The sequence below is a fragment of the Paenibacillus sp. MZ04-78.2 genome (genome assembly GCF_024213375.1).
Lineage (GTDB): Bacteria > Bacillota > Bacilli > Paenibacillales > NBRC-103111 > Paenibacillus_G.
The window spans coordinates 1-57201 of the sequence record NZ_JANAVJ010000006.1; the positions used below are offsets into that span (position 1 = coordinate 1).

Annotated in this window: 56 protein-coding genes and 4 pseudogenes (1 of these 60 only partly in view); 30 read left to right on the forward strand and 30 right to left on the reverse strand. The window is 54.9% G+C overall.

The window, feature by feature from the left end; all coding sequences use genetic code 11:
• A partial coding sequence (locus tag NLX71_RS06605) for a DDE-type integrase/transposase/recombinase (RefSeq protein WP_254362703.1) occupies positions 1 to 618 on the forward strand: 618 nt, incomplete at its 5' end.
• Positions 619 to 819: 201 nt separating this feature from the next.
• Positions 820 to 1182, forward strand: a pseudogene (locus tag NLX71_RS06610) (RNA-guided endonuclease InsQ/TnpB family protein); the annotation flags it as partial.
• 124 nt (positions 1183 to 1306) lie between these two features.
• Here NLX71_RS06610 and NLX71_RS06615 read toward each other — a convergent pair.
• The 5 genes and pseudogenes from NLX71_RS06615 to NLX71_RS06630 all read right to left on the reverse strand — a co-directional run.
• Positions 1307 to 1648, reverse strand: a complete 342-nt coding sequence (locus NLX71_RS06615; protein ID WP_375377896.1) for an ATP-binding cassette domain-containing protein — start codon at positions 1646 to 1648, stop codon at positions 1307 to 1309.
• Complete coding sequence (locus tag NLX71_RS26775; protein ID WP_309248921.1) at positions 1641 to 2084, reverse strand: ATP-binding cassette domain-containing protein; 444 nt, start codon at positions 2082 to 2084, stop codon at positions 1641 to 1643. Before NLX71_RS26775 ends, NLX71_RS06615 begins: the two co-directional genes overlap by 8 nt.
• A complete protein-coding gene (locus tag NLX71_RS06620; protein WP_254362704.1) occupies positions 2026 to 2370 on the reverse strand; it encodes a hypothetical protein in 345 nt (114 codons plus the stop codon). Before NLX71_RS06620 ends, NLX71_RS26775 begins: the two co-directional genes overlap by 59 nt.
• Positions 2301 to 2846, reverse strand: a complete 546-nt coding sequence (locus NLX71_RS06625; RefSeq protein ID WP_254362916.1) for an ABC transporter domain-containing protein — start codon at positions 2844 to 2846, stop codon at positions 2301 to 2303. Before NLX71_RS06625 ends, NLX71_RS06620 begins: the two co-directional genes overlap by 70 nt.
• 31 nt (positions 2847 to 2877) lie before the next feature.
• A pseudogene (locus NLX71_RS06630) lies at positions 2878 to 3251 on the reverse strand (cytochrome ubiquinol oxidase subunit I); the annotation flags it as partial.
• Positions 3252 to 3508: 257 nt separating this feature from the next.
• Here NLX71_RS06630 and NLX71_RS06635 point away from each other — a divergent pair.
• The 11 genes from NLX71_RS06635 (at position 3509) to NLX71_RS06685 (ending at position 24666) form a co-directional block, all read left to right on the forward strand.
• Positions 3509 to 5317, forward strand: coding sequence for a sensor histidine kinase (locus tag NLX71_RS06635; protein WP_254362705.1), 1809 nt, complete (start codon positions 3509 to 3511; stop codon positions 5315 to 5317).
• On the forward strand, positions 5310 to 6833 hold the full coding sequence (locus tag NLX71_RS06640) for a response regulator transcription factor (RefSeq protein ID WP_254362706.1): 1524 nt from the start codon (positions 5310 to 5312) through the stop codon (positions 6831 to 6833). The genes NLX71_RS06635 and NLX71_RS06640 overlap by 8 nt, the downstream gene beginning before the upstream one ends.
• A 149-nt stretch (positions 6834 to 6982) precedes the next feature.
• Positions 6983 to 8461: an ABC transporter substrate-binding protein gene (locus NLX71_RS06645; protein ID WP_254362707.1), complete on the forward strand. Its 1479-nt coding sequence runs from the start codon at positions 6983 to 6985 to the stop codon at positions 8459 to 8461.
• Between the two features lie 115 nt (positions 8462 to 8576).
• Complete coding sequence (locus tag NLX71_RS06650; protein ID WP_254362708.1) at positions 8577 to 9512, forward strand: ABC transporter permease; 936 nt, start codon at positions 8577 to 8579, stop codon at positions 9510 to 9512.
• 21 nt (positions 9513 to 9533) lie between these two features.
• Positions 9534 to 10460: a carbohydrate ABC transporter permease gene (locus NLX71_RS06655; RefSeq protein WP_254362709.1), complete on the forward strand. Its 927-nt coding sequence runs from the start codon at positions 9534 to 9536 to the stop codon at positions 10458 to 10460.
• Positions 10461 to 10703: 243 nt separating this feature from the next.
• The gene (locus NLX71_RS06660; RefSeq protein WP_254362710.1) at positions 10704 to 12023 is read left to right on the forward strand and encodes a glycoside hydrolase family 125 protein; all 1320 of its coding nucleotides are present in this window, start codon (positions 10704 to 10706) and stop codon (positions 12021 to 12023) included.
• The gene (locus NLX71_RS06665) at positions 12020 to 15133 is read left to right on the forward strand and encodes an alpha-amylase family protein (RefSeq protein ID WP_254362711.1); all 3114 of its coding nucleotides are present in this window, start codon (positions 12020 to 12022) and stop codon (positions 15131 to 15133) included. The genes NLX71_RS06660 and NLX71_RS06665 overlap by 4 nt, the downstream gene beginning before the upstream one ends.
• A 23-nt stretch (positions 15134 to 15156) precedes the next feature.
• Complete coding sequence (locus NLX71_RS06670; RefSeq protein WP_254362712.1) at positions 15157 to 17892, forward strand: alpha-mannosidase; 2736 nt, start codon at positions 15157 to 15159, stop codon at positions 17890 to 17892.
• A 162-nt stretch (positions 17893 to 18054) separates the two neighbouring features.
• Positions 18055 to 18576, forward strand: coding sequence for an RNA polymerase sigma factor (locus NLX71_RS06675; RefSeq protein WP_254362713.1), 522 nt, complete (start codon positions 18055 to 18057; stop codon positions 18574 to 18576).
• Between the two features lie 306 nt (positions 18577 to 18882).
• The gene (locus tag NLX71_RS06680; RefSeq protein ID WP_254362714.1) at positions 18883 to 22056 is read left to right on the forward strand and encodes a polysaccharide lyase family 8 super-sandwich domain-containing protein; all 3174 of its coding nucleotides are present in this window, start codon (positions 18883 to 18885) and stop codon (positions 22054 to 22056) included.
• Between the two features lie 288 nt (positions 22057 to 22344).
• Positions 22345 to 24666, forward strand: a complete 2322-nt coding sequence (locus NLX71_RS06685; protein ID WP_254362715.1) for an AraC family transcriptional regulator — start codon at positions 22345 to 22347, stop codon at positions 24664 to 24666.
• Positions 24667 to 24704: 38 nt separating this feature from the next.
• Here the strand turns inward: NLX71_RS06685 and NLX71_RS06690 are convergent, their stop codons facing one another.
• On the reverse strand, positions 24705 to 26105 hold the full coding sequence (locus NLX71_RS06690) for a TraB/GumN family protein (protein ID WP_254362716.1): 1401 nt from the start codon (positions 26103 to 26105) through the stop codon (positions 24705 to 24707).
• A gap of 332 nt (positions 26106 to 26437) precedes the next feature.
• On the opposite strand from NLX71_RS06690, the gene NLX71_RS06695 reads away from it, so the two are divergent.
• From NLX71_RS06695 to NLX71_RS06710, 4 genes are all read left to right on the forward strand, one after another.
• Positions 26438 to 27418 carry an ABC transporter permease gene (locus NLX71_RS06695; RefSeq protein WP_254362717.1) on the forward strand — a complete coding sequence of 327 codons (981 nt, stop codon included), beginning with the start codon at positions 26438 to 26440 and terminating at the stop codon, positions 27416 to 27418.
• Between the two features lies 1 nt (position 27419).
• Positions 27420 to 28301 (forward strand): carbohydrate ABC transporter permease, encoded by an 882-nt coding sequence (locus NLX71_RS06700; RefSeq protein WP_254362718.1) that lies wholly within the window; start codon positions 27420 to 27422, stop codon positions 28299 to 28301.
• Between the two features lie 90 nt (positions 28302 to 28391).
• Positions 28392 to 29927, forward strand: a complete 1536-nt coding sequence (locus NLX71_RS06705; RefSeq protein WP_254362719.1) for a type 2 periplasmic-binding domain-containing protein — start codon at positions 28392 to 28394, stop codon at positions 29925 to 29927.
• Positions 29928 to 30047: 120 nt separating this feature from the next.
• Positions 30048 to 30500, forward strand: coding sequence for a discoidin domain-containing protein (locus NLX71_RS06710; protein WP_254362720.1), 453 nt, complete (start codon positions 30048 to 30050; stop codon positions 30498 to 30500).
• A 45-nt stretch (positions 30501 to 30545) separates the two neighbouring features.
• On the opposite strand, the gene NLX71_RS06715 is transcribed toward NLX71_RS06710, so the two are convergent.
• Positions 30546 to 31010, reverse strand: a complete 465-nt coding sequence (locus NLX71_RS06715; RefSeq protein ID WP_254362721.1) for a hypothetical protein — start codon at positions 31008 to 31010, stop codon at positions 30546 to 30548.
• A gap of 206 nt (positions 31011 to 31216) precedes the next feature.
• On the opposite strand from NLX71_RS06715, the gene NLX71_RS06720 reads away from it, so the two are divergent.
• Positions 31217 to 31750 (forward strand): TlpA family protein disulfide reductase, encoded by a 534-nt coding sequence (locus NLX71_RS06720; RefSeq protein WP_254362722.1) that lies wholly within the window; start codon positions 31217 to 31219, stop codon positions 31748 to 31750.
• 69 nt (positions 31751 to 31819) lie between these two features.
• Here NLX71_RS06720 and NLX71_RS06725 read toward each other — a convergent pair whose 3' ends face one another.
• The 13 genes and pseudogenes from NLX71_RS06725 to NLX71_RS06785 form a co-directional block, all read right to left on the reverse strand.
• Positions 31820 to 33034 (reverse strand): ABC transporter permease, encoded by a 1215-nt coding sequence (locus NLX71_RS06725; protein WP_254362723.1) that lies wholly within the window; start codon positions 33032 to 33034, stop codon positions 31820 to 31822.
• Between the two features lies 1 nt (position 33035).
• Positions 33036 to 33722, reverse strand: a complete 687-nt coding sequence (locus NLX71_RS06730; RefSeq protein WP_254362724.1) for an ABC transporter ATP-binding protein — start codon at positions 33720 to 33722, stop codon at positions 33036 to 33038.
• A complete protein-coding gene (locus NLX71_RS06735) occupies positions 33722 to 34570 on the reverse strand; it encodes a hypothetical protein (protein WP_254362725.1) in 849 nt (282 codons plus the stop codon). Before NLX71_RS06735 ends, NLX71_RS06730 begins: the two co-directional genes overlap by 1 nt.
• Positions 34571 to 34627: 57 nt before the next feature.
• Positions 34628 to 36679, reverse strand: a complete 2052-nt coding sequence (locus tag NLX71_RS06740) for an alkaline phosphatase (RefSeq protein ID WP_254362726.1) — start codon at positions 36677 to 36679, stop codon at positions 34628 to 34630.
• Positions 36680 to 36981: 302 nt separating this feature from the next.
• A complete protein-coding gene (locus NLX71_RS06745; RefSeq protein ID WP_254362727.1) occupies positions 36982 to 37824 on the reverse strand; it encodes an Rpn family recombination-promoting nuclease/putative transposase in 843 nt (280 codons plus the stop codon).
• 74 nt (positions 37825 to 37898) lie between these two features.
• Entirely contained in the window at positions 37899 to 38372 is a 474-nt protein-coding gene (locus NLX71_RS06750) for a VanZ family protein (RefSeq protein ID WP_254362728.1), read from the reverse strand.
• Between the two features lie 7 nt (positions 38373 to 38379).
• A complete protein-coding gene (locus NLX71_RS06755; protein WP_254362729.1) occupies positions 38380 to 39351 on the reverse strand; it encodes a hypothetical protein in 972 nt (323 codons plus the stop codon).
• A 325-nt stretch (positions 39352 to 39676) separates the two neighbouring features.
• Positions 39677 to 40246: a GNAT family N-acetyltransferase gene (locus NLX71_RS26780; RefSeq protein WP_309248922.1), complete on the reverse strand. Its 570-nt coding sequence runs from the start codon at positions 40244 to 40246 to the stop codon at positions 39677 to 39679.
• Complete coding sequence (locus NLX71_RS06765; protein WP_254362731.1) at positions 40247 to 40444, reverse strand: hypothetical protein; 198 nt, start codon at positions 40442 to 40444, stop codon at positions 40247 to 40249.
• A 27-nt stretch (positions 40445 to 40471) separates the two neighbouring features.
• A pseudogene (locus tag NLX71_RS06770) lies at positions 40472 to 41167 on the reverse strand (histidine phosphatase family protein).
• Positions 41124 to 41648: a hypothetical protein gene (locus NLX71_RS06775; protein WP_254362732.1), complete on the reverse strand. Its 525-nt coding sequence runs from the start codon at positions 41646 to 41648 to the stop codon at positions 41124 to 41126. The pseudogene NLX71_RS06770 and the gene NLX71_RS06775 overlap by 44 nt, the downstream one beginning before the upstream one ends.
• Positions 41649 to 41652: 4 nt before the next feature.
• Positions 41653 to 42168 carry a GNAT family N-acetyltransferase gene (locus NLX71_RS06780; protein WP_254362733.1) on the reverse strand — a complete coding sequence of 172 codons (516 nt, stop codon included), beginning with the start codon at positions 42166 to 42168 and terminating at the stop codon, positions 41653 to 41655.
• A complete protein-coding gene (locus NLX71_RS06785) occupies positions 42165 to 42605 on the reverse strand; it encodes a GNAT family N-acetyltransferase (protein WP_254362734.1) in 441 nt (146 codons plus the stop codon). Before NLX71_RS06785 ends, NLX71_RS06780 begins: the two co-directional genes overlap by 4 nt.
• A 273-nt stretch (positions 42606 to 42878) precedes the next feature.
• Between NLX71_RS06785 and NLX71_RS06790 the strand changes: the two genes are divergently transcribed.
• The 4 genes from NLX71_RS06790 (at position 42879) to NLX71_RS06800 (ending at position 45697) form a co-directional block, all read left to right on the forward strand.
• Positions 42879 to 43880 (forward strand): PHP domain-containing protein, encoded by a 1002-nt coding sequence (locus NLX71_RS06790; RefSeq protein ID WP_254362735.1) that lies wholly within the window; start codon positions 42879 to 42881, stop codon positions 43878 to 43880.
• A 12-nt stretch (positions 43881 to 43892) separates the two neighbouring features.
• A complete protein-coding gene (locus NLX71_RS26990) occupies positions 43893 to 44114 on the forward strand; it encodes an MgtC/SapB family protein (RefSeq protein WP_375377892.1) in 222 nt (73 codons plus the stop codon).
• The gene (locus NLX71_RS26995; protein ID WP_375377893.1) at positions 44111 to 44626 is read left to right on the forward strand and encodes an MgtC/SapB family protein; all 516 of its coding nucleotides are present in this window, start codon (positions 44111 to 44113) and stop codon (positions 44624 to 44626) included. The genes NLX71_RS26990 and NLX71_RS26995 overlap by 4 nt, the downstream gene beginning before the upstream one ends.
• Before the next feature lie 141 nt (positions 44627 to 44767).
• Positions 44768 to 45697, forward strand: a complete 930-nt coding sequence (locus NLX71_RS06800; RefSeq protein WP_254362736.1) for a metallophosphoesterase family protein — start codon at positions 44768 to 44770, stop codon at positions 45695 to 45697.
• 123 nt (positions 45698 to 45820) lie between these two features.
• Here the strand turns inward: NLX71_RS06800 and NLX71_RS06805 are convergent, their stop codons facing one another.
• The 5 genes from NLX71_RS06805 to NLX71_RS06825 are packed head-to-tail and all read right to left on the reverse strand — an operon-like array spanning position 45821 to position 47910.
• Positions 45821 to 46336 (reverse strand): DinB family protein, encoded by a 516-nt coding sequence (locus NLX71_RS06805; RefSeq protein ID WP_254362737.1) that lies wholly within the window; start codon positions 46334 to 46336, stop codon positions 45821 to 45823.
• Between the two features lie 60 nt (positions 46337 to 46396).
• Complete coding sequence (locus tag NLX71_RS06810) at positions 46397 to 46882, reverse strand: hypothetical protein (protein WP_254362738.1); 486 nt, start codon at positions 46880 to 46882, stop codon at positions 46397 to 46399.
• A gap of 12 nt (positions 46883 to 46894) precedes the next feature.
• Positions 46895 to 47164: a class I SAM-dependent methyltransferase gene (locus tag NLX71_RS06815; RefSeq protein WP_254362739.1), complete on the reverse strand. Its 270-nt coding sequence runs from the start codon at positions 47162 to 47164 to the stop codon at positions 46895 to 46897.
• A 38-nt stretch (positions 47165 to 47202) separates the two neighbouring features.
• Entirely contained in the window at positions 47203 to 47583 is a 381-nt protein-coding gene (locus NLX71_RS06820; protein ID WP_254362740.1) for a helix-turn-helix domain-containing protein, read from the reverse strand.
• An 18-nt stretch (positions 47584 to 47601) separates the two neighbouring features.
• Entirely contained in the window at positions 47602 to 47910 is a 309-nt protein-coding gene (locus NLX71_RS06825; RefSeq protein WP_254362741.1) for a hypothetical protein, read from the reverse strand.
• 52 nt (positions 47911 to 47962) lie between these two features.
• Here NLX71_RS06825 and NLX71_RS06830 point away from each other — a divergent pair.
• Positions 47963 to 48391: pseudogene (locus NLX71_RS06830) on the forward strand (RNA-guided endonuclease InsQ/TnpB family protein); the annotation flags it as partial.
• 127 nt (positions 48392 to 48518) lie between these two features.
• Here NLX71_RS06830 and NLX71_RS06835 read toward each other — a convergent pair.
• Positions 48519 to 49067: a GrpB family protein gene (locus NLX71_RS06835; RefSeq protein ID WP_309248923.1), complete on the reverse strand. Its 549-nt coding sequence runs from the start codon at positions 49065 to 49067 to the stop codon at positions 48519 to 48521.
• 210 nt (positions 49068 to 49277) lie between these two features.
• Here NLX71_RS06835 and NLX71_RS06840 point away from each other — a divergent pair, with 210 nt between their 5' ends.
• Both NLX71_RS06840 and NLX71_RS06845 read left to right on the forward strand, forming a co-directional pair.
• Positions 49278 to 49820, forward strand: a complete 543-nt coding sequence (locus NLX71_RS06840) for a DUF1697 domain-containing protein (protein ID WP_254362742.1) — start codon at positions 49278 to 49280, stop codon at positions 49818 to 49820.
• 155 nt (positions 49821 to 49975) lie between these two features.
• Positions 49976 to 50275: a putative quinol monooxygenase gene (locus tag NLX71_RS06845; RefSeq protein ID WP_254362743.1), complete on the forward strand. Its 300-nt coding sequence runs from the start codon at positions 49976 to 49978 to the stop codon at positions 50273 to 50275.
• A 74-nt stretch (positions 50276 to 50349) separates the two neighbouring features.
• On the opposite strand, the gene mazF is transcribed toward NLX71_RS06845, so the two are convergent.
• From mazF to NLX71_RS06865, 4 genes are all read right to left on the reverse strand, one after another.
• Positions 50350 to 50691, reverse strand: a complete 342-nt coding sequence (gene mazF / locus NLX71_RS06850; protein ID WP_254362744.1) for an endoribonuclease MazF — start codon at positions 50689 to 50691, stop codon at positions 50350 to 50352.
• Positions 50685 to 50915, reverse strand: coding sequence for an AbrB/MazE/SpoVT family DNA-binding domain-containing protein (locus NLX71_RS06855; protein WP_254362745.1), 231 nt, complete (start codon positions 50913 to 50915; stop codon positions 50685 to 50687). Before NLX71_RS06855 ends, mazF begins: the two co-directional genes overlap by 7 nt.
• A gap of 138 nt (positions 50916 to 51053) precedes the next feature.
• Complete coding sequence (locus NLX71_RS06860; RefSeq protein ID WP_254362746.1) at positions 51054 to 51179, reverse strand: helix-turn-helix domain-containing protein; 126 nt, start codon at positions 51177 to 51179, stop codon at positions 51054 to 51056.
• Between the two features lie 86 nt (positions 51180 to 51265).
• Positions 51266 to 52336, reverse strand: a complete 1071-nt coding sequence (locus NLX71_RS06865) for an FUSC family protein (protein ID WP_254362747.1) — start codon at positions 52334 to 52336, stop codon at positions 51266 to 51268.
• A gap of 196 nt (positions 52337 to 52532) precedes the next feature.
• Between NLX71_RS06865 and NLX71_RS06870 the strand changes: the two genes are divergently transcribed.
• From NLX71_RS06870 to NLX71_RS06890, 5 genes are all read left to right on the forward strand, one after another.
• Positions 52533 to 53117, forward strand: a complete 585-nt coding sequence (locus NLX71_RS06870) for a stalk domain-containing protein (protein WP_254362748.1) — start codon at positions 52533 to 52535, stop codon at positions 53115 to 53117.
• 231 nt (positions 53118 to 53348) lie between these two features.
• Positions 53349 to 54287 (forward strand): carbohydrate ABC transporter permease, encoded by a 939-nt coding sequence (locus NLX71_RS06875; RefSeq protein WP_254362749.1) that lies wholly within the window; start codon positions 53349 to 53351, stop codon positions 54285 to 54287.
• Between the two features lie 16 nt (positions 54288 to 54303).
• On the forward strand, positions 54304 to 55140 hold the full coding sequence (locus NLX71_RS06880) for a carbohydrate ABC transporter permease (protein ID WP_254362750.1): 837 nt from the start codon (positions 54304 to 54306) through the stop codon (positions 55138 to 55140).
• A gap of 112 nt (positions 55141 to 55252) precedes the next feature.
• Positions 55253 to 56596 (forward strand): ABC transporter substrate-binding protein, encoded by a 1344-nt coding sequence (locus tag NLX71_RS06885; RefSeq protein WP_254362751.1) that lies wholly within the window; start codon positions 55253 to 55255, stop codon positions 56594 to 56596.
• 110 nt (positions 56597 to 56706) lie between these two features.
• Positions 56707 to 57201 carry the 5' end (the start) of a sensor histidine kinase gene (locus NLX71_RS06890; protein WP_254362752.1) on the forward strand. Its footprint extends 1209 nt past the window's final position, so the window shows 495 of its 1704 coding nt (coding positions 1-495); it begins with the start codon at positions 56707 to 56709; its stop codon lies beyond the right edge, outside the window.

Here is a 57201-nt window from a genome sequence, read left to right on the forward strand (position 1 = left end):
CTTTGCCGCGAACTAGACATCCTTCAACCTCAACGGCAAAAACGGGTGCAATATCCCAGAAAGCTGGCGAATAACCGGGAAATCCGGGGTTCTAATCAACTTTGGGAAATGGACGTAAAATACGGTTATATCGCAGCAGAAGAGCGCTTCTTTTTCCTGCTGAGCCTCATTGATGTTTATGATCGGTCGATCATCGATTACCATATGGGTCTATCCTGCGAAGGCAAGCATGCCGCGCAGATCGTACAACGTGCCCTTTGGAAAAGACAACTCTTCGGTAAAGAGACGCTGCCGGTGATTCGTACCGATAACGGTCCGCAGTTCATCAGCCATGTCTTTGAAGAAATTTGTCTGCAGCTTCAGGTAGAGCATGAGCGAATACCGCCGAAAACACCGAACAAAAATGCACATATTGAAGCGTTTCATGCCATTTTGGAGAAGGATTGTCTATCCAGACATGAATTTGAAAGTTACCAGGATGCTTATCAGATCGTATCGGACTATATCTTATTTTATAACCAGCGGCGGATTCATGGCAGTTTGTATGATTTATCCCCAGCCCAATTTGTACAAGCTATTCAACAGCAAACTGTATCACCGCTGGTCATTAAGGTCTAGCAGACGGATAAAGCCCTTTATACGGAGAGACGGGCATGATAGGCTGGCAAGCCTCGCGATGCTTATTTTACAGCATCGCCCTATCGCGAGAAATCCATGCCCGTGGAGGCTCCGTGTCAAGGGCGGCAACGTAGTGCAATTTGAAAAACTACGAATTCGTGAGAATAAGGGAGTAAGACTCTAAAGTTAAGGGTTTAAACCGAAAGAAAAGACTTTCTACATAAGGAATCACACAGATTAGCGAAACGGTATGATTGTGTGGTTATCGAAGATCTCAACATGAAGGGAATGTCACAAGCCCTTCATTTTGGCAAAAGCGTTGCCGATAATGCATGGGGCATGTTCACGACATTTCTCCAATACAAGTTAGAGGAGCAAGGGAAAAGGCTTATCAAAATAAATAAGTGGTTTCCCTCATCCAAAACTTGTTCAAGTTGTGGTCAAGTGAAGAAGTCTCTATCTCTTTCTGAGCGTACATTCCACTGCGAATGTGGTTTTGTAGCAGATCGAGACTGGAATGCTTCGATCAATATCAAGCGTGAAGGATTGCGATTGTTAGCATAATCATATATAGAGCATGGAACAGGCTCGATAGCTAAGTAAATTTCGTACCGCTAGGTACGATTACCTTAGAAGCCCCCACCTCTAAGCGAAGCGTAGGTGGAGGGTAGTTCACGGTCAGCTGAAATTATAGATCCGCTTCGTTCGGCCGGTCCAGACGGTACAAATTCCGATAGCGCGGATAGCGCTCCATTAATTCCGCGTGCGTGCCTCTCATTTCGACGCGGCCGTTTTCCATAAATATAATTTCGTCCATCTGCTCGGCCCCGACCAGATGGTGCGTAACCCATATCAAGGATTTGTCCCGCAGCGTATCGAAGATCGTGGCCAACAGCTCCCGTTCGGTCCGGGGATCGAGTCCGACCGTCGGTTCGTCCAGCAGCACGACCGGGGTGTCCTGCAGCAGGATGCGAGCAAGCGCGACCCGCTGGCGCTCGCCGCCCGAAAAGCGCTGTCCCGTTTCATGCATGGGCGTCCGATAGCCTGCCGGCAGCGATTCGATCAGGGCGTCCAGCTTGACGAGCCTGGCGGCCTGGCGGATGGCCTCGTCCGAGGCTTCGGGCTTCCCGAGCCGAATATTGTTCGTCACCGAAGTATCGAACAGGTTGCGGGCTCTGGTTCAAGACCGAGATGACGCCGGAGATGCCGTCACCAAGCGAATGCGCGGGCATGCCGTTCACAGTAACTTGGCCTTCCGTGGGGACGAGCGCCCCCTGAATGAGCTTCAGCAACGTCGATTTGCCTGCGCCGCTGCGGCCGATGACCGCGATCTTCTTCCCCTGTGGAAGATCCAGCGATACGTGGTCGATTTCCCGGCGGCTTCCGGGCTCATACTGATAGCACGCGTCATCGACTTGAAGATGCGCCGCCGTCCGACAACTCCGGACGGGCAGCTCCGCCGCCACAGGCTTGGGCGGCAGTGTGCGAGCCGGCCAGCCGGCCAGTGGCCGCCAGCCGGTACAGCGACTCCCGGTACTGCGGCAGCTTCTCTACAGCCTCCGAAAGGGGCAGAAACACATCCGCCACTGGGAACACGACGAGCACGTAGGCGGCGATCAAGGTCACGGCAATTCGCTGGTCGGCCGCTTGCTGGCCCGCCCAATAGATCATGGAGACGACCATCAGCCCGACCACCCCTTGGGCGATGGCGTTTCTGCGTCGGGTCCAATCGCTCGTTCGCCGTTCCAGCATAGCCATTTCTGCTTCGTCCGTTTCGTAACTTTCAATAAGCTCGACGCTCTCCCGCTGACGACCCAGTCGTTCATTCCGAGCACCGCATCGATCAGCTTCTGGTACAGGCCACTGCGCTGCCACTTGAGCAGCGTATGGTTCTTCCGCGTGACTGCTAAGGAAGCGGCGGGTAGCAAGAGGCCGAGAATCAACAAATAAACGGCCGCCAGCAGCGCGAACCTTCCGTCAAAGCAGCCCAGCGCCGCAACCGACAACATGAACACGATGAAAGCAGCCGCGCCCGGAAACACGATGCGCAAATACACGTTTTGCAGATGCTCGATATCGTCGGCCAGCACGCCGAGCATGTCGCCCGTGCGGAAGCGGGAGCGGATGAACAGCGCCTGCGGTTCGAGGAGCCGGTACAGCCGGACGCGCAGGTGCGAGATCATGCGCAGAATCGTATCGTGTCCGACGAGACGTTCGACATAGTGCACGACCGCCCGGCTCGTCCCGAAGGTTCGGACCGTGAACCTTCTTCGACAGCCGCTCCCATCCGAAGATCCATAAGCCGATGAACGTCGATTCCATGAAGAACGCCAGCAAAGCCTCGATGGCCAGCGGAGCGCCGAAGACGTCCCCGACAAACCGCGAATAACTCGACCAGTTCATACCGAACTGAAATTCCTGCAAAATCCCGGTGACCACGCCGACGGCGAAATTGATCAGAAACAATTTGCCCCAGAACTTGGCCATCCGTTTATATTCTTCCTGCCTTTGACTACGTATATCGTCTCCATAATCGCAATCATTAGCGCTAATCCGATCGAGATGGGCACGAAAATAAAGTGAAAAATCGTCGTTGCGGAAAACTGTATGCGCGAGAGCATCACTACATCCATGGGATTCCTATTCCACCTTTCTCCTGAACCTGTTGTTTTGGCAAACCGTCACGGATTGTTGTGAGGATTGTCATGGTCTATCTCTATTGTGAGGAAAGCTTGTCCCGGAAAATATGACCTATATCAAAGCAATCCCGGGATTTCTTTTGTGAAAATTCGAATTTTTGAACTATTTTGGAACATTTCCCGATTCATTTTCTGGCATGCTATAATTTAGAGATCGAAGCGCAGGAACGGCAGCAGGGGGTGGGAACGAAATGATTGGAAGCGTATACCGAAGATATATTAAAAACAACTTATTTATGAAGCTGCTGCTTTCGTTTGCCCTTTTCATCATTCTGACCATCATCGCGCTCTCGTACCTGATGGTTCACGTGATGTCGCAATCTGTCGTACAGCGGGAGATGGACAACCAGAAGAAGGCGATGGAGAGCGTCAACGCGTTTTTGAGCGAAAAATACGAGTCGGTGCAATCGATGGTGTTGGGCGTCTATCGCGAACCGAGGCTGGCTGCCGACATCTCGTATTTCCTGCAGCATGATTTTCGGGATTATATTGAGCATGGTTTGAACCGATATTATGAAGAAGATGTCGCTCCGTATGGCCTGTCCTATTTTGCCAACCGGCTTGAGGACGATTCGGATATCCGGAATCTGATGCTGTACAGCGCGGAGAAGCAGTCCTTGTATGTGTACACCCGGCAAAAGTCGGCGAAGCTTCATGTGACCAATGCCGTCCGCTCGTATGTTCCGGACGCGATGGCGTTGGACAACAAGAACGTCTCCGTGCCCAATCCGTGGATTCGCAAAGAAATCGATCAATGGAACTCCCGGCTGTTTGCCGTCCGGGCTGCGATGAACGACAAAAACTCGCTGAAATATATCGGGCAGTTGTTGATTTATTTCGATTCCGACGGCATTTGGAAGTCGCTGGCCAGCTACAAAGAGACGCTCAGGGGGACGATTCTCGTACTGACTCCGGACGGGCAGGTCATTTTCGATTCCTCGGGTACGTATTACGGCAAACCTTATCCCTACATGAATCAAATTCAACAGGAGACGGGCATGCTGGAGCAGGAATCGTATATTACGACGCTGGCGCAAAATCAGGCTGGATACGTCGTGGTCGGCGCAATTCCGAAGCAAGAGATCGCGGCCGCGTCCCAAGGCTGGCAACGGACGATCCTCATCGCCAGCGTGCTGGGGATTCTGATCGCCATTCTGTTTCCGTCGCTCGTCGTGATCAATTTCGCCAAGCGGACGAACAAAATTATCCGGTTTATGAAAAAGGTCGAGACCGGGGACCTGACCTCGCGCATCATCGAGCCGAAGGAAGACGAACTGGGCCAAATTTCCCGCAGCTTCAACGATATGCTGGACGAGTTGAACCGCTATATCGAGCGGGTGTATAAAGCGGAAATCCGGCAAAAGCAGACGGAATTCGTCGCGCTTCAGGCGAGAGTCAATCCGCATTTTCTGTATAACACGCTCGAAGTGATCCGAATGCGGGCCATTTCCCAAGGCGCGCATGACGTGGGCGAGATGATCTTCAGTCTGTCGGCGCTGTTCCGCAACGTCGTGCAGCAGAAGGCCGTCTATACGCTCAAGGACGAGCTGGAGGCTTGCCGCTTGTATTTGGAGCTGTTCCGTATCCGCTATAAAGACAGGTTCACTTACGCCATCGAATGCGACCGGGAGCTGTATGGGATTCCCGTCGTCAAAATGTTTCTCCAGCCGATTATTGAAAACTACATCGTTCACGGCATTGAGGCGGAACGAGACGATAACTGTACTGTCATCCGGTTCTCCCGGGAGAACGGGACGATTCGCGTTCTGGTGGAGGACAACGGCGGGGGGATCGAGCCGCAGCGGCTCAAGGAGATCAAGGAAGCGCTCGGAGCGCCCGAAGAGGTCGGCGGTTCGTTCGGACTGCGGGTCGTCTATGAGCGGCTCAAGCTGCTGCACGGAAGCAGGGCCGGGATGAAGCTGAAGAGCAAGCCCGGGGTCGGTACGACCGTGACCGTATGGTTCCCGGAAAAGGAAGGAGCAGGCGAATCCGATGTATAGAGTGTTTTTGGCGGATGACGAGCCTTTCATTATTGAAGGGTTGTACGATATTATCGACTGGGCCGCGTTGGGGCTCGAAATCGTCGGTCACGCAGGGAACGGTCAAAAGGCGCTGGACGCCTTGAAGCGCACGCCTGCCGACATTCTGATTACGGATATTTCGATGCCGGCTATGACGGGACTGGAGCTTATCCGTGCCGTCCGCGAATGGAACCCGGGCCTGAAGGTCATCATCCTGAGCGGCTTCAATGAGTTCGATTATTTGAAGGAAGGCATGCGGCTCGGGATCGAAAATTATTTGCTCAAGCCGATCGACGTACAGGAGCTTCGCTCCACGCTGACCACGACGGCGGACAAGCTGAACGCCGCGCAGGCCGAACGCGTCTTCGGCGAACAGGACATGCGTATTCTGAAGGAGCACATTATGCACCGGTGGCTGACCGGGCAGATCGCGCCGAACGAATTCGACGAACGAGCCGAGCTGTTGCAATTGCAGATGAACCGTCCTTATGTGCTAGTGGCGCTCGTTCGTTTTCCTGAGGGAGACGCGGGAGACGCCGAGCTTGTAGCGGAACAGAGGCTGCCGGGCTTGTCCGTCATCCCGTTTCATAATATGGACGGCGAGCTGGTCGTTGTCTTTACGCTGGACGAGCCGGCGGAGGGCAAGCGTGCCGCGCTGGAGATGCTGGCCCGGACGAAGGTCGATTGCGCCGCGGCTTCCCGGTCTTGCCGCATTTCGCTTGGCAGCGTGGAGCGGCTGCCTTACGAAGCGGTGGAAAGCTATGCTCATGCGAAGAAGGCGCAGGAGTTCTTCCTGCTCTATCCCGACCGCGACATTCTGGATTACGAGGAAATCGCCGTTTCCGGAGAGGCGGCCGGACTTGATTTTCCTCTGGAATGGACGGAATATTCCAAGCTTATTTTGGCCAAAGATAAAGATAGCTTGCTCTCCCGCATCGATCAGGATTATGAATGGCTCCTGACGCAGGAGGGCATGACGCCAGCCTGGCTCCAGCAAATCTCCGTCGAGCTGATGATCCGGTTCAAGATGGAGCTGAAAGCGATCAAGCATACGGATTCGTCGGAGCTGTATCAAGAAGCCTTCAACCGCGTGCTTCATGCCGGAACGGTGGACCGGATGACCGAGGCTGTGAAGACGGTGGCCGGTTTAACCGTTGATTCTTTGATCCAGGACGTCCGAAGCCCCGTCATTCAGCAGGTGCTGAAGCTGATTCACGACAGCTACGCCGAAGAGCTGTCGCTGAAGACGCTGAGCGGGCAGTTTAATATTCATCCGGTGTATCTCGGCCATCTGTTCCATAAGGAAACGGGCGAGAACTTTACGGAATACATCAACAAGTACCGCATCGAGAAGGCGAAGACGATGCTGAAGGAGACGCATCTGAAAGTTCAGGAAATCGCCAAAACTGTCGGGTATTGGGAAACCAGTTATTTTTACAAACAATTCAAAAAATATGTCGGGATTTCTCCGACGGATTACAAAGGGCTGCTGTGAAGGGTAAAAAACGGCAGACCCTTTCTTTATTTTGTACAGCATACCTTTAGTTTCTTGCCTATTTGTAAATGCTTTCTTGAGTTAATGTAAAGGTAGCCATTGAAACGATTCAACGGCTGTTTGAAAGAAAAAGGGAGGTATCTGCGAACATGAAAATGAAAAAAAGAAGCCTGTTTGCCGGACTCGCGCTTATGCTATCGGCTTCGGTCGTCTTGACCGCATGCGGAGGCAGCAAGGACAGCGCGCAGGACGCAGGAGGCGCCGCGGGCAAACCTGTTGAGCTGATTTGGTATACGATCGGCACGCCTCAAAAGGACGTTGACCGGGTCATGGAAGAGGTCAGCAAATATACGAAAGAAAAAATCGGCGTTACCGTCAAAATGAACATGATCGACTTTGGCGATTACTCGCAAAAATTGCAGGTCATGACCGCTTCCGGTTCGCCGATGGACATTATGTTCACGTCTTCCTGGGCGTTCGACTACGTTCAGAACGCAAGAAAAGGCGCGTTCATGAAGATCGACGATCTGCTTGAGAAACAAGGCAAAGGCATCAAGGACCTGCTTGATCCCGCCTTCTTAAGCGGTTCCAAAGTCGACGGCCACAACTACGGTATTCCGGCCAACAAAGAGCTGCCGGCGCAAGAGGTATGGCGCTTCAACAAGCAGTTGCTCGATAAGTACAACCTCGATATCAAGAACGTGAACTCGCTGGAAAGCCTGGAGCCGCTCTTGAAAACGATTAAAGAAAAAGAACAGGGCGTTATTCCGTTCTCCGTCGACAAAAACTACGGCGTATTCGTACCGTACGACTATGTGATCGAGAAAATGCCGATGGCCGTAAAAGTAGACAACCAAGACTACAAGGTCGTCAACGTTCTGGAAACGCCGGAGATGAAGAAAACGCTCCAAACGATGCACAAATATTATAAAGCCGGCTACATTCCTACGGAAGCGGCAACGATGGTTTCCTCGACGGACGTGCAAAAAACCGGCAAATGGTTTGCGGACAAAGCAACGACGCAGCCGTTCGCGGACAACTTGTGGTCTGCCAGCTACGGTTATCCGGTTGTCTCGACTCCAGCCAGCCCGGCTTACATTTACAACTGGTCCGTTATGGGCTCGATGCAGGCGATCTCGGCGAACTCCAAAAATCCGGAGAAAGCGATGGAGTTCCTGAACCTGCTGAACACCGATCCGGTATTGCGCAACATGGTCGACTCCGGGATCGAAGGCGTGCACTACAAAAAAGTCGGCGACAACGTGATGGAGAACCTGCCGGAACCATCGAAAAACTACGATATGCCGACGTTCTCGCTGGGTAACCTGATGATCACGTACCTGAACCCGACCGATCCGAAGGACAAATGGGAAGGCTTCAAAAAATTCAACAGCACCGGTAAACCTGCCGCGCTGCTCGGCTTCAACTTCGACCCGTCCAAAGTGACGAGCGAAATCGCAGCAGTACAGAACGTCAAAGAAGAATTCTGGGCGCCGCTGATGACCGGTACGGTCGATCCGGATCAAATTGTGCCGCAGGCCATTCAAAAGCTGAAAGCTGCTGGCCTCGACAAAATCATGGAAGAAGCGCAGCGTCAAATCGACGCATGGAAAGCAACTAAAAAATAATCAAGCTTCAAAAGGCAACAGAGCTTCTTGACCGAAGCTTTCTCGGGTGAATGATAAGAACGGGGGACAGGGCGAATGGCATTCATTCGCCCCGTCTCATTGAACGCGAGGGGTGATGAATGTGAAGGGTGTGCTTAAGGATATTAGCCGGAATAAAGCCATGCTCATCATGGTGCTTCCCGCCACAATCTGGTTTCTTTTCTTCTCTTACCTGCCGATGGCCGGGACGATTATTGCTTTTAAAGAATACCGGTACCACCGCGACGGGTTCCTGGCCAGCATTATAAACAGCAAGTGGGTCGGGCTCAAAAACTTCGAATTTCTGTTCAGCACGAAGGACGCTTTTCTCATTACGAAGAATACGCTGCTGTATAACACCGTATTCATCGTAATCGGCCTGGTGTTGGCCGTCGGGCTGGCGATCATCTTGGCGGAGATCGCCAACAAGAAGCTGGCCAAGCTGTATCAGACGGGGATGTTTTTGCCCTATTTCTTGTCTTGGGTTATTGTCGGGTATTTCGTATTCAGCTTCCTCAGCTTCGACAAAGGCATGATCAACCAAATCGCCAAAGCGTTCGGGCTCACCGCCACGCAGTGGTATAACGATCCGACGTATTGGCCGCTTATTTTGACGCTCGTCTTTTTGTGGAAAACGATCGGCTACAACAGTGTCGTCTATTTGGCAGCCATCATGGGGATCGACAAATCGCTGTATGAGGCGGCCATGATCGACGGAGCGAACAAATGGCAGCAGATCCGCCATATTACGGTGCCGATGCTGACGCCTCTGATTACCATTCTGACGCTGCTTGCGATCGGACGTATTTTTTATGCGGATTTCGGGCTGTTCTATCAAGTACCGCGCAATTCGGGTACGCTGTTCTCGGTTACCAACGTCATCGATACGTACGTATACCGCGGCTTGAAATTTACCGGGGAAATCGGCATGACCAGCGCGGCCGGTCTGTATCAGTCGTTCGTCGGTTTCGTGCTCGTCATTACCTCCAATGCCATTGTTCGCAGATTCAATAAAGACAACGCATTGTATTAATCCACATGGAAAAAGGAGGGGATGACCGTGTCTGCACGAACGATGAAACGAAGCCGGGATTTTCATCATTTGTCTCCGGTTTGGAACGTAATTTTCAACCTGATTGCCGGCATTTTGGCTATTGCGTGCGTGTTTCCTTTCGTGTTCGTTACGATCATTTCGTTTACGGACGAAGGGACGCTGGCGCGCAACGGTTACCGGATCATTCCGGAAAAATGGAGTCTGGAAGCTTACCGCTATGTGTTTAAAGCCGGGGATCAGCTGCTGCAGTCCTACGGTGTCACCATTGCCGTTACCGTAATCGGTACGTTGCTCAGTATGATTATGATTGCGCTGTTCGCGTACGCGGTCTCGCGCAGAAGCTTCAAATACCGCAATTTCTTCTCGTTTTTCGCTTTCTTTACGATGCTGTTCAACGGCGGGCTTGTCCCGACCTATATTGTCGTCACGCAGCTGCTTGGGCTGAAGGACTCCATCTGGGGGCTCATTCTGCCGCTGGCCGTGAACGCCTTCTACATCATGATTATGCGGACGTTCTTCTCTACGAGCGTACCGGATGCCATTATCGAATCGGGAAAAATCGACGGTGCGGGCGAATTCGGGATTTTCTTCCGCCTGGTTCTGCCCTTATCGCTTCCGGGGCTCGCGACGATCGGCTTGTTCAGCACCCTCGGGTACTGGAACGACTGGTTCAACGCGCTGCTCTATATTGACAAGCCGAGCTTGGTGCCGCTGCAATCCATGCTGATGCGGATCGAGACGAGCATGCAGTTTATTTTGCAAAATACGAGCAACCCGTCGATGGGCGTAGCCGTGCTGCAATCGCTGCCGCAGGATACGTCGCGGATGGCGATGGTCGTTCTGGCGACGGGGCCGATTGTGTTCGCGTACCCGTTCTTCCAACGGTATTTTATTCAAGGGTTGACGGTTGGTGCGGTGAAGGAATAGTGGTTTGTTGAAAATCAGGTATTCAGCGACGTAGGGCGGTGGCGGTGGGGTATCCACTTCCGGTCGCTGTGGTCCTCGGGAAATTTGGATTGGAAGCCGCTGGATAGCGGAGATTTCCCGAAGACCAAGGCGAACGCTATCGCTCCTCCAGTGGATACCCCACCGCGTGCTACTGTGTCGCGCGAGCCCCGATTTTCAAAAAAATTCGGTGAGTAGTAGAAAAAATGGAGGTTGACGGACGAGATGGAACAATTCAGATTACCTAAAATTCCAATTCCTGCGATGGAGCTGCCGCGGGCGGTGCAGGACGTGCTGGCGGAAGCGGAGGTCAAGCTGGCTCATCGTCCCAAGCTGCTGCAATTGTTTAAAAATTGCTTCCCGAACACGCTGGCGACGACGACAAAACGGATGGAAGACGGAACGACGTTCGTGATTACCGGCGATATTCCGGCGATGTGGCTGCGCGATTCCGTAGAGCAAGTGATGCATTACGTGCCGCTGGCGAAGAACGACCCGGATCTGCAGCAATTGATCGCCGGACTGATTAAACGGCACATTCAATATATCCATATCGACCCGTATGCCAACGCCTTCAACGAATCGGCGAACGATTGGCACTGGAACACGACGGACGAGACCGAAATGTCCCCGTGGGTGTGGGAACGCAAATTCGAGCTCGATTCGATCTGCTTCTCGATGCGCTTAGCTTACAAGTACTGGAAGGAAACCGAGCGGACGGATATTTTCGATACGAACTTCAAGTCCGCGATGCGCAAAACGGTCGACCTGTGGAAAACGGAGCAGCGCCACTTCGAGCTGTCGCCGTACCGCTTCACGCGCAATAACGACATGCCGACGGATTCGCTGCGCAACAACGGGCTGGGTATGCCGGTGAACTACACGGGGATGATCTGGTCGGGCTTCCGTCCGAGCGACGACACCTGCGATTTCCACTACAACATTCCGTCGAACATGTTCGCGGTCGTGACGCTGCGGCAGATGCGTGAGATGGCCGAATGGGTGTTCCGCGATCTGGCGTTCGTCGACGAGTTGAAGAAGCTGGAAGCGGATGTCGATCACGGCATTCAACTGTACGGCATTTACCGCCATCCGGAGTTCGGCCCGATTTACGCTTACGAAACGGACGGCTTCGGCAACTATTGCCTGATGGACGATGCCGGAACGCCGGGACTGATGTCGATTCCGTATATCGGCTATACGACGCCGGACGACCCGATTTATCAAAATACGAGACGGTTTGCCTTGAGCAAACAAAATCCGTTCTATTACGAGGGCAAAGTAGCCAAAGGCATCGGCAGCCCGCACACGCCGCCGGATTATATTTGGCACATGGCGCTTTCGATGCAAGGGCTCACGGCGGTAACGAAAGAGGAGAAGCTGGAAATGCTGGCGATGCTGGAAGCGACGGACGCGGATACCGGCTTTATGCATGAAGGCTTTCATGCGGACGACCCGACCGTCTTCACGCGCAGCTGGTTTGCGTGGTCCAACAGCTTGTTCTCGCTGCTTGTATACGAAGCGATGAAGGAAGGGATTGTATGATACGGCCGATCGTCATTTTCTACGATCCGGGCTTTCCGCTCGGCGAAGGGATGCAGATCGATGCTGGATTGCTGCAGGGTGTGGGGCAGGTCGTCCCGGCGGACCGCTTGGCGGAGGCGCTAAGCTCCGCCGAAGGCGGCTGCTTCGTCAACCTGCATGCGCCGTATTTTCCGAAAGCCGCTTGGTCCGCGATTCTCGGCTTTCTCCGGCAGGGCGGCGGGCTCATTAGCGTCGGAGGCGCGCCGTTCAAGCACCCGGTCCGGGCGGAGAACGGAAGCTGGCATGTGGAAGCCGAGCAAACCGCCTATCATCAGCAGCTTCATATTCATGAAGCGCTCCGGGTCGATGCGGCTCCAGTGGTGAAGCTGGCAGCCACAGCCGACATTCCGCTGCTGGCCGGCAAGGAAGCGCTGCTCACGATAGCGGATACGTGGAACCTGGTGCCGCATGTGACGAAGAGCAGCGATTTGCCGCATCAGATGGGCTCTGCCGGACCGATGGACACGCATATTTATCCGCTGCTGAAAGGCATCTCGGCCGAAGGCCGCGAGGTGGCCGCGCCGGTCGTGCTCTGGGAGCAAACGAAAGGCCCCTTCACCGGAAGCCGCTGGCTGTTCGTCCATTTGCCGCTGACTGCGGCATTCTGGAACGAGGGCGGGGCCGAAGCGCTGAAGGAGTGGGTCGCGTTTTGCGCCAAAGGTGTGACCGAGCTGTGGATCAAGCCGAATTACGCTTCGTACGAGCCGGGCGAGCGGGCGATGCTTACGCTGCAAACGCAGCGGATCGGGCGCGGGAACGGGTCGGGCGACGGGGCTTGGAAATTCTCGGTTTCCCTGGAGCACGAGGCAGGGCAAGCTTCCTGGAAGCACCGCTTCGAAGCGGATGTCACGGAGGAGCTGAATATTCACCGCATTTCCGTCCCGCTTGACATTCAGAGCGGATTTTACCATATCGTCTGTCAGGCGCAAGCGCCGGACGGGGAGACGCGCATCCTGCGTCAAGGCTTCTGGGGCTTCGACGCCAAGCTGCTTGCCGAGGGTGCGCCGGTCAGCTGCGACCGGGATTATTTTGTCAAGGACGGACGTCCGTTCCCGGTCGTCGGGATGACGTACATGACATCGGATGTGGCGCGTAAGTTTTTGTTCCTGCCGAATGCGGCTGTATGGGACCGCGACATGGCACAGATGAGGAAGGCCGGGATCAACTGGATTCGGACCGGCATCTGGACGGCATACCGCAACATCATGCAGGTCGACGGGCACGCTTCGGAAGAGGTGCTGCGCTCGATCGACGCCTTCCTGCTTACGGCGAAGAAGCATGATTTGCAGATCACCTTCACGTTCTTTTCGTTTACGCCGGAGCCTTGGGAAGGCCTCAATCCTTACCTCGACCCGCGCAGCGTGGAAGCGCAGAAACGGTTTGTGCGTTCGATCGTCTCGCGGCATCGGGACACGAAGCATGTCGACTGGGATCTGATCAACGAGCCGTCGATGTTCGATCCGCCGCAGATTTTCTCCGACGGCCCGCGGTCGTGCCGCGATCCGTTCGAGCTGGCGGCTTACCGCGAATGGCTGAAGCAGCGGCACGGATCGATCGGCCTGCTGCAGGAGCGCTGGAACATGTCGACGGAGCAGCTTCCGGACTTTGAAGCGGCTGTGCCACCGGAGCCGGAAGAGATCAACTTCAACGTGCAGGATATGCACCAAGGGAAAAAAGGTACCCGCTGGCTCGACTACGCGTTGTTCTCGATGGAGATGCACAACCGGTGGGCGAAGCAGCTCTACGATACGATCAAGGACGTTTGCCCCGATCATATGGTCGTCGTCGGACAGGACGAAGCCTTGGGCGCGCAGCGTCCGTCGCCGTTCTTCTATGCAGAGGCGTCGGATTACACGACCGTTCACTCGTGGTGGTTGAACGATCATCTGGTCTGGGACGGCATCTTCGCGAAGACGCCGGATAAGCCGAATCTCGTGCAGGAGACCGGCATCATGTACGTGGAGACGCCGGACGGACGGGCGAAGCGCTCGGAGACGGAGCTGCGCGGCATCCTGGAGCGCAAATACGCTTATGCTTTCTCGACCGGCGGCGCGGGGGCGGTTCATTGGATTTGGAACACCAATTTCTATATGGACAATGCCAACGAATCGCATATCGGGGCGCTGCGGGCGGACGGGACGGAGAAGCCGGAAGCGGACGTTTCCTACGACTTCGGCCGCTTTATGGAAGAGATCCGGGATTTGTTCCAAGGCCGCAAGCTGGAGGAGGTCGCCGTTGTCTTCCCGTATTCCAACGACTTTTCCAACCGGAAATTGGCGTTCGATGCGACGACCCGCCTGACGCGGGTGCTGTCCTACGAGCTGAAAGTTCCTTTCCGCGGAGTCGGGGAATACCATCTGGATTCACTCGCAGAAGTACCGGCGAAGCTGATCATCCTGCCGAGCGCACATAATATCGATAGCGAAGCATTTGCGAAATTGATCGAAATCGTACGGGCTACCGGAGCGACGCTGCTTGTCACCGGTCCTCTCGGGCTGGATGCCTACTGGCAGCCGGCAGAGCGTCTCAAGGAGGCGGTCGGTTCCTACCGTCCGGCCAACGTGCGGCGCGAAGAAATACTGGAGCTCGACGGCCGCTTGCTGCCCGTCTCGTTCGGACAGCGCCGGATCGCCGAGGTGGCGAAGGAAGTCCGGACGGACGAAGTCGCCGAGGCGAGAGCCGACAAGCTGATCGACGTTCCGCTCGGTTCGGGGCGGCTCCTCTGGTGCCCGCTGCCGATCGAATTGAACGAGCGTGCCGAGCCGCTCGCGATGCTGTACCAGCACGCATTGACAGTGGCGGGCTTCCGCGCGGAGCTGGAATGGCTTCGCGGCGGAGGATTCCCGGGCGTGTACGGACGGAAGCTCGCTTTCCAAGACGGCGCACTGTTCGTCTTCGTGTCCGAATTCGCCCTTGATACCGATGTGGAAGTGAAGGACCCGGCCACGGGCCGCCGGTATTCGTTTGTGCTGGAGAAAGAGCGTTCGGTGCTGTTCGCGGTCGACCAGGAAGGCCGCTTGAAGTCCGTGTACCGGCCGAAGGAAGTTCATATCCAAGTGACCGGAGAGTAATCCGGGGGGAGGCGTCACAAGCCATGAGCAAAAAAAGAACCGCGCATATCATTTCCCATACGCACTGGGACCGGGAATGGTATTTGCCCTACGAAAAGCATCATATGCTGCTGATCCAACTGATGGACACGCTGCTTCATACGCTTGAGCGCGATCCGGAGTTCAAGAGCTTTTATCTGGACGGCCAGACGATTATTTTGGAAGACTATCTCCAGGTTCGCCCGGAAAAGAAGGAGCAGCTTGAAGCGTTCATCCGGGAAGGCCGCATTCATATCGGACCTTGGTATATTTTGCAGGACGCGTTCCTGACGAGCAGCGAAGCGAACCTGCGCAACCTGCTGATCGGGCATCAGGACGCAGCGCGGTACGGGACGATCACCAAGGTCGGATATTTCCCCGACACGTTCGGCAATATGGGGCAGGCGCCGCAAATTTTGCGCCAGGCCGGTATCGACAACGCAATGTTCGGCCGCGGCGTCAAGCCGACGGGCTTCAATAATACCGTGTCCGATTCGGACTACGAATCGTCGTTCTCCGAGCTGCTCTGGGAAGGCCCGGACGGCTCGCGGGTGCTTGGCATTTTGTTCGCGAACTGGTATTGCAACGGAATGGAAGTTCCGACGGACGAGAAGGAAGCGAAGGAGTATTGGGAGCGGAAGCTCGCAGATGCCGAGAAATACGCTTCCACCGGCGAGCTGCTGTTCATGAACGGCTGCGACCACCAGCCGATCCAGCAGGACTTGTCCGAGGCGATCCGCACGGCGCGAAAGCTGTTCCCGGACACCGACTTCGTCCACTCGAACGTGGCGGATTATTTGCAGGCCATGAACCGGTCCTTGGACCGGGAGCTGTCCGTGGTGAAGGGCGAGCTGCGCAGCCAGCGCACGGACGGATGGTCGACGCTGGTCAATACCGCGTCCGCCCGCATTTACTTGAAGCAGATGAACCAGCAGGGGCAAGCGATGCTGGAGAAAGTGGCCGAGCCGCTGGCGTCCTTCGCGCACTTGCTGGGCAAGGAGTATCCGCACCACTTGTTCACATACGCTTGGAAAACGCTGATGCAGAACCACCCGCACGACAGCATCTGCGGCTGCAGCGTGGACGAGGTGCACCGCGAGATGGTGACCCGCTTCGACAAAAGCCGCCATGTGGCCGAGACGATCGTCGACGACAGCAAGCGCGTCATTGCGGAAGCGGTCGATACGTCCGTCTTTGTCCGCATGGGCGCGGAGGCGCGTCCGCTCGTCGTCTTCAATACGGCGGGCTGGGATCGGACCGGAGTCATCACCGTGGAGCTGGACGCCGAGCGTCTATACTTCCGCGACGGCTTCCCGCTGGACGAGATGAGCCGCCGCATGCAGGCGCTCGACGTCTCCGGCCGCACGCTGGTCGACGCGGAAGGCCGCGCCGTGCCGTTCACGATGCAGGACCTGGGCCTGCAGTTCGGCTACGACCTGCCGGACGACAAGTTCCGTCAGCCGTATATGTGCCGCAGGGTGAGCCTCACCTTCGAGGCGCAGAACGTGCCTGCGCTTGGCCTTGCCACGTACGCGTGGCTTAAGCCGGCCGACCGGGCTTCGTCCCCGGCTGCCGACGCCGCTTCGCTACTGAACGGCGACCGTGTGATGGAGAACGGCCTGCTTCGCGTCGAGATCGCGGAGGATGGTTCCCTCACCGTGACGGACAAGCAAACGGGCCGCGCGTTCCGCGATTTGGGCGTGTACGAGAATACCGGCGATATCGGCAACGAGTACATGTATAAGCAGCCGAACGGCGAGACGACGCTGACGACGAAAGGGCTGAAGGCGGACATCCGCGTCGTCGAGGATACGCCGTACCGTGCGACGGTGGAAATCGTGCACGAATGGTCGGTTCCGGCTTCGGGCGATGCCGTGTTCGAGCAGGAGAAGCGGGAGCTGGTTTACTTCCCGCACCGCAAGGGGCAACGCGTCAAGGACATGGTGCCGCTCGCGATCCGCACGCAGGTCAGTCTGAGCCGCAGCGGCCGCGGCGTCGAGCTGCAGGCGTCCTTCAACAATCAGGCGAAGGATCACCGACTGCGCGCGCTCTTCCCGACCGACGTGGAGACGGCGGTACACCGCGCCGATTCGATCTTCGAGATTGCGACGCGGGACAACGAGCCGGCGGCCGAGTGGGAAAATCCGAGCAATGCGCAGCACCAGCAAGCGTTCGTCGACGTAAGCGGAGCAGGGGCGGGCCTCACGATTGCCAACCTCGGGCTTCAGGAGTACGAAGTGCTGCGGGACGGACGGAATACGATTGCCGTCACGCTGCTTCGATCCGTCAGCGAGCTGGGCGACTGGGGCTTGTTCCCGACGCCGGAGGCGCAATGTCTCGGCGAGCAGACGGTTCGGCTGGAGATTATTCCGCATAGCGGCGACGGTTCGGCTTCGGGCGCTTTTGCCGAGGCGTACCTGTTCCAGGTTCCGTGGACGGCTTGCCAAACCGGTGTGCACGGCGGCTCGATCGCTTCGGGCTATGCTCCGTACCGCTGGGAGGGCGACGCACTTGCGTTCTCGTCCATGAAAGTGAGCGAGGCTTCCGGCGATCTCATGCTGAGATGGTTCAACATGGAAGCGGCCGGAACGGAGCTGGGGCTACATTCGGCCCGCGGCGCGGAATCGGTCTACAAAAGCAACGTCTTGGAAGAAGCGGGTTCGCTCGTTTCGGAGGGCCCGAGCTTGTCTTTGCCGGTCGGTCCTTACGAGATTGTCACGCTGGGCGTTAAGCGCAAATAAGATAACTGCTGCAGGGCAGCCTAAATCTCGAATCGGGGGTTAGGCTGCTTTTTTGCGTCTGTGAAAAAAGTGCGGAAGCTTTTCTACTTTTCCAAAAAAGACACTTGAAGTACACATCAGGTACTTATAATGAAAAAGATGATGAGAACGGAGGCAAAAAGCATGAATCCACAGCAATATCAGCAGGCTTCTGCAGACGGCCAAGAACAACTTCAACAATTCCGCAGCTTTGTCGAATCGATGCATGATTCGTTCTACCGGCTTGCGCACCGGCTGCTCCAAGACCGCGAGCTTGCGGTGCAAGAGGTAGAGCGTACGTTCGTTGAGGTGTTTCGCAGACATGCGGAGGAAGGGTTTTCGCCAACGACCGGTTCTATGAGGGCAGTTGCCTACCGGGTGCTTATTCACCGGTGCAAAATGGCTAAAGCTTCGGGCAAACGCGGGCTAAAGAAAGTCAAACTCGGACCCCGTACCATCCTCGAAGCCGTTGATGCGCTGCCGGATGAGGCGAAGCTGATCGTATCGCTGAAGTACGAATGTCAGCTGTCCTATGAAGAGATAGGGGAAATTCTAGAGATGTCCCCGGAGCGTGTAAAAAAAGGCGTTTGGTGCAGCAGGGAACGGTTAAGCAAATGGATGGAGGAGCCCCGTTCTTCTTTGAGCCTTGGGGTGGTTATGCATTAATCCAAGATTATGGGAGAGCAAAGCTTCCGTACAGGTCTTGGATTAATTTTTTTGCGGCGCCAGGGAAAACGACAAAAATATCTAACCCGTCCTTATGGGCTTCATAAGACGGGTTTTTTCGTTTGAAAATGGCTGCCTGCGGCGGGAAAAAAGCGGGAACATTTTTTGCCCGGGCCGATATACAAGAATTGAGCCTTGCCAAGCGGACGGCGTTTTTGTAAGTATAGAGATGCAAAAGTGGCCGGAGTCCCGCGCGTTCTGCTTGAACTGGGGACGTTTGGCCAAAAGCCGCTGGGAGGGACCGGAATGAAAATGAATATGGTGAAAATGTTAACGATTCTGGCATTATTGATGCCCGGCTTGTTTGTCCCGACAGGAGGAGGGATCGGGATGGCTGCTACAGGGAGCTTGGTATTGACCGGTGATTTTGAAACCGTTATCAAGGACAGCTCCGGAAAGTGGATGGGAGGAAAAGCGCCGTCCAATTGGACCGGCGGATTCAAGGTCGGCGGCGGCGCGTTTGCTGTGGACTCCTCGCAATCGCACGGCGGTACGAAGGCTCTGAAGCTGTCCGGAAGCGCGACGTCGGACCGGGCTTCCGTCACGCAATCGCCGCTCGTCACACCGAATAAAAGCTATAAGCTGTCCATGTGGATGAAGACGGACAACGTAAACGCCGGAAGCGGCGGCATGTATGTCCGGACACAGTATCTTTATGATAACGGGTCTACGAACAAGAAAATCAGCGATGGCCTGCTAACGCCGAAGCTAAAAGGAAGCAGCGACTGGCAGCCGTACGATCTGTATCTGACGATTCCGTCCAACGTGAACAAAGTGGTGGTGGAGCCGATATTCGATTTTGCTTCCGGAGCCGCTTGGGTGGACGATGTGACGCTCACGGAGTGGGCCGGAGCGACCGATCTTGCCTTGGAGCCAACCGGAGTGTCTGTCGAAGTGGGGAAAACCGCGCAGCTGACTCCGGTCATTACGCCGAGCAGCGTGGCATCCGACGTGACGGTGCTCTGGTCGTCGTCCGACGCTTCGGTAGCTTTCGTATCGTCTTCGGGCTTGGTTACGGGCAATCAGGCGGGCACCGCTACCCTTACCGCCCGGACCGATGACGGCCGTTTCTCGGCGCAATCGATCGTCAGCGTGGAAAGCGCCCAGATGATGCAGGCCTACGATACGATCCGGCTGAAGTGGCTGAATAAGCTGACGGGCGGTACCGGCTATGACCCTGCGGATGCCGACTACGCTTATTTTCTGGACAATCTGGCTTCCTCCGTCAGCAATGCGGAGCAAACCGGATTTTGGAACAAGCTGAACACGGCGGCGGGACGCACGTATCTGTGGAGCGATCTGGCCAGCACGACCGTCTCTGCGCAGGTGACATCGAACTTCTCCCGCTTAAGAACGATGGCGGTCGCTTACAAGACGCCTTACTCGGCTTTGTACAACAATCCGGCGCTAAAGAAGGATCTTGTCGAGGCGCTTGACTGGATGTACACGAACCGGTACAACGAGAACAAAACGCCGTATGATAACTGGTGGGATTGGGAGATCGGAGCGGCACAAATCTTTAACGATATTCTTGTGCTGCTGTATGATGATCTGAGCCCGGTGCAGGTGGAGCGGTACATCAGGGCAATCGACAAGTTTTGCCCGGATCCGGTCTATTCCTCCGTTCTCGGAGCGAAAGGGAAGAAGCAGAACGGCGCAAACCTGCTGGACAAAGCGCTGGTCGTCACGCTTCGCGGCGTGCTCGGCAAGAACGGCGCAAAAATCGTACAGGGCCGCGATGCGATCGGCAACGAGTTCGTCTATACAACGAGCGGCGACGGGGTGTACCGCGACGGCTCGCTGGTGCAGCACAGGAACATCGCTTATACCGCAGGGTACGGCGGGGTGTGGCTGAAGGGCGCTGCGGATATGGGCTACATGCTGAACGGCTCGCCCTGGCCGATTACGGACCCGCGGACGAACAACGTATACGATTGGGTGACGCAAAGCTTCGAGCCGATCATCTATAACGGGCTTGCGCTCGATATGACGAACGGGCGGGGCATTTCCCGGCAAACCACTGGCTCCGCACGGGGGATGATGATGACCATCCTGCGCATGTCCGACGGCGCACCGGCGAATAAAGCGTCGGCTTACCGCAGCATGGTCAAGGAATGGATGACGAAGGATCGAATCACGACGAATTATTACCAGGCGTCCTCGTCGATTTATGAAATCAAGTTGCTGAAAGGATTGTTGAACGATCCAAGTGTACAGCCGCGGGGCGAGCTGGTGAAGAGCCAGGTCATGGCGGGCATGGACAAAGTGTTTCATTTCCGTCCCGGCTACCTGTTCGGCGTCAGCCTTTTCTCCGACCGGATCTCCTCGTTCGAGAAGGGCAACGGCGAGAACCTGAAGGGCTGGTATACGGGCGTCGGCATGACGTATTTGTACAATGAGGATCAGACGCAGTACCGCAACGATTTTTGGCCGACGGTGGATTCGTTCCGGCTGCCGGGCACGACAACGGACGGCTCCGGCAAAACGTTGACGGCGACCAATTGGGCGAGCTATCCCAACACTCAAACGTGGGTGGGAGGTTCTACGCTGGACGGCCTGTACAGCGCGGTCGGCATGGACTTTACGCTCAAGAAGCTCACCGGCAGCGACCTGCAGGGCAAAAAATCCTGGTTCCTGCTCGATGACGAAATCGTCGCGCTCGGCGCCGGCATTACCTCTACGGGCAGCAATCCCGTGGAGACCATCGCCGAGAACCGGAAGCTTACGGACGGGAACGACAACCTTCTGACAATCGACGGCGCCGTCGTGCCGAAGGAGACCTCGGATCTCAATCGGACGGTCCAATGGGCGCATCTGACCGGGAACGTGCCGGGGACGGATATCGGGTATTATTTCCCGAACGGCACGAATGTGGCGGTGAAGCGGGAAGCGCGCACCGGGGCGTGGAAGGACATCAATACGGGGTTCAGCGCGACGCCGATCACCCGCAATTACTTAAGTCTGGCTTTCGCTCACGGCGTCAAGCCGGTGAACGCGGATTACGCTTATGTTCTGCTGCCGAACCGGAATGCGGCGGCAACCCAAAGCTACAGCGCGCAACCGCCGGTGTCGATTCTCGCGAACAATGCTCAGGTGCAGGCGGTGCGAAAGCCGTCGCTCGGGATCACGGCAGCGAATTTCTGGCAGGCGGGGACGGTCGATGGGCTGACGGCGCGAAATCCGGTATCCGTGATGGTGAAGGAACAGAATGGAGAAATGACGCTCTCCGTCTCCGATCCGACGCAGAAGCAATCGTCGGTGACCGTTGAGCTGAACCGCGGCTCGCTGGAGCCGGTAAGTCAGGGCAGCAGGGTGAAGGTCCTTCAGACGTCGCCCAAGCTGGTCGTGCAGGTCAACGTGGCTGGTTCTGTAGGGGCGACACACATGATCAAGCTGCGCGACCCGCTCGTCCCGCATTAGGAGGGTGGCGTGCTGCAGGCCGCTGGCGTTTCGGAAACCGGCGTATATCCCTCGGCCGGTCCGGGGCGGTGACGAGCACGGTATCCGATGCGGCGTATCGCATCTATCAGAACGAAGCCCCGATCGCCAGCGTCGGCGGCAGCACTTACGGGTATGACGTGCGCCAATTGACCCTGGGCACGACTTAAAAGCGGGCGCGCCGTGCCTTTTGACCGTGCGCCCGCGGTCTTGCCAAACGGCCGGACGACGCATTAGACAAAGTGGAGAAAGCGAGGGGGAGCACACACCATGAAACGCACCTATTTCCGCATACGGAACCCGTTTGCTTCGTTTCGGAAGTCGATGCTGCAGCGTATGCTCGCTGTATCGCTTTTTGCCTCGATCTTCCCCGTCATCTTTGTCGGGATCTCCAGCTATTGGTTTTCGTCGTCCGCCATCCGCAAGGAAGTGGACCAAGCTAACGCCCGCGTCTTGAAGCACGCTTCGTACTCCATCGATACGGCGCTCCAGCGTGTGCGCAGCAATGCGCTCCAGATGCTGCTCGGTTCGTTTTTCAACGGCAACCTGACAGAGCAGAGATGGATGAACTACGCCGGATTTTACTCCAATTTGTTCCAAAATCTTTCCTCTCTTCAAAATAGCAACGCCGAGATCAGTCGTATTGTCATGTATATTGCTGAAGACGATTATCTGGTATCGCCGGATCAAGGCGGTCATAAGGTAGCCGGAGAGGAGGACCGCCGGCAGCTGCAAGGACTGCTTGCTTCCCGCGAAGCGATGTACTGGAGCAACGATACGTTCCGGTTTATGGGGGACGCCCCCGGGAGGGAAGCGGGCGTGACGCTCGTGTGTCAGGTGCCGTTCCAAGCCTCGGAGCCGATCGGGCTCCTGCTTCTGCAGCTGAATCCGTCGTTCCTTCAGGAAAATATGACGCGATTTTCCGCTTATCCGGGCGAGCTCTCGTTCGTATTGAACGAGGAGGGCCGGGAGGTCGTCTCGTCGGCCGGGCAGCCCGCTCCTCAAGGATTGTATGAGCAGGTGGGAGAGCATCCCGGAAGCGCTTTCTCCTTCGCGTGGGAAGGGCGGGATTACTTGGTCACCGCCTTCCATTCTTCGTTCAACGGCTGGACGTACCTTGATATGGTGCCCTTGCAGGAGCTGAACGCCAAATCCCGCGGCATCGCCGTCATTACTGTTGCCATCGTGCTGGTGTTTTTGCTGCTGGGCGCGGCGGCGACGGCTTGGAGCACGAAGCGGCTGTACCGGCCGATCGAGCATCTGGTTTCGCTGGTGCGCGGGAACCGGGACGAGGAGCTGCTGGCCGATGAGATCGGCTACGTTCGGAACCGGTGGGCGGAGCTGAACCAGGCGACAACCCGTCTCCAGACGCAGCTGAACCGGCAGCTTCCAGCCATTCGCGAGGCGTTCGCGCTGCAGTGGCTGCAAGGGCATTACGCGCATTATACGTCGGAGCAGCTTCCGGTGCTGTTCGAACGCTACGACGTGCCTTATCAACACATGCATGCCGTCTTCGCGCTCGCTTACGATCAGTCGGCGGACGGCAGCAGCCGGTTCCGGGAAAGCGACAAGGAATTGATCGTATTTACGATGAAAAATATCGCGCAGGATGTACTCGCGCAGCAGCGAGCAAGCGGCATGGTCGTGAACCTGCTGAACGATCAGATTGCCGTCTGGCTCTGGGAAGATACGGAGGACCCTGCGGCATGGTTCACGCAGGTGCAGGAATTGGCCGCGGGACTGCGCGCTGTGCTGGCCGACTACTTGAAGCTGCCGGTTACGGCAGGGCTTGGGGACGGGCCGGGGCAGCCGGGAGGCTTGCCAAGGCTGTTCGCGCAGGCGGCGATGGCGATCCGCTCCCGGTTCTGGGCCGGGACCGGTCAAGTGATCCGCAGCGGGGACGGGGACGCCGGCGAAGCGAAGTCCTACCCGTACCCGTTCGAGCTCGAAGCGGGGCTGGAGCAGGCGCTGCGCAACGGCGATGCTGCGGAAGCGGAGCTGCAGCTTGAGCAGTTCGCCGCCTATGCGCAGGAGACGCTGCGGGAGACGGAGCGCATTCGGACGGCCTATTACCAGCTTCTCACGGCCGCGCTGCGGGTCGTCTTCCTGCTCAACCTGTCGCTTAAGGAAGGCAGTGACGGGACTGGCGACGAAACCGACCTGTACGTGCAGATCAAGAACGTGCATTCGATCCAAGAGCTGAACGACTGGTTCCGGGAGCGGCTGATCCGTCCGATTGCCCGGAAGGTGCAGCAAAGGCATCATCAAGAATACGAGCGGACGTTCGAGACCGCTGTCGCTTACATCGAGGCGAATCATCATATCGATCTGTCGCTGGATCAAGTCGCCGAGCGCTGCGGACTCAGCCCGCCTTATTTCAGCAAGCTGTTCAAGCGCATTGTGGGTGTGTCGTTCATCGAATATTTGACGGCCTACCGCATCGAGCGCGCCAAGACGCTGCTGAAGACGACCGTCCTGTCCGTCGCCGAAGTGGCGGAGAGCGTAGGCTACCAGCCGAAAAATTTCATCCGCGTATTCAAAAAACAAACCGGGCAAACGCCCGGTCAGTTCCGTGAGACGGGTTCGGCATAAGGCCGGACCCTGTTTTGATTGAAAAACCTTCGATCCCTTTATTTAACAAATTGCACGTCGTAGCCTTTTTGCTTCAATTGATCGATAACCATATCTTTCATCGCATAGTGCGCTGCACCGACGACGACAAAGTAGGTGGATTTACCGTCTTTTTCCAACAATTCCGCCAGTTTTTTCGTCATGTTCTTGTCCCGTTCCCCTAACAGCCTTTGAGCCATCTCGCTTTGGGTAAACTGCTGCGAAGCGGAGAAAGACTGGCTAAAGCCGTCCAAGTCCCCCTTGGTCCACAGCTGCTGCCACTGCTTGAATTGTGCGGCGGCATCCGGAGCGTTAGCGTCAGGCGATAACAGATGGTCCAGCATCGCGTTCAATTCTTTCTCCTGCTCTTGTGGAGAAGCGCTACTTAGAACATCGCCTTGCAGCTTAAAGCCTTCCAGCTCCTGAACCGGTTTTCCGGCCAGCTTGGCACTCGACAGGAAGTACATATCGACACCCAAAGCGGTCGCCTGTGCCAACTCCTTAGGAGATTTCATAAGCGTAGTAAGGGACAGGTTGGAGGTGATCACCCAAGGCTTCAACTGATCGAAAGCTTGCTTGGACAGCCCCAATTTGTCGATCACGCGCTCCAGCTTTTCGTACGTTTCTTTGGATACGTGGTCCTTCAGCGTCGTGCCGTCGTTATAGCTCGTCAGACCGGTAAAATACTCCAACCCCGCTGTGTCGTTCGGCATGAGATCCACTTCAACCAACAGCGCGTCGGACGACTGGAAGGCATCCTTGATTTGCTTTCGCAGCGGATACATCTCCGGAGTCCCCAAGTGAACCGATCCGAGCAAATACAGCGTATTGTTCCCCTTCGTCACTTTCCAGAAAAGCCCTTTGGCCCCGCCATCGGCGGTTTCATACGCATATTCGATGACCCGGCTGGCCAGCACGACCGCCTGCTCAACGGTACTTGGTTGATCCAGCTCCAGACCGCTGCCGGTTCCTTGGACGATGCCTATTTTCTGCAAATACGGAACTGGCGCAGCGTCTTTATCCATCTCGAAGGCTGTCGGCAGCTCGTACTGCTTTAACAAACCGAACAAAGATTGCAGAACGGTATCTCTGGTTATCGATGCAGTTCCCGATGGTAGCGTGAAATCGCCCTTTTTGCTTAATCCCAGCGCATCCAGTTTCGTTCCGGTCGCTTGAACTAACGCTTGAAATCTATCAGGGGCAATCGGCTTCTGAAAGGTTCCGTCATAGTACCAGGACAGCGGGAAAATGCCGTATTTTTCGCCTTCGTTCAGTGCGCTTACAGACCATTTGCTGATCTGAGGCGTAACCTGCGGTGCTTCGTTTGCTAGAGCCGGTATGATCGTTCCGAGCATCGAGGTGACCGCGAGCAATCCCCCGGCCAGACTGCGTTTCCACTTGTTCCAAGTTCCAGATTTCATGCGAAGTTGCCTCCCGGATGTATGTAGTAGAATCATAGATAAAAGCAGTACTGATTATAGACCTTTCGGCTGGGAAACTCAACCATGGGCTGGAAAACGCGGGCTGCGGTCGTGCTCATTTTTTGTAACGCCGGCGAAGTTAAGAAGTGGGCATGAAGTGCGTAAATCGTGCACAGGCGCGTCTTTTCGGCATCTGTCGCGAGGGGAGATGCTCCTTTTTTGCCCGGCGACCGCCCCAAGAATTGCGCCTTGTCGCCGCCTCCGCTTCACTATACGATGCAGACATATTCGATCGAAGACGGATTGATCTGACATACGCAGGAGGTGGAAGCATGAGTTCATCCGAAACGGAAGCGGTTCGCGGTGGCTTGCGGAAGAGCGGAGCCGGGCGGAAAACAAACGGCTTCATTAAGGAATGGGCGGTCGCTTTGCGAAGAGACAAAGGCTTATACTTGCTCGCGGCGCCGGGATTGCTGTTTTTTCTCGTGTTCAAATATTTCCCGATTTGGGGATTGGCTCTGGCCTTCAAGGATTACTCGCCTTGGAGCGGCTTCTGGGGGAGCGAATGGGTAGGGTTCAAATATTTCCAGGAATTTTTCTCGAACCCCGACTTCTGGATTTTGTTCCGCAACACGATGGGGATCAGCTTCATGAACATTTTATTGTTCTTCCCGATGCCGATCGTGCTGGCGCTGCTGCTGAACGAAGTGCGATTGCTGTTCTTTAAGAAATTTGTGCAAACGGTTATTTACTTGCCTCACTTTTTGTCCTGGGTCGTCATTGTGGGGATCTGCTTCCTGCTGCTCAGCCAAGGCACCGGCGTAGTCAACCAACTGATTACGGAATCCGGGGGCAAGTCGATTGCTTTCTTGACGAACCCGGACGGCTTCTGGCTCATGCTGACCGCGCAGAGCATCTGGAAGGAAGCGGGCTGGGGGACGATTATTTTCCTCGCGGCGCTTACGGCGATTAACCAAGAGCTGTACGAAGCGGCGCAGATCGACGGGGCGAACCGTTGGAAGCAGATGCTGAACATTACGCTGCCGGGCATCCGCAGCACGATCATCGTGCTGTTCATCCTGCGGCTCGGACAAGTGCTGGAGGTCGGCTTCGAGCAAATTTACCTGATGGCAAGCGCGCCGGTATCCAGCGTGGCCGACGTGTTCGACACCTACGTCTACCGCGTAGGCATCCTGAACGGCCGGTTCGGCTATGCGACCGTCGTAGGCGTCTTTAAATCCGTCGTCGGTCTCATCCTCGTCGTTACGGCCAACCGTCTCGCGAAGCGTTTCGGAGAGGAGGGACTATACTAACATGAAAGCATCGGCCTCTTACCGTTTTTTTCAAGCGGCGAATTATGTGCTGTTGACCGTCATCTCGCTGCTGACGCTGCTGCCGTTTCTGTACGTGGTGATCATCTCGTTTACCGACGCGAACGAGTACGTGACGAAGTCGGTCGTTATTTTTCCGGAAAAATGGAGTCTCGACTCGTACCGGTACATTTTGTCGACGGGGACGTTCATCCGATCGATGGGAATCAGCGCAGTGCTGGCCGTTGTCGGCACCTTACTCAGTCTTGTGGTGACCAGTTCGCTCTCGTATGTGCTGTCGCGCAAACGGCTGAAGGGAAAGCAGTTTTTCCTCGTGGCGATTTTGCTCACGATGCTGTTTCAGCCGGGGATGATCCCGAACTATATGCTGGTGGACAGCTTGGGCCTTACCAATACGATCTGGGCGCTTATTATGCCGGTGCTGACCGGGGCCTGGTACGTGTTCTTGATGAAAAATTTCTATCAGGACATGCCTTCCGAATTGGAGGAGGCCGCCAACATCGACGGCTGCTCGGACATCGGCGTCTTCTTCCGGGTGATGCTGCCGCTGTCGCTGCCTGCACTGGCCGCCTTCGGACTGTTTTTTGCGGTGGCGTACTGGAATACGTATTTCAGCGCGGTGCTGTACATTAACGACGACTCGCTGCGGCCGATGCAGGTGCTGCTCCAACTGCTGCTGATTCAGGCGTCCACGCAGGTGGCTGACCCGAGCGTTGCGGCCATGATCCAAAGCGAGCAGACCGTGCCGCCCGATGTCATCAAGATGGCTGCCGTCGTCATCTCCTCGCTGCCAATCGTTGTAATTTATCCGTTTTTGCAGAAGTATTTCGTCAAGGGTATGATGGTGGGCTCGGTCAAAGGCTGATGGCATTCAAGTCTGACCGTGTCCGGCCGTTCGCCGATAAAGGACATTTCGCCTCACATGCGGAAACATACTTAAGGGAGGTCATCTTGAATGAAAACGATGAAAACAATCGCAGCGGGCGCTGTATCGGTTGCCCTGGTCGCTTCGCTCGCCGCCTGCGGCGGGAAGACATCCAGCGACGCTCCGGCAGCTCAAGGGGACGGCAAATCCGGCAAGCCGATGGATATCACCATCACGACGATCGCGTTCAGCGCGGCGCCGACAGGGGAGCTGGAAGGGCTCAAGAAGATCGGTGAGAAATTTAACGTCAATCTGAAAATCAATTACATCCCGGCTAACAACATCTCGGAAAAGCTGAACGTGCTGCTGGCGTCGAGCGACATCACCGACGTGATGTTCGTGGAGGACTTCAACACGACGCCGAGCTTCCTGAATGCGATCGACAAAGGCGCGTTCTGGGAACTGACGCCGTTTATCAAAAATTACCCGAACTTATCCAAATATCCGCAAAGTGTTTTTGATAACGCCTCCATTAAAGGCAAGCTGTACTCGCTGCCGCGGGTGCGTCCGCTGGACGGCTCCGAGGCGCTCCTGCTGCGCAAAGACTGGCTCGACAAGCTCGGCATGCAGCCGCCGAAGACGATGGATGAGCTAAATAATGTGCTCACGGCTTTCGCGAAGAACGACCCGGACGGCAGCGGCAAAGCCGACACGTACGGATTGGCGCTATTCGGTTCGCCGGGTCCGGCCGGGTTTCTGGTCAGTATGTTCGGCGGGGGATATGGCTGGCAGAAAGGGGCAGACGGCAGCATCACCCCGAGCTGGATGACGCCGCAGGCGAGAGAAGCGATGCAGTTCTGGAACAAAACGTTCCAATCCGGAGGCATCGTGCCGGATCTGCCGGTCATGAAGAGCCAGCAGGTGCGCGACATGCTCGTTCAAGGAAAAGCCGGAGCGGCGATCACGAACGTTTATGATGCTTATAAATTCAACCAAGACTTGAAAAAAGCGAATCCGAACGCCAACCTGGTGGCCTATGAGATTCCGAAGGCTGCGGACGGCAAGGCGCATTACGAGCAAGCCATCGGCTTTTACGGCCAATTCCTCGTCAGCAAGAAAGTAAGCGAGGAGAAGCTGAAGCGCATTATGGAAGTGTACGATTATACCGCGACCGAGGAAGGCTATAATTTGGGAACATACGGCATCAAGGATACGGACTACACGATCGGCGCGGACGGAGCGGTCACGCAAACGGAAGAAGGCAAGAAGAAAGGCTATTCGGGCGACACCACCGGCCAATGGTTAACCGGTTATTATAATAAATACCAGCGTGCCAGCGTGCCGGGCATGCCGGCTGATGTCCTCGAATACAATAAAAAACTGATCGATACCATCGCGGGACAATCTGCGCCGAATCCGGAATTCGGACTGCCGAAATCGGCGCCGTTCAAGGAAAAAGGAGCCGACTGGAACAAAAAGATCAACGATATGACGATCAACGTCATTATCGGCAAAGCGACGATCGAGGATTGGGACAAATTCGTCAAGATGATGAAGGACGATCCAGGCTATCAAAGCCACATCAAGGAAATGAACGACAGCTTTAAAGCCAAGGGTCAAAAGTAATCTGCAGAGGAACGAATCACGCTTGTCAAGCCCGCCTGTACTCCCAAACGGAGTGGCAGCGCGGGCTTGGCTGCGAGGTTTCCCCAAAAATTTCGAAGAACGGAAGGAGATTAAGGCAAGATGAAGCATGAACCACCGTTAGCTAAACCGACGGAGCAGCAGCTCCGCTGGCAGGATATGGAGCTCGGGATGTTTTGCCATTTTGGCATCAATACGTTTTGCGATCAGGAATGGGGCGACGGCTCGGACTCGCCTGAGCGGTTCCATCCGACGGCGCTGGATGCGGTTCAGTGGATAAGGACGGCGCTGGACGAGCCTATGGAGCTGGATCATGCGGTGCTCATGGAAGATATCCGGTATGGCGAGCGTATCCGGGAATATTCGCTGGAAGCGATGCTGGACGGACAGTGGGTTGAACTGGTCCGAGGCAGCGCGGTCGGCCATAAGAAGATCGACCGGTTTGCTCCGGTCCGTACGGATCGGATTCGTCTGAACGTACTGGACAGCGCCGCCGTGCCGAAAATCCGCTCCATGTCCGTGTATTGCGTTTCCGGAGGGGGACGGAATAAATAGATGCCATCGGCCCCGGCTTGTCCTTACGGTTCCCTCTTATTTCGTTCATTTCTTCCATTTTTTATAATTTAAAATGAAATTGTTTTTTTCCGTATGTACGCGATACTGGTGCAAGTTGGCCTTGACCGTTCGCGATCCGTCCGTTCCAACTTTAATTCTGAGCGACTTGACGCTGGCCTCGACCGGAATGACCAAGTATCCGTGATGGGATTTGTCCATTTCAAATGCTTGCTCGGAACCATCCGGAAACACGGCTGTAAATGTGGCATCCGCGTTGGAGCTGATCACGACCCGATAAATCGCACCGTCTACACTGGGTTTCAGCTCCTCTTTTCCGTCCCCGGATGTAAAGAAGAAGCTGCCCTCTTTCGAGGTTTCAACAGAAAAATAATCCATAACATCATTGGACTTGTTCCTTATGCCCGGTGGGTCGTTCTGGGGCTCGTAGGCGTAAGCCGCTGTCGATCCGGTCAAAAAGAGACACGATGCCAATAGTAAAAGTTTTTTCATTTGCTTTTCCACCCCTGAAAATAATGTTTTAGCTCAAACCCGGCTCAATTATGGTAGTTGATCTTGTTCCAAGCCTCCGTATGCTTCGTCTCGGGGCTGTAGCAACACACCTGATTTTACCATTTGAGATCATTCTTTTACAAACATTGATGTTGACATTCGGAAAACAATCTTCCGATACAATAAAGGGGACAGGCTGGACAAAGATGGACGGTGACGAAGAAACGATGAAAAGAAAAGGGATGCTGCTTCTTCTGGTCGCGCTGGTATCCTTGGCGCTGTATTCCAAGTTCCCGGCTCGTCCCGGGACGGCGGCGAAGATTGGGGTCCAGGCGCCCGCATTCGTGCTCACGGCGCTGGATGGACAAACGTACACAACGGAGCAATTTCGCGGCAAGCCATTGATCGTCAATTTCTGGGCTTCGTGGTGCGAGCCGTGCAAAGTGGAGGCTCCCGCGCTGGTCCGGCTGTATGAGCGGTATCAGGACCAAGTTGAGTTGGTGGCGGTTAACATAACGGCCAAGGACCGGATCGAATCCGTCCGGGCGTTCGTCTCGGAGCATGGTCTGCCGTTTCCGGTGCTGCTCGATGAACGGGCGGAGACGGCCCAGGCGTACCGTATCGTGCCGATCCCGACAACTTATCTGGTGGACCGCAGCGGGATGATCACGGATAAAATTACCGGTGCTGCCGACTATGCCACTTTTGAGAAAAAAATAACGGCGCTGCTGCAGCGCTAAAACGGCGAATCGCCCTCCTCCAGCCTTTTCCGAGCTGAAGCGAGGGCGATGGTCGTTTTACATGTTTTATTATACCGTGTGCAAATAACGGGCCGTTTCCGTCCGGTAAGCGCTGATGGCGGGGAGAATGCCCGCGAACATGCCCAGCAGCGCAACGCCCCCGATAACGGCAGCTACGTCCCAGCTGTACGCGACCGCGACGGTCACGGATATTTGCGAGCCGATATAGTCCGACAACAGCCAAGTGAGTCCGCCGCCGAGCGCCGTGCCGAGCGCGCAGCCGAAGACGACCACCAGCACGGATTCGAGCAGCACGATCGTGACGACGGCGCTGCGGCCTGCGCCGATGGCGCGCAGGATGGCGACGGTCCGCCTTCGTTCCACGGTGGAGCCGTAGAGGGCCAGAACGACGGTCAGCCCGGCCATGCCCAGAACGACGTAGCTGATATATTTCAAAATTTGTTCGCCGCTGCCCATCATATCGAAGATTTTGGCGATGACTTGTCCGGGAAACACCGCCTGCGCCTCTTTGCCCTGGTTGATCTCCTGATACATCTTCATCAGATCCACATAGCTTCGCGGCTTCACTAAAGCGGCGGTCACGCCATGCTCGTCTTCATCGTGCTTCTGCTCCCCCGCATGCTCATGGCTGACCCAGTAGCTGTCCATGCTGACGTAGATGCCTTGATCCGAGGGGGCCGATACGCTGTTAAGTATGCCGACGACCGTGTAAGGATAGTCCTTGTGGCCTTCGTCGTGCTGCAAAGATTTGGCGACGCCGTGACCCGAAATGAGCTGATCCCCGACCTTCAGCCCGATTTCCTTGGCGACCTTGGCGCCAAGCACCGCTTCGAATGGCTTGTCGAACAGCCGCCCGGCCGCGAGCTGAAAATAAGGCGGGTCGCTGGGCTTTCCTTTCAACGCGAAGAAGGAAGGGGTCGTGCCGACGAGCCGGAACCCTTTATAATTGTCGCCGAGCGCAAACGGAACCGCCTGCGTGACCCGGGGATCGTTTTCAAGCGTGCGGTAATAGTTCAGCGAAATGTTCGCCAAAGGGTTATCCATCAAAAAGATCGTGTTGAACACGAGCTGATTGGCGCTGCCCTTGGAGCCGACGATCATGCCGAACGGCTCGCTTGCTTTGACGATACCTTGCTTGATGCCTGCGGAGAGCATCATGATGCTGAGCGTCATCGCGACGCCGATGCTGACGACGATGACGGTAATAAGCGTTTGGACCCGCCGGTTCATGAGGTTGCGCCAAGCCATGTGCAGCAAAGACATGTTACCCGACCTCTCTGGTATCGTAAATGGAAAGCTCCCGGAGGCTCACGACGCGGTCCAGTCTGCCGGCCAGCTCCGGGTCGTGAGTGCACAGCAGCAGGGCCGTTCCGTTCTGCTCGCAAGCTTCGGCCAGCAGCGAGAACACCTGCTCCGCATTGGCGTGGTCCAGACTGGCCGTGGGCTCGTCCGCCAGCACAAGGGCCGGGCGGTTCGCCAGTGCTCGCGCGATGGAGACGCGCTGCTGCTCGCCGCCGCTGAGCTGGCCCGGCTTGTGGTGAAGCCGGTGCTCAAGGCCGACCTGCGTCAGCAGCTCGCCGGCACGCTGTTTTTGCGCCTTCGGCGGGATGGTTTTGCCGAACTGCATGGCCGCCAGCACGTTCTCCAGCGCAGAAAAGCCCGGCAGCAGGTTGAAGCTCTGGAACACGTAGCCGATATGCTGCGCGCGGAAACGGTCCAGCTCCGCTTCGCTCAACCGTTCGAGCTGTCGGTCCAGCAGGCGGATGGTGCCGCTTGTAGGCCGCAGGATACCGGCGATGAGCTGAAGCAGGGTGCTTTTGCCCGAGCCGCTCGGTCCGACCAAGGCCACCCGTTCGCTTGTGTTCATGGCAAAATGGGCGATGTTCAGCACGTTCACCTGCCGCTTGCCCGGGAGGGGGTACGTCTTGGTCAAGTTCTCGGCATGCAGCATTACTTCAGCACCTCCACGATGTCCGCGTTGATGCGGATCAGGCTGACGAAGCCGGTCTCTTCGTCCGTTTGCGAGCCGACACTGAGCGTGCCCGTCACTTTGACCTGATGCTCCGTCGGCGTTACGTCCTTGCCCTTGGGCATAAAGACGACGACGATATCCGTCGGCCAGTCCGCATCCGTCGAACAGAACGGGCAGACAGTGAGCGCAACTTTGGTCAGCACGAAAAAGTTGACTTTGGCGGTTAACGGCGGGGCCATGAAGCCGGTCATTTCTACTTTTTTGCCAGCCAGTTGGTTCACTTTATCCGAAAGTTTAACGCCGCGTACCGTCATCTCGGCGTACAGGTCATCGAACGTCAAAATAGGCGTTTTGCCCGCTTCCTTCACGATATTTTTCGTCGCCGCAGGTTTAGCTTGCTTGGACGCCGCTTGTTCAGCCGCTGCTTGCGGGCCGCCGGGCCCCGTAGCCGCATCGCCCGCGGGGGCCGTGCCTGCGGGCACAGTGCCTGCTGCCCCGGGAGCGGCCATCGCACTGCCCGCTGCGCCTGCGCTCGGACTTCCTGCCGCGGTCTGCTCGCCGCCCGCTTGCCCTGCATCCGCCGCCACTGGCTGAGCGGCTTTGCCCGCCTCTCCCGCGCCAGCGGCCTCCGCTCCCGCGCCAGCCTGCTTCGGCTGCGTTCCGGCAGCCGAAGTCTCCGCCGCCGGGGCGGACGCTGCCGCCGAAACGGAAGAATCAACCGGCCCCCCGGAAGACAGGGGAACCGGTTGATTGCAGCCGGGAACGAGGAGCATAACGGCGATCAGGCTGGCGGTTAAGGCGGTCATGCCTCTTGGTTCAAGCCGCATGGATAACGCCTCCATTCACTCCGTAATTTCCATGTGTGTTGATCTCGCGCGCCTTGCTTATTTCGCGAGCACTTCCAAAATGGAGCTGCCGGACACAAATGTTGTGCCGTTCTCGAATCTATGCTCCAACGCGAAGTCTTTGCCGTTTTTGGTCGCTTTGCCGCTGTTCAGATTCAAAAGAATTGTGCCGTCGTTGATCTGGATCGTAATTTCTCTTGCCGACGCTTCGTACTTCACCGTGCCGCCCATCATATGGACGAAGTTGGCTAGCGGAATCCAATTTTTGCCGTCGGATTTTGCATCGGATACGTTCAGGCCAAGCGCGTTAGCCATGCCGAAGAACACATCGGTGTTATCCATCGTGCCTTTGAAATATTGCGACCCCGGGCCGTAGGCCATCAGCGGCACGTCGTCGGCCGTATGCACACCTTGGCTATCCGCTGAACTAATGGTGCCCGGCCGCAGGAAACGGTCGCGGTTCGGATCGTCCGGATTCGCCAGCTTGGCCGGATTGGCCACATATTGGCCGTCTTTGTTTTTCACCGTCGGGGAAGTCGGCACTGCATCGAATTTGTAATCCTCATAGTAGTCGGGATGCGAGCCGAACACGACAGCCAGCTTGCGGTCAACGTCCGGCGTGTCCGGGAACCCGTCGCCGTTGCTGTCGACATACGTCGGGAATTTAGAATCCTCGTACGTGCGGAATGCTTCGCGGCCCGACTTGCCGTCGCCTTCCCAGTATGTTCCCGCTACGCTGACGGAGTGCGAATGGTCCGCCGTGACGACGATCATCGTCTCGCCGTTCTGCTCGGCGAACCGCTTGGCTACGCCGATCGCTTTGTCCATCTCGATCGTATCGTAAGCGGCGCGCTCCCAATCCAGCGGGTGAAGCTGTTTGTCGATGCTTGCGCCTTCGACCATCAGGAAGAAGCCTTTATCGTTTTTGTTGAGCGTATCGAGCGCTTTTTGCGTCATGTCCCACAGGTTCGGCTGGTCCGTGAACGATTTCAGCTCCGCTTTGTTGTTCGTCGAGCGGTCGTAGTATACGCTCATGTCCGCCGTGTGGAACAGGCCGAGCAGTTTGTCCGGCGCATTCGCCGCTTTCAGTTGGGTAGCGTTCTCCGCGATCGTGTAGCCTTTTTGCTGGAACATATCGAACAGGTTTTTCTCGTCCTTTCGTTTGGAGCCTGGCGTCGATTTCGGAAGGAAATAAGCCGATCCGCCGCCCAGAATCACTTCCGGCTGCAGCTTGTACAGCATTTCGGCGATTTCCGGCTTGTCCGAGCGTCTGCGCGTATGAGAGACGACGGCCGCCGGGGTGGCATCTTCGATCTCCGATGTCGTAACAACGCCGACCGACATGCCGCGGGTCCGCTTGAGCATTTCCGCCAGCGTCTCGACCTTCGGATCGTCCAGCGAGCTTTCCGTATTGTCCGGATAGATGCCCAGGCCATTCACGGCGGACTTGTGGCCGGTATTGTACGCGCTGGCGCTGTTGGCGGAGTCCGTTACCAGCGCATCCATCCCGGAGGTCGTCACGACCGCGCGCTGATCGAAGTTATCCATTTCGAGCAGACTGTTGTATTTGCCCTCGGTGATGCCTCTGGACATGATGCGGGACATCGTAATATCCGGAAAAGCCATGCCGTCCCCGACGAACAGGATAACGTTTTTCGCTTTTTTGCCGCCTTGGTCGGTGAGCACGACTTCGTATTTCACGGTTTTTGCTAAGCCGTTGTCGGCTTTGACGGAGACTTCATAGGTGCCGGGCTCATTGATTTTGACGTCCCGGATGGTGAATTCCTGGCTTTTGTCCGTGTTGGTTTTGACAAAAGGCTTGCCGAAAAATGGCTCGGCATCTTTGCCGTTCACCGTAATGGTGACGGAGGAAGGCATCGTCGTCAGGTGATTTAATTCCACATGGAAGTCGAAGAGGCTTCCGGCTAAAAATTTCGCTCGGTCGATCGGTGCGATGTACACGGATGGAGCCTGCGCGGTTTCCGCCGCATAAGCCGCCGGTGCGGGCTCGGAGACGAATCCCGTGCCGGTTGCGAGCAGGCTGCCGGTGACCGCGATGGTGGTTAAGACTTTAAAAGCCTTTTTCTTCATTTCAAATAAGCACCTCCACTTGAATTGGACAACTTGATTATAGGGGAGCTGTGTAAAATGGAATGAATGATTACGTTAAGAAATTATGAAGAATTTGATTAGCTGGTCCCAAGACGGGAAAAAGCCTCAGGCAAAGCCTGAGGCAGGAGTACGATGTGATGTGCTATCCGTTTCGGCCGAGAGGGACAAAGAAGCGGAGGGTGAAGATTAAGCCGACTTGCAAGGCAGCGGATGTTTAAGAAAAAACACGTTCTTATGAACGTGTTTTCCTGACGGCAGATGAAATTTTTAGCAAAGGGCAATTAGTGAAGCTGCTCTTTCAATTTTTTTACTTCGCTTTCGGGCAATCCCGTTGCTTTAGCGATTTTAGCCACGTCCATGCCCATTTCCAGCAAGTTTTTGGCTACTTCAATTTCTTTTTCACGTTTTCCTTCTTCTTTAGCTCCATCGATCATAGACGCTTCGTCGTGCAGCGCTTTTTGCCGCATTTCGTACAATCGTCGGGCTTCTTCGTTCTGGCTCAGAAACTCCAGCGTATCCATCGCTTTTTGCAATGTTGGCTCGTTCATGGCGATGACCTCCCATAGTTCTTGTTTATCTACGCCTTTCAGGAACAACAGCCATTTCACTAGCTTATCCGATAGGCTGGCCCTTTGCGATTGCAGCTTGGGCAGCTCCATGAAATGAATCTCGATATCATCGGTAAGCCTCAAGCCGGTATGGTGTTCCCGCAAATGAAAAAGGTTATAGTAACGATCATTGGGGATAAAGTTGAAATTTAAGATGTTGATGGTGATGGTCTTTTTTAAATCTTTATATTTTTGTCCTTCTTCAAGCTGGCTGGAATACATTTTGCTCCAATAATACAGCGTCCGTTTCTCTATATCGTACCGGTTGAACAGTTGAATTTCGATGTTCACTTGCTTTCCATCCGCTGTGCGGGCATGAAGATCGAGAATCGATTGCTTGTCGTGCAGCGCGTTTTTATCAATATACGGATTGAGGATCTGAATGTCCGTGATCGGAGAAGGCTCGCTTTCTCTCAAGGTCACATTTAAAAAATCCAGCAGTACGTCTTTATTTTCTTCGACACCGAAAATGCGTTTGAAAACGAAATCGACTTTAGGATCAAGTCTGTTGGTCATCCTCTCAACTCCATTTCCTCTGCCTCATTATTATACCACGATGGAAAACGTTCAGACACATGGACAAAATATTCTCATACCATAGAAATACCGGACGATCCTTTGTGGCGCTTCCTGCCGAACGCAACCCTGTACAGCATGTACCCGAGAGAGGCGCTCGCGTAGTTAAGAATCACGTCGTCGATATCGCCGGAACCGACGCGCAATACCGTCTGCAGAAGCTCGATGACGATCAGCGAAATGATGAAGCCAAGCGAAAAACCGAGAAACGTCCGGCATCTCCGGAATAAGAGCGGCAGCAAAATTCCGAAGGGGATAAACATCCCGATGTTGCCACCCAGATTGATAAGCACAACGGATAAAGCGATGGAGTCAAAATGAATAAAATAATAGCCGATCGTGCGAAAAGGATGCAGGTTGTACCGAAGCTCGTCCGCATGAACCGTCCGCCCGAATCCGACAAACATCATGTACAGCATGCAGGACGTATACAAAATGAATGCGGTGGCGGCCCATGGATTGCGTTTTCCCCTCTTTTTTCTCCTCATGGTGTCGCTACCGCCCCTGGCCTTCTTCGCAAAGACCGATCAAGTGCTCCGCTTGTTTCATTAAGGTGTGTATCTGCTCCTCCGAATACGTTTGGAAACCTAGCGTAACAAGGTGCGCCCGCATCGCTTCAGGCAGTTCCCGGACATGCTGTTCTAACGTTTGGCCGTCGTCGAGGGCGAGATAGCACCAGAAGGCCTCGGCATAAAGCTGCCATGCGAGATTATCCGGGTCGCCTGCTTCCTTGTACCGTGCCGCCTTGCGGGCCGTGAGCTCGTCTTGAACAGATTGCAGCTCAAAGGCATCCGCATCGCCGCTCCGCTTGCGCAAGTATGCGCGGTAAGCCTGAAGCGACGTGAGCAGTTTATCGGGATCAATGCTGCCTGCACCGAACCGAATCTCGCGGTAGGCCGGGTACAGGTCCAGTCGTCTCATGATCGGCAGCAATCCTCCGGTCGACATTGCGCCATGGACAAAATAAGCGTAGACCATCGCCGCTTCCCCCCAAACGGCATCAGCGGCAAAGCTGGCCGTTATCCGTTCTTGGGCGTCTAGACTTTCCTGAAGCCAAGCTTGATGCTCGGCGATCGCGGCTTTGGCCTGCGACAGCATCCGTTCTCTGCCTTGCGGAGATTGAAAATACGCCGAAGCCTCGGTGATCAAAGCTTGCAGCAGTCCCGAAGGGTCCGAAACGATGCGTGCCTCCTCCAGAAAGCGGAAATCCCACGGGGAACCGATAATTTGCTCCATTTGCGGCAGTGGGTGGACATGGAGCTGAATGACGTGCTCCTGAAATAGCACATTCGCGCTGTAATGCGGCTGTTCTTGGTTCGACGTATAGACATTTAAGTCCAAGTCACTGAACCGGTCCGCTTCACCGCGCCCCACGGAGCCGCCTGCCAAAGCGCCAACCTGCTGCGAGATCGGCTGCCGATGCGCATATTGCTGAGCCAGATCGACATAAAACGAAGTATAATTCAATGATGTGACCTCCCGCGAAATAAAAGTAGACGATTTCTAGTACAGAGAGTTGGTTTTAACAAGAGGTTCCGAATCATCACGATAGTTGGCGAATTTAGCGATGCTCGGCTTAGCTCATACGCTTGGCGGAATGGCGCAGCCGGAATATCCGGAGATGGTTGCCGTTTATCGGGGATGAAAGAATCGCTGCAAAATACAATTTTCACCCTTAATCTCTCCTTCAACTCGAACTGTATTTCCCGACGCCGGTAAATCCGGCTTTGGAGCGGGCTCTCCCGCAGGCGCCGGACTTGTCACGCGGCCTCGGATTAAAGCTGTACTCGTTCTAACCCTGCGGCTTCGCGAACGTGCTCCACAGCTTATCGAATTTGGCTTTGGTCAAAATCTCGTGCGTGACAAACCGTCCGTTATAATACGCGCTGTATGTCGTGAAGGCGGTCGGGGCGTTTTGCGCCTGTTCCTTCGTCGTGAGCTTCACGCGTTTTACGGGAATTCCGTACGCCCGTTCAATGGCATCGAGCTCTTCACCAGTATAATGGTCGGTAAAAGGGCACTGGTCCGTATACAGCACGACTAGACCGTTATCGTCCGCAACGGCCTGCTGCTTGGCGCTTTCTCTAAAGCGGGGAAGCGGGGCGTCTGGATCGAACCGCTTGACGAGCAGCTCGAAATAGGGAGGAGCGGTATCGCACACCTCGAACCCATGTTTCACGTAGTATGACTTCTCCGAGAGATAAGGCCGCTTCTTATGGCTCGATGCTGCAACGATGCCCGCTTTGCCCTCCGAGTCTCGGATGCATTCCTGTAAAAGCTGCACTCCATATCCTTGTCCCTTGTAGCTTCCGGACACCCAAAAGCAGTTGATAAACGTATAGTTTGGAGCATCGATTGGCACCTAAGCGTTCTCGGCAGGCAAGTATTCGATGAACACTTTTCCTTTGGCGTCCAGCTTTTTTAAGACAAGCCCTTCTTGAAAACGGCAAGCCAGCCATTCTTTCTTCAGGCTGACGCCGCGCTGGGCTTTTTTGTCCGACATGGCGCAACAGATGTGCTCCCGAGCGATATTATCAGAGGTAACTTGTACGATGCTCATTCTCAGACCTCCCGGATCATGCGTCGTTTATCCTTCTACAGGCTGAAACGCTCCCTGATAATGGCTGATGTCGCCGTGCAGCTTAATGTCCGGCTTGCCGTCCTCAGTAAATTCGATCTTACACAGGCAGGCCGGATGTATGTACGGCAGCTCCCATAATTGCTCGATCGGCCTTTGCTCGAAAGCGGCCATCAACAATTTGACCACGACGGTATGGGTGACGATCAGCACGGCCTGCCCGGCATGGTCGCGCAGAATGTGCCGGAGCTTGCCGAGGGCGCGCTGCTCCACCTCCGCGAACGTCTCCGCTTGAGCGGCGCGGAAGCGGTCCGGCTGACGCCAGAAGTGCTCGTAAGCCTCCGGGCAGCGCTCCGTAATTTCGGCAGCAGTCTGTCCTTCCCATTCGCCCAGATTGATTTCCTTCATCTCGTCGCATTCCGTTATGGCAATCGGCCGGCCTCCGCGGATTAGCTCGGCGGTCTTGACGGCCCGGGGGCTGGAGCTGCTGTAAATCCAATCGAGCGGCTGCTCCAGCAGCGCTTCACCCAGCCAACGAGCCTGTTTCACGCCAAGCTCCGTCAGCGGAGAATCCTGATGACCTTAAAACCGGTGCTCCACGTTCCATTCCGTCTGGCCGTGCCGGACCAAATATATCGTTGTTTTGTTCATCCCGCGCCTCCTAGCTGATCCAATGATCGGAAAGCTTAACGATTTCCCAGCCATCCTTCGTTTTCTTCCAAGTGGCGGTCATTCCTGCGGCGCCTAACGGAGAGCGGTATTTCCCGCCGGTGACCGTCACGCTGTCCGGCGAATGAATTTCCAGTTTCTCAATATTGAGCAGGATGCCGTAGAGGCTGTTCGTTTTCGGGTCCAGCTTGTTTTTCTCCTTTAATTGTTGATAGGAGTCGAATAGAATCTCCACGCCGTATTTCGTATGAAAATGATGGATAAGTTCGTTTCGCTCGCCTTCGGACAGCTTCCAGTCTGTCATCTGCCAATCCAAAGAAATAAATTGCATCTTGGAGTCCAGACTTGGCTCCAGGTCCATCAGCTTTTCAAACGCATGCGTTAATAAGGAAACCTTAGACGTGAAATGATCCGGTGCCGCCTGGTTGGTTTGCGCGGGATGCGTGACGGCCTCTGGCGTCGTCGTAACCGGCTGGATGACCAGCAGCCATGCGAGAAGGAGCAGTAGATGATTCATGGCGCTACACCTCGACCTCCTTATAATAAAATACGGTATCGTTCAGGCTGCCGTCCGCGGAGCGTGCGTAGCGGGGAATGCGTCCCGCCTCCACATACCCGAGCGACCGATACAGCAGGTTGGACGGATCGCCTGCGCGCGTATCGAGCACAAGCAGCGTTCGGTTTTCGGTGCGGGCCCGCTCTTCGGCGGCCAGCATCAGGGCGCGGGCGATGCCGTTTCTGCGGCTGTGGGTATGGACCATAAGTTTGGCGACTTCCGCCCGGTGGGCGGCATTCTTTTTTTGCGCTAGCTGGAGCTGCACGGCGCCGACAATCGTCTGATCGAGCTTGGCCGCCCACAAGACGACTCCCGGCTCCAGCGCGCTTTTCCAATAATCCACTGCTTCTTCCTTGCTTAACGGCGGCAAAAAGCCGACCGAAGCGCCGCTCTCCACGGTATCGATCAGCAGCTCGGCCAACTGCTCCAACGATTCCGGATCGTATGCCCGGATTTCAACGATTTCCAAGGAACGGCTCATCCTTCCTGTCCCTCCTCTGCTTCAACCGCATAGGTGCAGCGAAACCGCTCCACACCCGAATAGTTTTCGCCCAGACTGACGATCTCGAACCCGATGTTCCGGTAAAAATCGACCGTGTCCTCATCCGTTTCCGCGACGATTTCGGCAGGGCCTTTGAGGTGGATCAACTCCAAAATTTGGCCACGGCCATAGCCTTGTCCCCGGTAGTCCGGCTGGACCGCAATGTGTCGCAGCTCCATCACGCGCCCGGGATTGATCCGGAAGCCGACGAGGCCGAGCAGGTTCCCGTCCTTTTCGTAGCCGTACAATTCAAGCTCTTCGCTGCGCTTGTAGTCGCTTAAGGTTTGCTCCAGCCGAGCCGGGTCCGGAAAAATGGAATATTCGAGAAGCTCCGCGATTTCGGGCTGGTCCAATCTGGATTTGATATCGATTAGCAAGGGGATCGCTCCTTTGGGTGTAGGTTTCGGCTTCGGCAGAAAAACTTTCTTTTATTCAGTATAAAGGACTTGAAAGGTTTTTCCAAAACAATCAATGCTACCATTTAATTTGAGATTGACGGATGATGAAGAAAGGACTACAATAATCAACAATAAACCACAAAAATAAAGTTATATAAACAACAACAAACAAAAAATGACCACCAATCGTCAAAAGCGGAGGAACACTTTTTCGTCGGAGTATTTTAATCGATGGAATGAGGAGGAAGCGGGATGAAGCTGGATTTTCATTTTCACTTGGAGGAGGGGCCGTACTCGACCGGCTGGCTGCAGCGGACGGCGCGGGCGCTGGAGAACGTGCATCGGGAGAGCGGACTGCTGGGCGACCGGCCGCATTCGCTCGAATGGATGAACAAGCTGGGAGAGCTGCTTCAGCAGCGGCTTGCGGCGGGCTGCTTCAGCGAAGAATGGCTCGCGTTCTATTTCGAGCAGGGGAGGCGGCGCGGGATTGAGCGGTTCGGGATGGTGGATCACCTGTACCGGTTTACCGAGTTCCGGCCGTATTACGAACGACATATGATTGTGGACGATACGCCGCTTGGCCGGCGGCAGCGGTACTGGCTGGACCGTGTCTGCGTAAGCTCCATCGAGCCGTATCTTCAGGCGGTGCGCCGGGCGAAGGCCGCGGGCGTGCCCGTATCGCTCGGAGTCGAGGCGGACTTTTTCCCGGGCGGCGAGGCGGAGCTCGGCGAGCTGCTGTCGCAGTACGAGCTGGATTACGTGATCGGGTCGGTTCATTTTCTGGAAGGCTGGGGCTTCGACAACCCGGAAACGCAGGAGCTGTTCAAGGAAAAAGACCTGCTTGCCCTGTATCGGCAATTGTTTGACTACGTGAAAATGGCGGCTTCCAGCGGCTTGTTCGACATTATTGCGCATCTGGACAATCTGAAGGTGTTCAATTACCGGCCGGAGGAGAAACTGCTGCTGCCGATGTACGAAGACGTGGCCCGTACACTCAAGCAGGCCGATGTGGCGACTGAGATCAATACCGGGCTTGCTTACCGGTACCCGGTCAAGGAAGCTTGCCCGAGTCCGGATTTTCTGGACATTTTGCATAAACACGGCATCCCGATTACGTTAAGCTCTGATTCCCATTTTCCGGACGACATCGGGACGCAACTGGACGAGGCGATGGATTTGTTGGCCCGGACCGGGTACAACGAAATCATCTACGTGCACGAGAAGAAACGGATCGCCGTTCCGCTCGGGCGGTAAGGGGAGGTCCCCATGGAACTGTCGTTGACCCCGGATGTGTGGCATATCGGCTACGCGGAGCTGACGCTCCGTATTATTACGGCGCTGGTGCTGGGCGGTCTGATCGGCTTGGAGCGGGAAATTGGCGGGCATTCGGCCGGTTTTCGCACGCATATTCTCGTCTGCATGGGCTCGGCTCTCATTGTGCTGCTGTCGAGCTACGGTTTTTCCGATTTTGCGGGCGAACGAACGTGAGGCTGGACCCGGCCCGTCTCGCTGCTCAGGTGATCAGCGGCATCGGCTTCCTCGGCGCCGGAACGATTCTGCGCACGGGGTCGACTGTGTCGGGGCTGACGACTGCGGCTTCGCTATGGGTCGTGGCGGCTATCGGTCTTGCGGTTGGCGCCGGTTTTTACTACGGAGCCGTCGTTTCGACGGCTGCGGTCATCGTCAGCCTGTTCCTCTTGAACAAGGTGGAGAAGGCGGCTTTGACGAAAACGAAGCGCAAGCGCGAGGTAGAGGTCGAGCTCTGGGACGGGGACGGGAATCTCGGTATGATGCTGAACCGGATCAAGGCTGCAGGCGTTTCCGTCACTGGAGAGCCGGGCGAAGGAAACGGAGAAAGGCTTCCGCAACGCCGTAAGCGTACGCATGGCGCTCAAGACGACGGACGGGCAATACGAGCACGTCGTACAGGAGTTGATCGTGCTTCCGGGTATGGTGAAGGTGGAGACGCCGGGTTGGAAGCCGCTCGAGCCCGGGGATAAAACGGAAGCGACGGGGAAGACGGCTTGAGGTTCACCGTCGACGCACGGAGCGGGTCGGACGCCGCCGCGTCAACAATAAGGCAGGCGGCCGCTTCCGGCGAACGGCAACGCGATAAACATTAGCGAAGAGGAGCGATTCAAGTGCAGGCTTTAACTTTTCGGGAAGACCGGACGTTTACGATTGTACAGTTTACCGACGTGCATATGAAAGCCGGAGGCGACGCAGACCGGCGCACCTTGGAGCTGATGGAGCATATACTCGAAGCGGAGCGGCCCGATCTGGTCTACTTCACTGGAGATGTCATCGAGGACAAGGAATGCGATGATCCGCTCGGCCGGTTCGACCGGGCGGTTTCCGTCGTCGAGAAGCGGCGCATCCTGTGGGCGGTCGTCTTCGGCAATCACGATACCGAGATGAAAATCACCCGGCAGCAGCTGATGGACAAAGTGTCCGGCTACGAGTACGCGTTAGCGGCAGGCGGTCCGTCGGACATCGCCGGAGAAGGCAATTATGTGCTCGAAGTCCGGGATGCATCCGGCAGACCGGCCGCCTTGCTGTACGGCTTCGACTCCGGCTGCATGTCCACGCTGCCGCACGTTCAGGGCTACGGCTGGATTTGCCGCGATCAGATCGATTGGTACGTCCGGCAGTCCGCTGCCTATACGTCGGACAACGGCGGCACGCCGCTACCGGCCTTGGCGTTCTTCCATATCCCGCTGCCGGAATACGCGGAGGTATGGGAGCGCGAAGTATGCTATGGGCATAAGCACGAGAACGTGTGCTGCCCGAAGATCAACACGGGACTGTTTGCGGCGCTCGTCGAAATGGGCGACGTCATGGGCACGTTCGCCGGTCACGACCACGTCAACGATTACTGCGGCACGCTTCACGGCGTCCGCCTGTGTTATGGCCGGGCAACGGGCTACAACACGTACGGCCGGGACGATTTCCCGCGCGGAGCGCGCGTCATCCGGCTGCGCGAAGGCGAGCGCGGCTTCGAGAGCTGGATGCGCCTTGCGGACGGAACGGTCGTGACGGGGCAGCCGGAGCATCGGCCGGAGACGCGCTAAAGGACCACCCGCCGGAGGGCCAAGATCTAATCATACGCTAAAGGACGTCGTCTTCGACAGCTACCAAACGAAAACAGGCGGACGGGATCATTCACCGCCGTCTGATCGCCGACGTCGCCTACGCTAACGACTCCGATCTGTAACTACTTGCGTTGCTGCGTCATCAAGTTCTCTCGGTTGCCTACCTATAAGCCGAATAAAATTCGCCGAAACCGCCCGCAAGCCGAGTTCCTTGGCCCAGACGGACAATTGTCCGACATGATGAATTTCGTGCGCGATCACATGTCTTAAGATTTCGCCTTGGGTGAACGTTTCGTTCATCCCGGAAGGCGTAACAGGTTGACCGTCGGATTCGTTTGACCAATGTGTGAGAAAGTCCTCGACTTCGATCCGATACTGCGCGGATAGCTGCCGTATTTTGTCCAAACTGGCGTTGTCATTGAAAGCAGGCTCCGGGTCCGGCTCGCCCTTGATGGCCCGAATCCAGCTGCACTCTACATCAACGATATGAAACAGCGTCTTCAGGATGGAGCCGACTCCGCCGGTACGTTCGCGCAGCAGCTCTTCCTCGCTTATCGCCCCGAAGGTCTCAAACCATTCGTCCCGCACCATCCAATTATAGCGAAATAACCGCAGCATTCGTTTCCTCCCCAGACCGATTCAGATTACTTCCATAAATCTCTGTCCAAAAGATCAGACTTAATATGTCGTCTTATTACATTGTCCCACCGGCGTCAACTGATAGAAACCGTCCGGTACGTACAACCGGTAGGAGCGGCTTTCCTCATCGTAAGCGGCCGCGTGCTGCCAGGCTTCTTCCACGCCTCCAGAACAGGACGTATTGATGACAACCGTTCCCGGCAGATTAATCGCTTGGCCTATCGTCTCCGGAAGCATAACCTCATCGTGCAAGCTCGAAACGTCGATTTCTTCGATATATTCACCGAAAATAATTCCGCCTTTGTCCCCATGAGCGCTAATAATAAGGTAAGGCGGAGCGTTCTCTTCCCCTTGTCCGATCACTTGCAGAAAATCCCCCGGCGTGCCGATCGTATGAAACAGCGGAACCATACTCAACTGTTCCACAACCATACGAATAAAATTGGCCTCGCCGGTGTCGCCAATTACAGCAATCGCAACGGGCAATCGTTTGACGTAAAAGCGGGTATCGACAGGTTTCCACAAGGTTCATCACTCTTAATCTATTTTTAAAATGTTTACGGCGATGTGTTTCCACGGTTTCACATAAAGAAGAACAAGGCCAGTCACAGCTTTCCCTCTCCTGGCATACGCCGAGCTGGTGATGCCGAAGCCGCAGCCGACATCCAGAATCGACTGTCCGGCTCCTTCAAGAAAACGGTCGATTTGATGCCAGGCTGTCGCATAGAATAACTGTCCCCAAGGCATCTTGGTATAAGTTAAGTAAGACTGGATCGATTTGGAGAATGCTGCGGCCTTGGAAGCCATAGGATATTGCTCCTTTGTGTGCCTCTGTATAAGTGGAATCAACTGCTAAACGGATCTTTTCCTCTTGATTGGAACATATGGAAGTCGATCCATTGATCCAACGTGCTTTTGCTGTAATATCGGTGACCGTTAATTTGAAAGAACGAAATATATCTATGCGTATCGTAAGCCGACAGCTTCTTTCGGATCGCTTCCGATTTTTTTACCAGTTCTTTAAAGTCGGTTTCAGGCAGCCCCACATAGCTTGCCGCTTCTTCGTCCGTTAGGAGCATCGCGCTGGACAGTGCTTTTGGCTTGCCCGAATCTTTTAACAAGGAGGCAGCTTGAATGGCATCAGCGATTAGCTTGGCTCCATAGACGAAGGACAGGCAGCACAGAATAACCAAAACCACATGCAAAATAGAATAAGTTTTATGCATTGGCAACTGATCCTTTCGTTATAGCTTGTGTTGAACAGTCAAGATGGGTTGCGGTACCCCGTTATTTTCGTCCGGATAGCCGAGCGAAGCATTAATAAACCGGCAGCCATGGCTGGTGTAATCTATCCGACTGTGTACATGCCCGAAGCACCATACTTTATTTTGAATGTGCCCAAAGAACTCCGAGCCATCAAAATAATAAAAGCTCGTTGCCAGTTGTTCCGCCCGGTCGGCAGGGACATGCGTCCAGTCAGGCGATATATGGGTTACGATAACGTCGGTGTCCGAGAGGACTTGGTAAAGCTTCTGTTTCTCTTCTTGAAACATCCAGTTTACAGATCTTAGCCGAGAAAGCCCTTACCTTTAGGCATGGGATTTAAAGAAGCTGTCTGCGATTCGTAAGCAAGAAAATAAAGAGCATCGCTACATGAAAGACCAAAACCACAAAATCAGCCGTAAGATCGTGAACATGGCGATTGAAGAACAAGTATCGGTCATCAAGCTGGAGAAGCTGACGAACCTTAGCCAAACGACAAGAACAAGTCGTAAAAACGCAAAAAACTTGCATAACTGGACGTTCTACCAATTGCAAACGTTTATCGCATACAAAGCGGCATTGGCCGGGATTAACATCATCGAAGTCAATCCAGCGTACACCTCCCAAACGTGTCCAAACTGCGAGAAACGGAACAAGGCAATGGACCGAACGTATGAGTGTTCATGCGGGTATCGCGCACACCGCGACAGAGTTGGAGCCATCAACATTATGCGCCAACCTGTGATAGATGGTAACAGTCTATCAGCCTAGATAGCTATACGCTCTGATCTAGGATGAGCTAATGAGCTAGCTCTTAACTTAGCAGTCTGCACAAAACAGAAATGGCCTGCGTGCGTTAACTAGCTAAGAATCCCACGGCTTTAGCCGTGTCGGAGGCTCAACTATCGCTATTTCCGGGCCTCCATCCCGTTTTTTGAGACCAGGAATGCGCTTGCTGCAAAATGCTCCAAATCACAGGGGTTTTCCCTTCCACGTAGCTTTCCCGCTCATTCCGGTACAGCTCCATGAGACGATGCTTTTCCTTGACATAGGTCGTACAAGCTTCCGGATGGGAGCGCAAGTAGTCTCTAAACAGAAGAGTCAGCTGCTCGGACCAACTGCCATGTTCTCTGACGTGGATATGGGTTCTTTTCGTTCCCGGGCGTTCTCTGAAATAGGCTTTGGTTTTGTCAGGGTTCTCCTCCCGGTGAATGAAGCCTACGCTTTCCAACTGCGGCTTATAAGTCTCCAGCGATGCAAGCTGCTTCACCGAAATTTGAATGTCGATAATGGGCTTCGCGTCGATCCCCTTCACGGAAGTAGACCCAACATGGTCGATTCGTATGGCGGCGTCTCCCAGGGCTTGTCTTATGCGCTCACCGATGATATTGAATTCATCAGGCCACGAATCGTTGTAAGGTAAGACGATAACCGGGTCTTTCATCATTCATTTCACCTCTCGCTTTTCCGTCGAAATGATTCCTGAAGACCAGTATACCAAAATTTGGCTTGCCGCGAAAAGCAACAAAGTACCTGCTAATGTCCGTCATGAAAACATACTCAAAAGGGGGCGTCGAAGGTATACTAAAGAATAGCAAATTTACGGCCAAACAAGACCCGACCTTATAACTATACTTCCGAAGAAGAAGGTGACAGAATGACCATTTATATCGCGCTGCTGCGGGGAATTAACGTGGGCGGACACAATAAGATCAAGATGGCTGAATTGAAGCGCACGCTGGAAACGATGGGCCTGCATCGGGTCCAAACGTATATTCAAAGCGGCAATGTCCTGTTCGAATCGGAAGAGAGCCCAGAGACGCTGCGCCTGCGGATCGAAGAGGAGATTGGAGCGGTGTTTGGCATTTCGATCACCGTTGTCATGAGGACGGCTGAGGAACTGGAGCGAATCGTTGAGGATTGCCCTTATGCGGATATTCCCTTGGCGGAAGGCGAAAGCATCCACGTTTCCTTATTGACCGAAGCGCCGCCGCAGAAGGTGGTCAACCTGTTATCCGCCAGCGAACGAGATAACGATGAATACTACATCCACGGACGCGAGATTTACTTTTTGTTCCGTCAAAGCATACTGGATTCCAAGCTGGCAAAACATTTGAACAAGCCGGGCAATATGGTAACTACGCGCAACTGGAATACGATGAACAAACTGGCCGCGCTGGCGAAGGCGATGCGGGCTTAACGGGGCACTCGGATAAGTGGACTGCCGCCGTACGGTACGGCATTGCAGATCGAGCCGGAGCTGCTCGTCCGGAACATGTCGGAGGCCAGCGCCCGTATCCTCGCACATGATGAAGCGATGTTATCCAACCACACAAGTAGAAAGGGAGATGAATCATGAGTAAATACGCCATGTTTGGAAAATTGACGGCCCACCCGGGGAAACGGGAAGAGCTTGCGAAAATGATGCTGGAAGCCGATACGCTGAACGACATGAAAGGCTGCATCTATTATATTCTGCATGAAGCTGAAGAAGATCCGGACGTCTTGTGGATCACGGAGCTGTGGGAGAGCCGGGAGGCGCATGCTGCGTCGCTGAAGAACGAAAAAGTGCGCGAGCTTATCGGGCGCTGCCAGCATTTGATTGAGGAAGTCGGCGGCGTAAAGGTCCGGCCGATCGGGGGAAAAGGGTTTTGATGGGGAAGTAGCAACATATTCAGTACCTAAGCCCATAAAGCCTTCCAAGTAACCCACTGGAAGGCAAAAAACGGTTATCGAATCAACAACTCCATTTTTGAAACAACCTCAGCCAGCGTCTTATCTGGAACTTTACAGATGAAAGTTGCCAGTCGGGACTGCCAGTCGAGACTTTTCACCTGATCGGAGAGAATTACCCCCTCGATAGGCAAATCCTGCGGAATGATGACCTCGAATGGATAGCCCTTGATCTTGGACGTTACCGGACAGAGCAGAGAAAGTCCGGCCTTCCCGTTATACGCGGCAGGTGAAATGACCAAAGCAGGACGCTTCCCAGCTTGTTCATGACCTGCTTGTGGGTTGAATTGCAACCACACCAAGTCGCCGCGATCCGGCACATACGTACTGGTTACCATGACTCCCGTCCTTGCGGCCCGCCAGTAGAAGCCTCTTTATGGAGATTTTCTGGCGTAATCTGGGCAAGAAGTTCATCCAGAGTGGACAACTTCGGCTTAATGACAAGGTGACCATCTTCCACGTCTAGATCGACCTCGGAGCCTTCCTCAAGTCCCACCTTCAAGGCAAGGGACTTCGGGATGCGAATGCCCAAGCTGTTTCCCCATTTTTGAACCTGAAACATGGAACCGCCTCCAACTAAAAAAGTATATACAAAGTATAAACATAATGTTGATTAAAGTCAAATCGAGGTCTGGTGTTTGTGTGAGATATGATGAATCGTTTGCAGATTTGTTAATATGCTGCGACTTAACATTTCGACTTAGGTCACTTCAAAGACTTGTGCAAGCTTAACCAATGTTTCGGTATCCGGATCGCGTATCCCGTACTCCCAATTGGCGTAAGTGCTGCTGCGTTTGATACCTAATCGTTCGGCAAGTACGGACATAGATCGTCACCTCACAGTTCATTAACATTGTAGTAATTAAAACAACGGCCCTCTTACAGCACACCGTCTGCAAAAGGGCCGTTCAGCTACTTCTTATTAATCCACGCCGACACGGATTCCAGCAGATCGTTTTCTTTGTCCTCCGCGCCGCGGTCGAATTGCTCGACCAGCTTGTTCAGCCTGCCGGTTTGGTAGCCGTAGTCATACATGGCCGCGGCTACGATTGAGAGGCGCAGATTGCCATCGCTGGCATCGGCATACCAGCTCATGAGCTGCTTCAGGAAGCGCTCATTCTCCACTTCGATGACCGCGGCTTCGGAAATATCCGCTTTCAGCTTATTCTCGAATTTCAAGAGCACGTGTTCGTGGAACCTGATCAGCTTTTCCATATGGCGGTCGAATTCCCGGTCGAGCTCCGGAGAGCGGGACGCTTGAAAATAATGCTCCTCCACGGCTTCCAGCACTTCCATCCCTTTGTGCAGCGTGTGCAGCATTTGCTTGTAAACGACCAAATGGCGGGTCTCGCTGAATTTGGCGCGCTTGAGCTTATGCAGATCTTCTTCTAACAGCGTGTACTTGTCCGTCAGCGATTTGAGCGCTCCTTCGAGCGCCTGCTTTTCGTCGCGGAACACGCTTTCCTTGATCTCGTCCGATATGACCGTGCGCAGCAGCAGAGACATTTTGAAGAAGGTCGATTCGATCTGCTTCACAAACTGAACTCTGGGGCGGGGAGGGAAGAACGTAATGTTGATCAAAAACGCCGAGCCAATCCCGATTAAGCTCAGCAAAAACCGGTTTAGCGCGAAATCCCACTGCCCGGATGCTTCCATAACAGCAATGACGGTCACCAGTGTCAGGCCGACGGTTTCTTCCATTTTCAGCTTCAGGCAGATCATAATGGCAAGGATACAAGCAATCCCGACTGCGATCGGGTCATTCGAGAAAATCATACCGGCAACCAAGGCCAGCACGGCCCCGAGCGTGTTCGTTTGCAACTGATCGAGCAAATAACGCCACGAGCGGTAAATGGATGGCTGCATAGCAAAAATCGCAGCGACTCCGGCGATCACAGGGGGCGTGTACCCGACCAATACGCTAATATACAGTGCCAGGGTAACCGCAAACCCTGTCTTCAGCACGCGGGCTCCGAACGTCACAGCCATCCCTCCTTTTATAATAGTAGAAGTATTCATGACTATCTTACACGGAATCCCGGCTTGTTGGCAAAATGAAATTGAATAGATTGCCCGGGTAGAAATGAGTGAAAAAAAGAAGGGCTTTAAGTGCAACAATTATCTCATAACTTATGTATATAATGGTGTAGTATTCCAAATCAGAGAGGAGTTTTATAAAATGAAAAAACTCGTAATCGGCCTCGCGGCAGGAATGATGCTTGGATCGGTGGCAACAGCATTTGCAGCGGAAGATATCGGCAAAGAAGTTAAGGCGGTTTTTGCCAAGTTCAACTTCAAAGCCAACGGCGTAGAAACTCCATTGGAGACGAGCCCGCTGGTGTACGAAGGTACGGCTTACTTGCCGGTGCGCGAGATCGGGAAGTTAACAGGCTACAACGTATCTTTTAATGAACAGACCCAAACGATTGAATTGGCTAACGTTACGGGCGCGACGAACTCCATTCCCGCGAAAACTCAAGATCCGGGAGCGAAGACCATAACAAAATCAGATGGAGAACTCCTGGATAAATTTTTAGCTATAATGAAGGCTTTGGGTAAAAGAAACTACAAGAATCTCCATGGAGGCATGTCAAACGAATCCGCCAAAATCAATATCGGTGATAAAAAGTATACGCTGAAAGTAGTAACCGAGGGTGGAAACGCTAAGTTCGACATCACTCCTCTTCTTGATGAGAAACTCATTACCTTGGAGGAAATCAAGGCGGCTTCTGAAGAAGGAGGAAAGAGTGAGAAAAAACCGTAAATACAGACCATGTTCGTAGAAATGTGGGGACAATTCAGGTTGAGACTCAACCGGGATTGTCTTTTTTCTATGCTCACCGTCGCATGAAATTGCTCGCTACGCTCTTTCCCATCCAGCCGGCATGGTAAAAATTTTGCACAACTCGGTCAGAATCGTCCGCAGCGCGGGGATCACCGCCTCTTATATAGTAAGAATCAACAATAGTATGGTTCACTTACAGGGGTGATAACGATGGAGACAAACAAGCTTTCGAACCGGACGCCGGGCGTCACGGCCACATCCAAATGGAATAATTCGAAGAAGGAAGCGCTGGTCGGCTGGCTGTTTCTGGCTCCCGAATTTATCGGGATCGTGCTGCTTTACGTATTTCCGGTCTTGTTCTCGCTGTATCTCAGCTTCAGCGAATGGAACCTGGTCGGGGGGATTTCTTCGATTAAATTCGTCGGACTCGAGAACTTTGCGAAGCTCTTCGATGACGAGAAAGTGCTGATGGCGCTCAAAAACAACTTGATTTACACGGTGCTCACGGTGCCGGTCGGCATGCTGCTCGCCTTGCTGCTCGCCGTGCTTATTCATTCGCGCGTTTACGGGAAAAGCTATTTTAAAGTCGCTTTCTTCATCCCGTACATTTCGTCGCTCGTCGCGCTTGGAGCAGTATGGAGCGCACTGTACCATCCGTCGAAAGGGCCGATCAACCAGTTTCTGGTCAGCCTCGGCATCACGGACCCGCCCAAATGGCTGGCGGATTCGAACTACTCGCTGCTCTCGATCATTATTATTGCGATCTGGGCCGGCATCGGCTACCAGATTGTCATTTACTTGGCGGGCCTGACGAACATTCCCGAAGAAATGTACGAAGCGGCCAGCATCGACGGCGCCTCGCCTTGGCATAAGTTCACGAAGATCACGCTGCCGCTGCTCGGGCCGACGACGTCCTTTTTGTTCATCACGCTGCTGATGTCGTCGTTCAAGGTGTTCGACCTTGTCGCCTTCATGACCGGCGGGGGACCGAACGATTCTTCGACGGTAATCGTCTTCCGCATCTACGAGGAAGGCTTCCGCAACTTCAAGATGGGCTACGCTTCCGCGATTTCCTGGCTCCTGTTCGCGATTGTCGGACTGGCGACACTTGCCACTTGGCAGCTCCAGAAGCGCAAAGTACATTACTAGAGAGGAGTAGAAGGGGATGCCTGTACGAAAATTTGATCTCACCAAATGGCTCCTGACAATCCTGCTCGGAGCGTTCTCCGTATTGTTCCTGGTTCCGCTGATCTGGATGATCTCAGCCGCTTCGAAGTTCGAGAAGGACGTTATGGACTTCCCGATCCGCTGGATTCCGACGGATTGGAACTTTATCGGCAACTTTCAAGAGGTGTGGCTGGGCAAGGTGCCGTTCTATCTCTTTTACTTGAATTCGCTCACGCTGGCGCTGATCATGACGGCGTGCACGATCTTTTTCTCGTCGATGGCGGCGTTCGCGTTCACGAAGCTGCGCTTCAAGGGCCGGGATCTCGCCTTCGGCGTGCTGCTCACGTTCATGGTCATTCCCGAGCAGGCGACGCTCGTACCACGCTATCTTCTAATGAAATGGCTGCATCTGTACAACACGCACGCAGGCATGGTTCTGATGGGCATGTTCTCGATCTATTTCACGTTCTTGCTTCGGCAGTTTATGATGGGGATTCACAGCGATTTTATCGAGGCGGCCAGAATCGACGGCGCGGGTTATTTCAAAACGTACTGGAGCATCATCCTGCCGCTCTGTAAACCGATTCTGGCGACGGTCGGCATCATCAAGTTCATCTGGACGTGGAACGATTACCAGACGCCGCTTATTTTTCTGATCAACAAAAGTCTGTATACGATCCCGCTGGGGATGCAAATGTTCAAGGACGAATTCGCCGACAACTACGCGGTTATCATGATGGCTTCGCTCTCTGCGATCCTGCCGCTGCTGATTATTTTCGTCGTGCTCCAGAAGCAGGTTATTAACGGCATCGCGCTCGGCGGGGTCAAGGGATAAAGGTCAAAATATTGCACGGGACAGGCAAAAATTAGACACATCGTTTTGGGCGGGAAAGCTTTAGAATGCAGCTATAGAGACCTATATTATCTTGACCCTGGGGGGAGTTCACATGAAGAAAACAAGTAAGTTGCTGTTGAGCGGGGCGGTACTTGCGGTTTCCGTACTGAGCGGGTGCGGCCAAGGGGCGGAGAAGCAGGAAGCGTCCGGCGAAGGCGGAAAGAAGAATGTGACGTTGAAGTATTACAACTGGGACAACGAGGTCATGGGCGCGACGACCAAAGCGCTCATCGATCAATTCCAGGCGAAATATCCGAACATCAAAGTCGAGTCCGTGCCGCTCGTACCGGGTAACTCGGTAGAGACGCTGAAGAAGCTGGACGTAACGATGTCCTCCGGCGAGCAGATCGACCTGGTGCTGTTCCCGAGCATCGACGAGACGCTGGCCCGCGCGGCGCAAGGTGTGCTGGCTCCTCTTGACGATATGTACACTAAAGAGAACGTGAAACCGGAGGATGAGTATTACGTCAATCCGAAATACAAAGGCAAAACGTACGCTGCGATGTACCAGCGCAGTAACTGGATCATTTTGCTGAACCAGAAGGCGCTCGACGAAGCGAAGCTGCCGGTGCCGGAGATCGGCTGGACCTGGGACGACTTCCGCGAATACGCGAAGAAGCTGACCAAAGGCGAAGGCAACAGCAAACGGTATGGCGCTTACTTCCATAACTGGGGCGATTACGCGAACCCGATTTTGTTCAACGAGAAACGGAACCCGTTCCTGAAGGAAGACGGCACGACCCAATTCGACGATCCGTCGACGCTGACGTTCTTCAACCTCCGCCGCGCGATGGAGAAAGAAGACAAGTCCACGACGCCGTTCGCCGATGTCGTAGGCGCGAAGCTGGCGTACCGGACGGAGTTCTTCAACGAAAAAACGGCGATGCTCGCGACGGGCAGCTGGATGGTTGCCGATTCGGCCGACGTGCAGAAGTATCCGCATAACTTCAAAGTGGCGTTCGCGCCGGTGCCGCGCTCCTCGAAGGACGCAGAGCTCGGTCAAACGAGCATTGGCGGACAGTTCATTTCCGTCGCGGCCGGATCGAAGTACAAAGACGAAGCGTATCAGTTCATCCGTTTCATAACGACGAATACGTCGGATGCGAAGAAAGAACTGTCCGGCTGGAAGAAAGCCGACGACAAGAAGATCATCGAAGGCACGATCGCGAAAAACAAGGATCTCTTCAACACCGAATCGCTTGACAAAGCGCTGTTCGACAAACGCATTCACGCGCCGGCTCCGTCCGAGGTCGTTGCGCCGTATGCGCCGCAGCTGAAGAAAGTGCTCGAAGACGGCTTCAGCGCGTTCATTCTGGACGGCAAGTCTGCCGAGGACGCCCGGAAGCAAATGGTCGAGCAGGCGAACAAAATCATCAAAGAGAACAGCAAAAAATAGTCAGGGAAAGGGGCGCCGCAGGGCGTCCTTTCTTTGCGCCGGGCCCCGATAGGACGCATGCGTTCTGTGATACAATGGGGGCAGAAAAGAGAGGGGGAGCTTTTGACACCATGAACAGCATGTTTCAATTTTCCTACTACCGGCGTATTCAGCTCTCGTTTCTGATTCTCATTTTGCTGCCGATCGTCATCGTGTCCGTATTTTTGCTGTCCATGACGCAGGATGCGGTGATGGACAAAATTCGCCTGACCAACCAGTCGGTCGTCGACGTGATGGCGAAGGATATTACGAAGACGATCGACGATCTGACGTATGCGTCGAATTTTTTCATACAAGACCCGAGCGCGAGGGCTCAGCTTCGCAGCTTCACCAATACCCGGCAAATCGCCAGCTTTGCCGATTACCAGAGACAGCAGCACATTCAAGATTTTTTCGGTCTGGTGCTGGCGAAGACGCTCAATACGGACATCCGGATGTTTCTGGTCAACGGCGAGGGCTTCATCATCCCATCCGGCGAGTCCGATCAGCTGGTTCCGTTCCGGCAGCACTGGGAGCAGCTCCGGTCCCAGGTCGACCCCGATACGCCGAAGCGGCTTCAATGGCTG

Excerpts from the sequence above, each read along its gene's own strand:
- NLX71_RS06615 (WP_375377896.1), bottom strand. The coding sequence starts at position 1,648 with ATGCATGAAACGGGACAGCGCTTTTCGGGCGGCGAGCGCCAGCGGGTC.
- NLX71_RS06620 (WP_254362704.1), bottom strand. The coding sequence starts at position 2,370 with ATGCTGGAACGGCGAACGAGCGATTGGACCCGACGCAGAAACGCCATC.
- NLX71_RS06635 (WP_254362705.1), top strand. The coding sequence starts at position 3,509 with ATGATTGGAAGCGTATACCGAAGATATATTAAAAACAACTTATTTATG.
- NLX71_RS06640 (WP_254362706.1), top strand. The coding sequence starts at position 5,310 with ATGTATAGAGTGTTTTTGGCGGATGACGAGCCTTTCATTATTGAAGGG.
- NLX71_RS06645 (WP_254362707.1), top strand. The coding sequence starts at position 6,983 with ATGAAAATGAAAAAAAGAAGCCTGTTTGCCGGACTCGCGCTTATGCTA.
- NLX71_RS06650 (WP_254362708.1), top strand. The coding sequence starts at position 8,577 with ATGAATGTGAAGGGTGTGCTTAAGGATATTAGCCGGAATAAAGCCATG.
- NLX71_RS06655 (WP_254362709.1), top strand. The coding sequence starts at position 9,534 with ATGACCGTGTCTGCACGAACGATGAAACGAAGCCGGGATTTTCATCAT.
- NLX71_RS06660 (WP_254362710.1), top strand. The coding sequence starts at position 10,704 with ATGGAACAATTCAGATTACCTAAAATTCCAATTCCTGCGATGGAGCTG.
- NLX71_RS06665 (WP_254362711.1), top strand. The coding sequence starts at position 12,020 with ATGATACGGCCGATCGTCATTTTCTACGATCCGGGCTTTCCGCTCGGC.
- NLX71_RS06670 (WP_254362712.1), top strand. The coding sequence starts at position 15,157 with ATGAGCAAAAAAAGAACCGCGCATATCATTTCCCATACGCACTGGGAC.
- NLX71_RS06675 (WP_254362713.1), top strand. The coding sequence starts at position 18,055 with ATGAATCCACAGCAATATCAGCAGGCTTCTGCAGACGGCCAAGAACAA.
- NLX71_RS06680 (WP_254362714.1), top strand. The coding sequence starts at position 18,883 with ATGAAAATGAATATGGTGAAAATGTTAACGATTCTGGCATTATTGATG.
- NLX71_RS06685 (WP_254362715.1), top strand. The coding sequence starts at position 22,345 with ATGAAACGCACCTATTTCCGCATACGGAACCCGTTTGCTTCGTTTCGG.
- NLX71_RS06690 (WP_254362716.1), bottom strand. The coding sequence starts at position 26,105 with ATGAAATCTGGAACTTGGAACAAGTGGAAACGCAGTCTGGCCGGGGGA.
- NLX71_RS06695 (WP_254362717.1), top strand. The coding sequence starts at position 26,438 with ATGAGTTCATCCGAAACGGAAGCGGTTCGCGGTGGCTTGCGGAAGAGC.
- NLX71_RS06700 (WP_254362718.1), top strand. The coding sequence starts at position 27,420 with ATGAAAGCATCGGCCTCTTACCGTTTTTTTCAAGCGGCGAATTATGTG.
- NLX71_RS06705 (WP_254362719.1), top strand. The coding sequence starts at position 28,392 with ATGAAAACGATGAAAACAATCGCAGCGGGCGCTGTATCGGTTGCCCTG.
- NLX71_RS06710 (WP_254362720.1), top strand. The coding sequence starts at position 30,048 with ATGAAGCATGAACCACCGTTAGCTAAACCGACGGAGCAGCAGCTCCGC.
- NLX71_RS06715 (WP_254362721.1), bottom strand. The coding sequence starts at position 31,010 with ATGAAAAAACTTTTACTATTGGCATCGTGTCTCTTTTTGACCGGATCG.
- NLX71_RS06720 (WP_254362722.1), top strand. The coding sequence starts at position 31,217 with ATGGACGGTGACGAAGAAACGATGAAAAGAAAAGGGATGCTGCTTCTT.
- NLX71_RS06725 (WP_254362723.1), bottom strand. The coding sequence starts at position 33,034 with ATGTCTTTGCTGCACATGGCTTGGCGCAACCTCATGAACCGGCGGGTC.
- NLX71_RS06730 (WP_254362724.1), bottom strand. The coding sequence starts at position 33,722 with ATGCTGCATGCCGAGAACTTGACCAAGACGTACCCCCTCCCGGGCAAG.
- NLX71_RS06735 (WP_254362725.1), bottom strand. The coding sequence starts at position 34,570 with ATGCGGCTTGAACCAAGAGGCATGACCGCCTTAACCGCCAGCCTGATC.
- NLX71_RS06740 (WP_254362726.1), bottom strand. The coding sequence starts at position 36,679 with ATGAAGAAAAAGGCTTTTAAAGTCTTAACCACCATCGCGGTCACCGGC.
- NLX71_RS06745 (WP_254362727.1), bottom strand. The coding sequence starts at position 37,824 with ATGACCAACAGACTTGATCCTAAAGTCGATTTCGTTTTCAAACGCATT.
- NLX71_RS06750 (WP_254362728.1), bottom strand. The coding sequence starts at position 38,372 with ATGAGGAGAAAAAAGAGGGGAAAACGCAATCCATGGGCCGCCACCGCA.
- NLX71_RS06765 (WP_254362731.1), bottom strand. The coding sequence starts at position 40,444 with ATGAGCATCGTACAAGTTACCTCTGATAATATCGCTCGGGAGCACATC.
- NLX71_RS06775 (WP_254362732.1), bottom strand. The coding sequence starts at position 41,648 with ATGAATCATCTACTGCTCCTTCTCGCATGGCTGCTGGTCATCCAGCCG.
- NLX71_RS06780 (WP_254362733.1), bottom strand. The coding sequence starts at position 42,168 with ATGAGCCGTTCCTTGGAAATCGTTGAAATCCGGGCATACGATCCGGAA.
- NLX71_RS06790 (WP_254362735.1), top strand. The coding sequence starts at position 42,879 with ATGAAGCTGGATTTTCATTTTCACTTGGAGGAGGGGCCGTACTCGACC.
- NLX71_RS26990 (WP_375377892.1), top strand. The coding sequence starts at position 43,893 with ATGGAACTGTCGTTGACCCCGGATGTGTGGCATATCGGCTACGCGGAG.
- NLX71_RS06805 (WP_254362737.1), bottom strand. The coding sequence starts at position 46,336 with ATGCTGCGGTTATTTCGCTATAATTGGATGGTGCGGGACGAATGGTTT.
- NLX71_RS06815 (WP_254362739.1), bottom strand. The coding sequence starts at position 47,164 with ATGGCTTCCAAGGCCGCAGCATTCTCCAAATCGATCCAGTCTTACTTA.
- NLX71_RS06820 (WP_254362740.1), bottom strand. The coding sequence starts at position 47,583 with ATGCATAAAACTTATTCTATTTTGCATGTGGTTTTGGTTATTCTGTGC.
- NLX71_RS06825 (WP_254362741.1), bottom strand. The coding sequence starts at position 47,910 with ATGTTTCAAGAAGAGAAACAGAAGCTTTACCAAGTCCTCTCGGACACC.
- NLX71_RS06835 (WP_309248923.1), bottom strand. The coding sequence starts at position 49,067 with ATGATGAAAGACCCGGTTATCGTCTTACCTTACAACGATTCGTGGCCT.
- NLX71_RS06840 (WP_254362742.1), top strand. The coding sequence starts at position 49,278 with ATGACCATTTATATCGCGCTGCTGCGGGGAATTAACGTGGGCGGACAC.
- NLX71_RS06845 (WP_254362743.1), top strand. The coding sequence starts at position 49,976 with ATGAGTAAATACGCCATGTTTGGAAAATTGACGGCCCACCCGGGGAAA.
- mazF (WP_254362744.1), bottom strand. The coding sequence starts at position 50,691 with ATGGTAACCAGTACGTATGTGCCGGATCGCGGCGACTTGGTGTGGTTG.
- NLX71_RS06855 (WP_254362745.1), bottom strand. The coding sequence starts at position 50,915 with ATGTTTCAGGTTCAAAAATGGGGAAACAGCTTGGGCATTCGCATCCCG.
- NLX71_RS06860 (WP_254362746.1), bottom strand. The coding sequence starts at position 51,179 with ATGTCCGTACTTGCCGAACGATTAGGTATCAAACGCAGCAGCACTTAC.
- NLX71_RS06870 (WP_254362748.1), top strand. The coding sequence starts at position 52,533 with ATGAAAAAACTCGTAATCGGCCTCGCGGCAGGAATGATGCTTGGATCG.
- NLX71_RS06875 (WP_254362749.1), top strand. The coding sequence starts at position 53,349 with ATGGAGACAAACAAGCTTTCGAACCGGACGCCGGGCGTCACGGCCACA.
- NLX71_RS06880 (WP_254362750.1), top strand. The coding sequence starts at position 54,304 with ATGCCTGTACGAAAATTTGATCTCACCAAATGGCTCCTGACAATCCTG.
- NLX71_RS06885 (WP_254362751.1), top strand. The coding sequence starts at position 55,253 with ATGAAGAAAACAAGTAAGTTGCTGTTGAGCGGGGCGGTACTTGCGGTT.